Origin of the sequence: Bradyrhizobium sp. HKCCYLRH3097 (assembly GCF_051167875.1) — a bacterium.
In the GTDB taxonomy this organism is placed as follows: Bacteria; Pseudomonadota; Alphaproteobacteria; order Rhizobiales; family Xanthobacteraceae; genus Bradyrhizobium.
Map to the genome: position 1 here is coordinate 395352 of NZ_JBNPTX010000003.1, position 57120 is coordinate 452471.

Here is a 57120-nt window from a genome sequence, read left to right on the forward strand (position 1 = left end):
GGTCGGCACGAAGGTGAAACCGATCTCCAGGAACTGCTCCAGCACCTCGTTCCACTTGGCCGAGCCGGGCTCGGCGCCCTGCTTGAACATCTGCCCCGAGACCGAGAAGCGGAAATATTCATCGGTGTAGTTGTAGTCGAGCGGGAAGTTCTGGATCACGCGATCCTCGAACAGCGCCTCCGGCAGGCCGTAGTAATGTTCAGCGCTGGTCAGGCCCCAGCGCGCCGTGGTCAGCGCGTTCATGCGCGACACCGCCATCTGGGCGTGATGGCAGCCGGTGCGCAGGCCGATCTGTTTGCACTCGTCGAGCGCGGCTTCCATGATCGCGGGCGGCGCGCCGAAGAACTTGATGCCGTCGGCGCCGCGCTCCTTGACCTGACGCAGCCAGGTGCGCCCCTGCTCCGGCGTGTAGATCGTCTTGACCATGTCGTTGACGGCCGGGAAATAGGCATAGGCGAGCAGCCGCGGCGCGGCGATCGTGTTGTTCTCGGCGCGCTCTTTCTGGTCGAGCATCCAGGACAGCCCGTTCATCGAGCCCATCTCGCGCACCGTGGTGACGCCATGCGCCAGCCAGAGCTTGTAGACGTAGTCGACCGGCGGCACCCAGCCATTGGCGGAGTGATAGGCAACGCCGGCATGGGCGTGGCAGTCGACGAAGCCCGGCGTCACCCATTTTCCGCGACAGTCGATCTCGTGATCGGCCGGCTCGCCGGGGGTGCCGGCATAGCCATAGCCGACGATCTTCTTGATGCTGACGATGCGGCCGTTCTCGACGATGATGTCGACCGGCCCGATCGGCGGCGCCCCGGTGCCGTCGATGACAGTGGCGCTGCGCAGCGCCAGCCGCTTGAACGGCCCGATCCCGCGATCCCGCGTCGTCGCCTTCGGCACGATCGGCGCCGCGCCCTTGTTCCGGATGAAGGCGAGCTCATCGCCAGGGAGCATCTGTTCCGTCACGACGGCGTGTCCTCCATTTGAGACCGTAGGGTGGGCAAAGCGCAGCGTGCCCACCATGCGTCTGCTTTCTTCCAAGATGGTGGGCACAGCGCTGCGCGCCTTTGCCCACCCTACGCATCGTCTTCCCGTCATTGCGAGCGGAGCAAAGCAATCCAGGGCCAGGAAGCAAGTCTGGATTGCTTCGTCGCTGCGCTTCTCGCAATGACGGCGTCTACCGTCACCCCGCCCTGTACTTCCGCGCGAACGCCACGCTGCCGAACACCGTGAAGGCCATGGTCACCGCCAGCAGCATGAAGGCGAGGGCGGCGCCCATCGGCCAGTTGTTGCCGCGCACGAACTGGTCGTACACGGCAGGCGCCATCATCTTGAATCGCGGGCCGCCGAGAAGCACCGCCGTTGCATAGGTGTTCATGCACAAAACGAACACCAGGATCGAGCCGGCGGCGACGCCGGGACCCGACAGCGGCAGGATCACCCGCCAGAACACGCGCGCGCCTGAGGCGCCGAGATTGGCGGCGGCATATTCGAGGTCGCGGGGGATGCTCTCGATGACCGCGGACAGCGTCAGGATCATGTAGGGCAGCACGACGGCGATGATGCCGATGATGACCGCCTTGGTCGTGTACATGATCTCCAGCGGCGCGGAGATCAGGCCGAGCTTCATCAGAACCGTGTTGACGAGCCCGTCGCGCGCGAACAGCGCCATCCAGCCGGCCGAGCGCACGACATTGCCGACCAGCAGCGGAAACAGGGTCGCGATGACGACCAGGCTCTTCCAGCGGCTCTCCATGCGGCCGAGCCAATAGGCCGCCGGAAAGGCGAGAATCAGCGTGAGCAAGGTACACAGCAGCGCGATGCCCAGCGTGGCCAGGATGATCTGCTGGTAGTACGGATCGGTCGCGGCCTTGACGTAGTTGTCCGGCGACAGCGCCTGCATCATCAACTGGGTCGGGCTGAACTGGTTGAGCGAGATCCGGAACATCAGGATCATCGGCCCGACCAGCAGCGCCAGGACCAGCAGACAGGCAGGAACGACCAGCAGCGCCATCGCGCGAGCTCCGATTGCGAAAGTGTCGGCTGTTCAGCCACGGCTCCTGCGGCCTCGCCGCAGGAGCGCATCATTCAAGACTTACGCCTTGAACTCCTTGTTCCAGAAGTCGAGCGTACGCTGCGAGCGCCCGGCGGCATAGGCATAGTCCGGCTTCAGCAGCCGCGCGCGCTCGGCCTCGGTCAGGCTGACCTGCTTGGCGAGATCCTCCGGCAGCGGCGCATCGGTGACCGTCGGGACATAGCCCATCTTGTCGGCGAAGCCGCCTTGCGCCTTGGCGTCCAGCATCGCGTCGAGATAGGCGAAACCGCCGGCCTTGTTCTTGGCGTTCTTCGGCACCGCGGCCTGGAACACGATCGCCGGCGTGCCTTCCTTCGGCACGACATGGGCGAGCGGAATGCCGGACTTCTTCCACATGAAGCCGCGGGCAAGCCACATCGTAGTGATCCAGACCTCCTCCGACTTCAGCGCCGCCGCCAGCGCCTCGTTCGACGGATAGATCTTCACGTCGAGCGAGCGCCATTCCATCAGCTTCTTCTCGGCCGGATCGAGATTGCTGACGCCGCCGCCGCCGGCGAGCGCCGCGGCCAGCGTGTTGTTGGGATAGAGGATGTCGGCGAGACCGATGCGGCCGCGCCATTTCGGATCCCACAGATCGGCGAAGGATTGCGGCGGCGTCTTCACCTGGTTGGTGTTGTAGAGGATGACCTGCGCCGAATAGATGTGCGGGATCGCGATGTCGCTCTTGAGCTCCGGGAACACCTTGTCGAGCCGCTTCACCTGGGCTGCATCGACCTTTTCGAACACGTCCGACTGCGACACGATGTAGGTATCGTTGTCGGACAGGCACGACACGTCCATCGAGCCGCGGCGACTCTGTCGCTCGGCCAGCAGCTTGGTCTTGCGCGGATCGGCGTTGGCGACGTCCTGCACGATCTCGAACCCCTTCGGCGTCATGATCGGCTTATCGATGATGTCGGAGAGCAACTGGCCGTAGTCGCCGCCCCAGGTGCCGACCACGACCTGTCCGCCTTCGGCGCGGGCAGTGGGCATGCCGGAGGCCAGCGCGGCGACGCCGGCGCTGGCGGAGAGAAAATGTCGTCGCGAAATCATGGGAGAACCTCTCGCTGTGGATGGATGCGTTACGAAGATGTCTGCGGCACGAGACGCGGGACCTTGCGGTCCCACTGCAGGGACACGGGATCGTTCGGTTTGAGTGTTGCCAGCGGCTCGCTCGCGTCGGGCGTTGGCCTGACGGCCACCAGCGTCTCGTCGCCGATCGCCACCACATATTCGCTCTGCGCGCCCATATAGGTGATCGCCAGCACGCGGCCGCGCACCTCGCCGGACTCACCGGCCACCACTGCAATGCGTTCAGGCCGCAGCGCGAAAGCATCGGCATCGTCGCGCTCGCCGCTGGCGACATCGACCGGCAACAGCAGGCCGGCGCTGGTACGGAAGTTATTGGCGTCCGCACGCCGGCCGGCCAGGATGTTGCAACGGCCGACGAAGTCGGCGACGAAGGCATCCCTGGGCGAATCATACAGCTCCTGCGGTGTGCCGATCTGGCGCACGCGGCCGCCCTCCATGACCACGAGGCGATCGGCCATGGTCAGCGCCTCCTCGCGGTCATGCGTCACCATCAAGGTGGTCAGGCCGAGCCGCTGCTGCAGCGCGCGGATCTCGAGCCGCACCTCGGCGCGCAGCTTGGCATCGAGGTTGGACAGGGGCTCGTCGAGCAGGAAGATGCGCGGATTGATCACCAGCGCCCGTGCCAGCGCGACGCGCTGCTGCTGCCCGCCCGACAATTGCCGCGGCAGCCGGTCGGCGAGATGCGACAGCCGCACCAGCCTGAGCGCCTCCTCGATCTTCGTCTTGCGCTCGGCGGCACCGATGCCGCGCATCTCCAGACCAAAGCCGACATTGTCGGCTGCGCTCATGTGCGGAAACAGCGCGTAGGACTGGAACACCATGCCGGTCGCACGCTTGTAGGCCGGCAGATGCGTCACGTCCTCGCGGTCGAACAGCACGCGGCCGCTCGTGGCCGGCAGGAAGCCCGCGACCATGCGCAAGGTGGTCGTCTTACCGCAGCCGGAGGGTCCGAGCAGCGCGACCAGCTCGCCCTCGCCGACGGCGAGATCGAGCCCCTCCACGCCGATCGACGTCCCGAAGCGCTTGGTCAGCTTCTCCAGGGTGAGCTGCGCCATCACACCACCCGCGACAGCTTGACGAAGCGGTCGGTCACCACCATCAGAATGCCAACCAGCGCGATCTGCACAGTGGCGACCGCGGCGAGCGTCGGATCGATGCGGAATTCGAGGTAGTTCAGCATCGCAACCGGCAAGGTGATCCGGCCGGGACCGACCAGCAGCATCGACAGATCGAGATTCTCGAAGCTCTGGATGAAGGAGAACATCGCCGCGGCGACGATGCCGGAGCGCATCATCGGCAGGGTGATACGGCGGAACACCGTGAACGGGCTGGCGCCGAGATTGGCGGCGGCCTCCTCGGCGGCACGGTCGAGCCCCTGCAGGCTGGCGACCACGAGCCGCACCGTCCACGGAATCGCCAGCAGCGTATGCGCCGCGACGAGCCCTTCCGTGGTTGCCTTGATGTCGCGGTCGAGCAGGTCCTCGGCGACCACATAGAACATGTAGAGGCCGGAGCCGGCGACGACGCCGGGCACGGCCAGCGGCGCCAGCAGGAACGACGACAGCGCCTGGCGGCCACGGAACTCGCCGCGCACGATGGCAAGCGCCGCCGCAGTGCCAATGGGCACGCCGATCGCGGTCGCGAGCAGCGCGACCTGGAAGCTGGTCACGAGGCCACGCAGAAATTCCGGCTTGCTCAGCGCGTTCGCGTACCATTTCAGCGACAGGCCCGGCGGCGGAAAGCTCACGATCTCCTGCGCGAAGAAGCTGGTCACGACGATCATGACGACGGGCGCGAAGATGACGGCATAGGCTGTGACGATCAGTGTCCGCACTGCGAAATGGCCGAGTGACATTTGTCCCGTAAAACGGAACGGCATTGCAGACACCTCAACAAACAGATCAGCAACTTGTGCGGCGGCATCGTAGTCGGGAGCTCCGCTGCCGCCAAGCCTGGGCCACGAGTTATCGCAATGCACATTCGCATGGGCGCAGCGACGCGGCGATCCTGACGCGTGATGCGGCGGCAGCGCCATCTTGGCGCTAGCCCCGTGCGCACGTGAAACCGTCGCCGGCGCGCTCGATTTCCGACTTTCGGAATCTTCGAGGACCGAGCAGGCGGACTTGACGCCTGCGCGACGGTCCGTCGCAACGGCGCGGATTTGAGCAATGCGTGCTCAATTCTTGCACCGGCACGATCCAATATTTTGTGCGCCCACGGACAAGCCATCCGCGCAGGCCCGCACCTAAGCTTGCCTTCGAGCTTGGACCGGGGCGACGGCACCAATGCACCGCCGGACCAGCGCGACATCATCGTTCGAAGGAGCTGGCAACATGCAGACGAGGCTATTCACTGGAGCGCGGCGGGCGTGGCTTGCCGCGCTCGGCGTCATCATCGCGGCGGGACTTCTCGCCCCCATCGACGCGCAGGCGGCGACGCCCGCGGGCTGCGCGGCGCTGAAGGAGAAATATCCGGACTGGAAGGGCAAGACGCTGGTCAACGCGATCAATCCGCACACGCCGGGCTATGAGTCGATCAACCCGAAAGACCCGAGCAAATATGTCGGCTTCGACATCGATCTCGGCGAGGCCATCGGCGACTGTCTCGGCTTCAAGCTGACCTACAAGCCGGTGACCTTCGCCGCGCTGCTGACGACCTTGGCGAGCGGTCAGGCCGACATCGTCATCTCCGACATCTACGCCACCAAGGAGCGCGCCAAGGCCGCCGACTTCATCACCTACTCCAAGGTGTTCGACGGCGTGCTGGTCGCCAAGGGCAACCCGAAGGGCATCAACGGCATCAACCTGTCGATGTGCGGCGCGGCTGCGGCCGAGAACACCGGCTACGTCGAGGTACCGCTGATCCAGGATCTCGCGCCGAAATGCAAGGAAGCCGGAAAGCCTGAGCCGACGATCCAGCTCTACGACAACAACGCCAACTGTATCCAAGCCATCCTGGCCGGGCGCGCCGACACCTATGTCAACGACGTCAACACGGTCGACCAGGCGGTGAAGGCCTATCCGGACAAGCTCGAAAAGGCGATCGCGGTCACCATCCCCTATTCGGTCGGCATCGCCGTTCCCAAGGACAAGCCGAAGTTCCGCGACGCCGTCATGGCCGCGCTGATCGAGGTGCAGAAGGAAGGCATCCATCAGGAGCTGCTGAAGAAGTGGCAGCTCGATCCGGCGAACTTCAAGGAGCCGGATATTCTCACGGCGGACTAATGCCTCGTAATCGTCTCAAGGCGGAACCGCGGCCGCGCGCGCGCTGCGCTCCCCTCCCCTCGCGCGAAGCGGAGCTTCGCTAGGCGGGGAGGGGTCGGGGTGGGGGTCCACACGATGAATCTTTGCTGGGTACCCCCTCCCCACCCCTCCCCCACAAGGGGAGAGGGAGCGCACCAGTTACTTGGCGACTCGTGCGCGAGGCAACTTCGTAGGGCGGGCAAAGCGAAGCGTGCCCACCGTATTTCTTCCCGAACACCACGGTGGACACGGCGCGTCGCGCCTTTGCCCACCCTACGCATCCAGCAGGCCGCCCCCTCATGTCCCTCTTCCTGCACTATCTCAGCATGCCGTACATGATACAGGGCATCGAGCTGACCCTGCAGGTCACCGCGCTCGGCCTGATCGGCGGACTAATCCTCGGCCTCGTCCTCGCGGCCATGCAGCTCAGCCGGTTCTGGCTGCTGGCGGCGATCGCACGCGGCTACACCGTGATCTTCCGCGGCACACCCCTGATCCTGCAGATGGTGTTCGCCTACGACGCGCTGCCGCATATCGGCATCAAGCTGCCGGCGGTGCTGGCGGCGGGCCTCGCACTCGCCTGCAACGAGGCGCCGTTCATCGCCGAGATGCTGCGCTCCGGCGTGCTCGGCGTCGATCGCGGCCAGCTCCTGGCCGCCCAGGCGCTCGGCATGACGCCATCAGTGCTGATGCGCCGCATCATCGCGCCGCAGGCGATCCGCACCATGATCCCCGCCTTCGGCAACGAGGCCGTGAGCGCGCTGAAGAACTCCTCGCTCGCCTCCGTCATCGCGGTGCAGGAATTGACCTTGCGTTCGACGCAGCTCGCGTCGTCCACCTTCGACTTCTTCTCGATCTTCTTCGCCTCGGGTCTCATCTATCTCGTGCTGACCGGCGCGATCAGCGTCATCCAGCTCGCGCTGGAATGGCTGCTCGATCTCGACCGCACGGCGAAGCAGCGCAAGCTGGCGGACTACCTTGCGCTATTGCTACCCTGGCGCCGCATCGGCCACGCGACGAAGCTGGAACTCGCCGAGAAAACAGCCCCTGCCATCGAGGCCGCGCCGCCGGAGCCCGCCGAACTGAAAGAAACGCCGCGGCTAGCGCTGTCGATCGAGGATCGCGCCAGGCGCGCGGCGACGGTCGCCCGCAACAATGTCGCCGTCGAGGTCACCGGGCTGCGCAAGGCCTATGACGGCCACACCGTGCTCGACGGGCTCGATCTCACCGTGCGCATCGGCGAGGTGATCGCGCTGCTCGGCCCCTCAGGCTCCGGCAAGAGCACGCTGCTCCGCTGCATCAATCACCTGGAGAACTGGGATTCCGGTGAGATCCGCGTCGGCGGCCGCAAGCTCGGCTTTGACGAGGCCGGCCGCAAGCTGTCGCCGCGCGCGATCGCCAATGAGCGCGCCAACGTCGGCGTCGGCATGGTGTTCCAGCAGTTCAACCTGTTCGGCCATCTCACCGCGAAGGAAAATGTCGCAGGTCCCTTGCGCTGGGTGCACGGCCTGGGCCGCTTCGAGGCCGAGCGCCGCGCGGCGGAGCTGCTCGACCGCGTCGGCCTGTCGCATCGCGCCGATGCGCTGCCGCGCCATCTGTCCGGAGGCCAGCAGCAGCGCGTGGCGATTGCCCGCGCGCTGGCGCCGAACCCGAGCGTGCTGCTGCTGGACGAGCCGACCTCAGCGCTCGATCCCGAGCTCGTGGGCGAGGTGTTGGAGGTGATCCGCCGGCTCGCCATCGACGATGGGCTCACCATGATCATTTCCACGCATCAGATCCGCTTCGCCGACGAGGTCGCCGACCGCGTCGCCTTCCTCAACGGCGGCGTCATTCTCGAGCAGGGTCCGGCGCACGAGGTGCTCTCCAATCCGCGTCACCCGCTGACTGCGCGCTTCCTCTCGGTGATGGACGCCGAGCGGCCGAAGGATGCGGTCGCATGAGTTCATCCTTCACGTCAACATCAACAATCTCGCGTCCGATCTTTCATGAGGCCCTTGTATGAAGCACCATCTGCTGCCGGTGTCCCCGAAGACCATCCATTGGGGATATTTTTCCAAGGTGGTGACACCGGCTCTCACCTTGCGCTCCGGCGACCGCGCCACGATCGAGACGCTGACGCATCACGCCAACGACGACTACGAGCGCATGATCAAGGACGATCCCGGCGCCGAGAGCGTGTTCAAGTGGACGAGGGAGCACAAGGCCGTCGCGCGGCGCGGCTCCGGCCCGACCGAAGGCCCGTTCATCCGCGGCTCCGGCGAGGGCATCGGCGTGCATCTGCTCACCGGCCCGGTTGCGATCGAGAGCGCCGAGCCCGGCGACGTGCTGGAGGTGCGCATCCTCGACATCAGGCCGCGGCCGAGCCAGTGCGGCTGCCATGCCGGCAGATGCTTCGGCTCCAACGCCGCCGCCAATTGGGGCTTTCACTATCACGACCTGATCGAGGAGCCGAAGCCGCGCGAGGTCATCACCATCTACGAGCTGGACACCGCGGGGGAGCCGTTCGCCAGGGCGGTCTACAACTACGTCTGGACGCCGCAGACCGACCCCGACGGCATTGTGCATCCGACCATCGACTATCCCGGCGTGCCGGTCGACCACGCGACGATCAGGAAGCGCGAGAACATCATGCCGGGCATCAAGGTGCCGGCGCGGCTGCATTTTGGCACGATGGGGCTCGCGCCATCGGAAGCCGACTACGTGTCCTCGATCCCGCCGAGCTACACCGGCGGCAACATCGACGACTGGCGCATCGGCAAGGGCGCGCGGATGTACTATCCGGTCGCCGTGCCCGGCGCCTATTTCTCGGTCGGCGATCCTCATGCCGCGCAAGGTGACAGCGAGCTCGGCGGCACCGCGATCGAGACCTCGCTCACCGGCGACTTCGAGTTCATCCTGCACAAGAAGAACGATCTCGGCGGCACCCAGCTCGAAGGCCTCACACATCCGCTGCTCGAGACCAACGACGCCTGGTCGGTCTACGGCTTCACCTATCCGAACTATCTCGCCGAACTCGGCGCCAATGCGCAGACCGAGATCGCCAACCATTCCAGCCTCGACCGCGCCATGCGCGACGCCTTCCGCAAGCTGCGCCGCTTCCTGATGACGGTGCATCATCTCAGCGAGGACGAGGCGATCTCGCTGTTGTCGGTCGGCGCCGATTTCGGCGTCACCCAGGTGGTGGACGCCAATTGGGGCGTGCATGGCACGATCCGCAAGAACGTGTTCCGGTGTGAGTGAGGTCGACGTCGGGCACCCTCTCGCCCAGCGCAAGGTGCGCTCCCTCCCCCGCTTGCGGGGGAGGGTCGGGGTGGGGGCGCCCCAAGCGACACCGCCGCTGTGGACCCCCACCCCTAACCCCTCCCCGCAAGGGGGAGGGGAACAGACCGCGCGCGCGGCGACAGCCCCAGCGACAACGACACCAGGAGCCGACGACTGACGCGCACCGAAACGCCGATGCCAAAACGACAAACGGTCAAGCTCATCTGGCACGGGGGTTGCTTCGCGTTCCCGGACCCGGGGCGTGCCATGAGTTTTCGTCCGTTCACCAGCGAATCCTATTCCGAGGGCGAGCGTCCGGAGGCGTGGCGCGACGTGCTGAATGCGGTCGGGCTGCAGCCCGCGGCGAAGACGCCATTCTATGATGGCCATGCCACCGCCTCGCATCGCCATGCGCCGGGCATCGCGCTCTCGCGGCTGTCGGCCGGCGCGCAGGTGGTCACTGCGGTTCCGCAGCCCCACGAAGACCTGCCGATCGTGCTGCTGGCGATCGAGGACGGCGCCGTGCTCCGGAGCGGCGACAGCCACCGCATCGTGCCCGCGGGGCATCTGATGCTGCTGCCGCGCACGGGAGACTGGGGGATCGCCTTCCAGCGCGACCTGCGCGCGATCGTGCTGTCGGTGACGGCGGACGCCCTGCATGGCCGCATCAGCGGCAAGCTGAAATTGGCCAGGCCCCAGGTGATCGCGCCGAGCGGTCTTGCCGACGTGGTCTGCCGCACCATCGAGGCCACCGCGCGGGCGCTCGAAACCCTCAGCGATGCCGAATGGAGCACGGTCGCACAGAGCCTGGTCGATCTGCTGCTGACGCTCGCCCATCAACAAGCGGTGCCGGCAACGGAGGCCGGCAGCAGCGCGACGCAGGCCGCGATCCTTCACCGGATCTGCCAGACCATCGAGCGGCGGCTCGACGATGCCGAGCTGACGCCGGCGCGGGTGGCCCAGGCCGAAGGCATCTCAGAGCGCTATCTGCAGAAATTGTTCGAAGGCGCTGGTGATAATTTCAGTCACTACGTGAGGGAACGGCGGCTGCAGCGGGCCTGGACCGACCTGTCCAATCCGGCCGAAGCCAACCATTCGATCTCGGAGATCGCCTATCGCTACGGCTTCGCCGATTCGGCACATTTCAGCCGCAGCTTCCGCGCCCGCTTCGGCCTGTCGCCGCGCGAGTTCCGGCAGCAGAAGGCCGAGCAGGCGATCACGTCGGCGACTCCGCGCGGCCAGCGCGGCTGGCCGCAGGACGCGCTGGCGCAGCAGCGCGTCTGCGAGAGGCCGGCGTCAACCAGGAGCGACATCGCCCTACCCGCGCCGGCCAACGACCAGGATGCGCGGCGGCATCACCATCATCTCGCGGTGTCGGCCGAACGGGTGCATTGGGGCTATTTCAGCCGCTCGCTGCCGCCGCAGATCGAAATCGCATCCGGCGACACGATCACGGTGGAGACGCTGACCCAGCATGCCTCCGATGATCCCGAGCTGATGATCGCAGGCGATGCCGCTGCGCTCAGCGTGTTCGGCTGGACCAAGGCCAAGAAGAACGTCGACCGCCGCGGCGCCGGTCCGATGGACGCCAGCGTGTTCGGCCGCGGCGCCGGCGAAGGCTTTGGCGTCCACATCTGCACCGGCCCGGTCGCGATCAAGGACGCGCAGCCCGGCGACGTGCTCGAAGTTCGCATCCTCGACATCGTGCCGCGGCCAAGCAAGAGCAGGACGCATGAAGGCCGTGTGTTCGGCTCCAGCGTCGCGGCGTGGTGGGGCTATCACTACAACGAACTGATTGCAGCACCGGCGCCGCGCGAGGCGGTGACGATCTACGAGATCTTTGCCGGCGATCCCGAGCCGCATGCGCGCGCGCTCTATTCCTACCGCTGGGAGCCGCAGACCGATCCGGCCGGAGTCGTCCACGCGACCTACGACTATCCCGGTGTGCCGGTGGCGCCCGGCAGCATCAAGCGCCGCCACGGCGTGCTCGACAACATCCGCATTCCGCTGCGGCCGCATTTCGGCGTGATCGCGGTGGCGCCGCGCGAGGTCGACTTCGTCGATTCGATTCCGCCGTCCTATTTCGGCGGCAATCTTGACAATTGGCGGCTGGGCAAGGGCGCGACCGTGTATCTCCCCGTCGCGGTTCCCGGCGCGCTGCTGTCGGTCGGCGACCCCCACGCCACGCAAGGCGACGGCGAGCTCGGCGGCACGGCGATTGAATGCTCGATGACTGGCACGTTTCAGGTCATCCTGCACAAGAAGGCGCAGCTCGCGGGGCAGCCGTTCGCCGATCTCTCTTACCCGCTGATCGAGACCGCGACCGACTGGGTGCTGACCGGCTTCAGCCACCCGAACTATCTCGCCGAGTTCGGCGCGCAAGGCCAAAGCGAGGTCTACGCGACCTCCTCGCTCGACCTCGCGATGAAGGATGCCTTCCGCAAGATGCGCCGCTTCCTGATGCACATCAAAGGCCTCAGCGAGGACGAGGCGGTCGCGCTGATGTCGGCGGCGGTGGACTTCGGCGTCACGCAGGTCGTCGACGGCAATTGGGGCGTGCACGCGATCCTGAGCAAGCGGCTGTTCGAGGATGCGGGCTGACTCTCGATCCAATCGCTGCGTCCCGGAATTCCGTCATTGCGAGCGAAGCGACTTGTCCGCCGAAGCTCGAAGAGCGAAGGCGGAAGCAATCCAGGGCGTCACGCTCGGCCCTGGATTGCTTCGTCGCTTCGCTCCTCGCAATGACGACGGTTGTTGTGTTTCGAGCGAGCCCCGAACAAAGGACCATCCCTATGCAGTTCCACATGATCTCCGGTGCGACCAGGCCGGTGGCGCCGTTCAGCCACGCGGTCGAAACCGACGGCTTCGTGTTCGTCACCGGCCAGATGCCGGACTCGCCGGAGGCGCCGGGCGTGCTGCCGGAGGGGATCGTGAATCAGACGAAGGCGGTGATGCAGAACTTGAAGTACATCCTCCAAGGTCTCAACCTTGGCCTCGAACATATTGTGATGTCTCGGATTTACCTGACCGAGTTCAAGCGGGATTACGCGGCGATGAATGAAACCTATCGTTCATTCTTCCCGCCGGACCGGCTGCCGGCCCGCACCTGCGTCGGCGTCACCGGCTTGGCCTATGACGCGCTGATCGAGATCGATCTGGTCTGCCGAAGACCATAGTACCCATTGGTAAACATCTCCTCAACGCGAGGCCCCGTCATTCGATCCGGGCTGGGGAGCGTCCCGCTGTTGCCGATTGTGTGCCGAGGCCCGGCGGTGTCAATTCGCCGGACCATCAGGCGGGATCGGGGAGTGCCATGCCGTACCAGTTTTCCAATCGTCAGCAGATCCGCAAGCCGGCGGTGACCAGCAAGGGCGGCATTGTCGCGGCGCAGTCACGGCGCGCCGCCGAGGTCGGGGCCGAGGTGCTGGCCGCAGGCGGCGACTGCGTCGATGCCGTGGTGGCGACCGGCTTTGCGCTCGGCGTGCTCGAGCCATGGATGAGCGGCCTCGGCGGCGGCGGCGCCATGCTGCTGTACCGCGCCAGGGACAACCACGTCGAGGTGATCGACTACGGCATGCGCGCGCCCGACAGCCTTGATGCCGCGGACTATCCGCTGGCCAATGACGGCAGCGTCGCGGCAGACATCTTTCCCTGGCCCCGCGTCAAGGACGACCGCAATCTGCACGGCCCCGGCGCGATCGCAGTGCCCGGCGTCGTCGCGGGCATGGAGGCGGCGCATCGCCGCTACGCGCGGCTGCCGTGGCAGGATCTCGTCACGCCGAGCGTGAAGCTCGCCGCCGAGGGCTTGCTGGTGGACTGGTGGACCACCGTGATGATCTCGAGCTGCGCCGCCGACCTGCGCCGCTATCCCGGCAGCGCCGCGGCCTATCTGAAGGATGGCTTGCCGCCGAATCCGCAATGGGGCGCCAAGGCGGTGACGCGGCTGCCGCAGGAGCAGCTGAAGGCGACGCTGGCACATCTTGCCAGCGCCGGCGCGCGCGACTTCTACCGCGGCGACATCGCCCGCTCGCTGACCCGCGACATCCAGGCCGCCGGCGGCGCGCTCTCGGTGGATGACCTCGCCGCGTTCGAGGCGCATGTCCGCGATCCCCTGCGCATCCCCTATCGCGGCGGCACGGTGTTCGCGACGCCGGAGCTGACGGCCGGCCCGACGCTGGCTCACGCGCTGCGGCTGATGCAGGCGCGCGTGACGGCATCGGGCAAGGCTCCGGATGCAAGCACGTTCATCGCCTATGCCGAGGCGGTGCAGTCGGCGTACCGCGAACGGCTGAACGACATGGGCGATGCGCCTGGCAAGCGCGCGCTTGGCGCCGAATATCTCGCGCCGGCCTGCACCACGCACTATTCGGTGGTGGACCGCGACGGCAACATGGCGGCGGTGACGCAGACGCTGCTGTCGGGCTTCGGCTCGAAATTCCAGGCGCCGCAGAGCGGCATCATGATGAACAACGGCATCATGTGGTTCGACCCGACGCCCGGCACCACGAACTCGCTGGCTCCGGGCAAGCGCTGCCTCACCAACTACACGCCGGTGGTGGCGCAGGCCGCCGATGGCCGTCGCCTCGCCCTCGGCGCCTCCGGCGGCCGCCGCATCCTGCCCGCCGTGGCACAGATGCTGTCCTTCGTGATGGACTTTGGCATGGATCTCGATACGGCGATCCACCAGCCGCGCATCGACGCCAGCGAAGGTGACGTGGTCGGCGCCGACACCCGGCTGCCGGCGGAGGTGATGGACGTGCTGACAGCGAAGTTCGAGACCGTGCCGGCGCCGGTGCAAACCATGCCGATGAAGTTCGCCTGCCCCAGCATCGTGATGCGGGACGGCGACGTGAACAGCGGCGCGACGGAAATCTTCCACGCCTGGGGCGATGCGGTGGCGGAGCGGTGAGGAGGTCAGCGCCGGATTCGAGATATCGCCACGATGACGGTGGACTCCCCTCCCCCTTGCGGGGAGGGGTCGGGGGTGGGGGTCCACGAGTCACGCTCGATGTGAGGAGCGCTGAAGCTCCGCGGCTCCGCGAAGACCATCACCATCGTTGACGCAGGACGCGCTTCCGGCACGTCGCAAGCGGATATCCTGATCCGCGCTTCAAATGGACTCGCATCCTGGGAAATATCGACAGCGCACGTAGTCAAGTTCAGCGCCCGGGGACCCCCACCCCCAACCCCTCCCCGCAAGGGGGAGGGGAGATGAGGTCGCTGCGCCGTCACCGCAGAACGCATGCACGGAGCACGGGGCGAGCGCTGCAATCGACGCTACTTGAGATCACCCCACCAGCGCCTGCACCAACCCACTCTCCGCATCCGCCAGTTCATCGATCACATCGAAATGGTGCCGATCCGGCGCCTCGACATACGCGGTCGTCGCCCCCAGCCCGATCCAGATATTCGCGAGCAATTGGGCCTGGCGGCGGAATTCGTTGCGCTCGGCGCCGCCGACCCAGGCAGTGACCTTGACGTGATCGATCGGCACCAGCAGCGCGGGGCTCTCCTTCGCAGCCGTGGCGTCGTCGATGTGCAGCGTCTCGTTCATCGCGGTCCGCTGCAGCGGGCGCAGATCGTGCAGGCCGGAGATCGAGACCACGCTGGTGATGCGCCCCTGTCGCTCGGGCGGCAGTGGCGCGCCGCGGCAGATCATGCGGCTGACGAGATGGCCGCCGGCGGAGTGGCCAGTCAAAGCCACGGGACCTGCGACCTCGTCCATCGCGCGCGCGATGGCCTGCGCCACATCCGTCGAAATATCGGCGATGCCGACCTCGGGACACAGCCGGTACGACGGCATCGCCACGGCATGGCCGCGCGCGATAGGCCCCCGCGCAAGATGCGACCAGAAGCTCTTGTCCAGCCGCATCCAATAGCCGCCATGCACGAACACGACGAGCCCCTTCGGCGCCCCCTCCGGCAGGAACAGATCGAGGCGCTGCCGGTCATGCGCGCCATAGGCGATGTCGAGCTTGGCACGGCCCTGCCCCACCATGTCGGCGCGATAGCTCTCCGCCGGCGCCACCCACAGCCCGGGCCAGCGCTCGCCGCCGGCGATGTTCGGGCCGTTGGCGTAAGCGTTGTCCCAGTCCTTGACGGCATAGAGCATGAGGATCTCCTGATCGGATTGATGTGCGCGCGGGCTCACAGCCCGGTGCGCAGCTTCCAGAGTTCGGGGAACAAAACGATCTCCAGCATCTTGCGCAGATAGTTGACGCCGCTGGTGCCCCCGGTGCCGGTCTTGAAGCCGATGATGCGCTCCACCGTGGTGACGTGGTTGAAGCGCCAGCGGCGGAAATAATCCTCGAAATCGACCAGCTTCTCGGCGAGCTCATACAGCTCCCAATGCCGCTGCGGATCGCGGTAGACGCTGGTCCAGGCCGCCGCGACCTCCGCGCTCTCAGCGCGCGTGCCGCGCCAGTCGGTGCGCTGGCCGTCGGCGCCGGTGAAGAAGCCGCGCCGCGCCAACAGCCGCAGCGCTTCGTCGTACAGACTGGGCTTCGCCAGGATCGCTTCCAGCTCGGCGGTCAGCTCCGGATGATGGGCATGCGGGCGCAGCATCGCGAGATTGCGGTTGCCGAGCAGGAATTCGATCGAACGATACTGGAACGATTGGAAGCCGGAGGACTCGCCGAGCTTGTCGCGGAACAACGTGTACTCGCTCGGCGTCATCGTGCGCAGCACGTCCCAGGCGCCGTTGAGCTGCTCGAAGATGCGTGACACCCGTGTCAGCATCTTGAACGCCGGCTGCACGTCGTCTTTGGCGATCGCGGCCATCGCCGCCTTGATCTCGTGGATCGCGAGCTTCATCCACAATTCGGAGGTCTGGTGCTGGATGATGAACAGCAGCTCGTCATGCGCGGTCGAGAGCGGCGCCTGCGCATCGAGCAGGCGATCCAGCATCAGATAGTCGCCATAGGACATCCGACCCTTGAAGTTCATCCGCGCACCCTCGGTGGCGGGATCGTAGGGCGCGCTGCTCACGTCACGAGCTCCTTCTGGCGATAGTCGGGCCTGTCCCACAGACTGTTGTCGAGGACCTCCGCGAGGATGCCCACGGCGCCGCGCACCTCGGCCTCGCCGATATAGAGCGGCGTGAAGCCGAAGCGCAGCGCGTCCGGCGCGCGGAAGTCGCCGATCACGCCGCGCGCGATCAGCGCGCGCATGATCGCATAGCCGTCCGGGTGGCGGAACGACACCTGGCTACCGCGCTGCGTCGCATCACGCGGTGACGCCAAGGTCAGCGACGGACAGCGCTTCTCGACCTCGGCGATGAACAATTCCGACAGCGCGATCGAAGCCGCGCGCACGTCCGGCATCGACACGCCGTCCCAGGCGTCGAGCGCGGCATCGAGCGCGGCGAGCGCAATGATCGGCGGCGTTCCGATGCGCATGCGCTCGATGCCGCCGCCGGGGCGGTAGTCGAGATCGAAGGCGAACGGCGCCTCGTGCCCCATCCAGCCGGACAACGCCGGCGGCGCGATGTCTGCGTAACGCGGCGCGACATAGATGAAGGCCGGCGCGCCGGGCCCGCCATTGAGATATTTGTAGGTGCAGCCGACCGCGAAGTCGGCCTCGGCGCCGGCGAGGTCGACCGGCACGGCGCCGGCGGAATGCGCGAGGTCCCACACCGTGAGCGCGCCGGCCGCGTGCGCCTTCTTCGTCAGCGCGGCCATGTCGTGCATGCGGCCGGTGCGGTAATCCACCTCGGTCAGCATCAGCACTGCGACGCTGTCGTCGATCGCCGCCTCCACCTGCTCGGGCTCGACCACCTTCAAGGTGGCGCGGTCGCCGAGCATGCGGACCAGGCCCTGCGCCATATAGAGATCGGACGGGAAGTTGCCGCTGTCGGACAGGATCACGCGGCGGCCCGGATTGAGCGACAGCGCCGCGGCGAGCGCCTGATACACCTTGATCGAGAGCGTATCGCCCATCACGACCGTGCCGGGCGCGGCCCCGATCAGCCGGGCGATGCGATCGCCGACCCGGCGCGGCTGCACCATCCATCCGGCGGTGTTCCAGCCGCGGATCAGCTCCTGTCCCCACTCCGCTTCGATCATGCGGCCAACGCGGGCGGGCACGGCCGACGGCAGCGCGCCGAGCGAATTGCCATCGAGATAGATGACCCCTTCAGGTATCGTGAAGAGCGATCGGGTCCTGGAAAAATCGGTCATGCGGCTCCTGCTTCGTTCACGGCCTGAATGCATGATTCGCGCCGGGTCGGGCCAGATCAAGCCGGTCCCATCGCGACCGGCACCGCGCGGGCCGCATGGCTCGCGAAGACGTGACGATGGCGACACAATCCAGCCGGTCGATCGCCGCCGGCCGGTGACATTGACGCGCCACGGCAGGCTTGTCACGGGCGGCGCGTGGCGCATGATAGATCGATCTGAACTGCCGATGGAGCCCAACATGCGCATTCTGGTGCCGCTCGTCCTGCTGATGGCGCAGCTGATGCACCCTGCCGAGGCTGCCGACGCCAGCGCGGCGCAGAGCGTCATTCGCGCCCAGGAACAGGCTTTGGCGCGCGACGACGGAGCGACCGCCTATGCCCAAGCCGCGCCGGAGATCCAGGCGCTGTTTCCGAGCGTCGAGATCTTCATGAGCATGGTCAAAAGCGGCTATCCGCCGGTCTATCGCCATCGCAGCTTCGAATTCGGCGCCGCGCAGGTCGAGGACGGCAGCATCGCGCAGCGCGTGCACATCGTCGATGCCGAAGGCGAGGCGTGGGAGGCTCTGTACACGTTGCGGACCCAGCCCGACGGCAGCCTCAGGATCACCGGCTGTTCGCTGTTGAAGACGGGCCAGTCGGTCTAGCGCTGAGCGGCTACGTCACGCCGAAGCGCTTCTTGAACTGCTCGACATTGATGAGGCCGCGGCCGTGGCGGCCGTCGCCGATCTTCACGTCGCCATGATAGGCCTCGACCGAGAAGCGGATGACGCGGCGCTCGACCTCGATCACCTCGGCGACCGTGCGGATGGTCGCGCCGACCGGCGAGGCCGCGAGATGGCGGACGTTGACCTCGGTGCCGACCGTGACCCAGCCCGGCGGCAGCGCCGGGTTGATGGCGTCGCCCGACGTCATCTCCATCTCCAGGATCATCATCGGCGTCGCATAGACCATCGGCATGTGCGGCACGAAATGCCCGACGGTGCGCTCCGGCGGCACCACCAGCAGGCGCTCGGCGCGCATGCCCGGCTTGATGATTTCACGTGCGTCCATGACTGCTCCGAACTGTGCTGTCGTCCCGGACAAGCGCGCGGCACGCGCGAGCCGATCCGGGATCCATACGCCGTGGCGGTCGTGATGGGCGAAGGGCCAATGACCAGCGTGCCTCGAGCCGCTCCCTGGGGGTATGGGTCCCGGCGTTCGCCGGGACGACGGCCAACTACTTCTTCTGCTCGGCCAGGCGCTCGACGAAGGTCTTGCCGCCCTTCATCTTGTGCGTCAGCGGCGCCTCGTTGATCTGGATCACCACCGCTTCCGGATCGACGCCGAGATGCGTCACCAGCGCCTTGGTGATGTCGCGCATCATGTTGGCCTTCTGCTCGTCGGTGCGGCCGGCGGCCATGCTCACGGTGATCTCGGGCATTCGTTGCTCCCTGTTGTTGTCTCTGCTGCGTCATCGCCGGGCTTGCCCCGGCGATCCATCTTCTGAAATCGATGGCGTCGTTTGAAGAGATGGATACGCGGGTCTAGCCCGCGTATGACGAATCCCCTACCCCCAGCTCACGTCATGACGCGCGAGCACCTCGCGGACGGCGGCGACCAGTTCGTCCTCCTTGGCTGAGACCTGCGCCGGGCGGCTCTCGCGCCATTCCTGGTTGGAGGCGATCGCGGCCGCCGCCTTGGCGCCCTCGATCAGGTCCTTGATCTGCACCTCGCCGCGCGCCTTCTCGTCCGAGCCCTGGATGATGACGCAGGGCGCGTTGCGACGGTCGGCATATTTGAGCTGGTTGCCCATGTTCTTCGGATTGCCGAGATAGAGCTCGGCGCGGATGCCGTGATTGCGCAGGGTCGACACCATCTTCTGATAGTCGGCGACGCGGTCGCGGTCGAACACGGTGACGACCACGGGCCCGAAGGCGGGGCGCGTGTCGAGCTTGCCGAGCAAGGTCAGCGCCGCCTGCAGGCGCGACACGCCGATGGAGAATCCGGTCGCCGGCACCGGCTCGCCGCGGAAGCGCGAGACGAGACCGTCATAGCGACCACCGCCGCCGACCGAGCCGAAGCGCACCGGACGGCCCTTCTCGTCCTTAGTCTCGAGCAGGAGTTCGACTTCGTAGACAGGGCCGGTGTAATATTCGAGACCGCGGACGACGGAGGGATCTATTACGATACGGCCTGCATCGTAGCCTGCTGCTCCAACGAGCTCGGCGAGCTGGCGCAGTTCAGATATGCCCTCAAGGCCGAGTGCATTCTTCTCAACGGCGCTTTCGAAGTTTGCGAGCGTAATCTGATTTGACCGATTCAAGCTAATCGCACTTGAACCTTTTTCGATCCACCCCGTGAAACCGAGAACACGATTGATGGCGCCTCGATCTAATTGCGCGCCCTTTGTAAAGTCGCCCTTGCCCTCTTCGCCACCATCCCATCGTCCCGGTCCGAGCAGCTTCTCGACCTCTTCGACAGGAAACTTATCCAGCTTATCGATCGCTCTGAGCACCGTGAGCCGACGCCCAGCATTTTCCGGCCCGCCAATGCCGATGCTCTCCATGAGACCATCGAGCACCTTGCGGTTGTTCACCTTCACGACATACGAGCCGCGCGGAATCCCCAGCGCCTCCATCGCATCCGCCGCCATCATGCACATCTCGGCGTCCGCCGCCGGCGAGCCGGAGCCGACCGTGTCGGCGTCGAACTGCATGAACTGGCGGAAGCGGCCAGGGCCGGGCTTCTCGTTGCGGAAAACGTAGCCGGCGCGATAGCTGCGATACGGCTTTGGCAGCGCGTCGAAATTCTCGGCCACGTAGCGCGCGAGCGGCGCGGTCAGGTCGTAGCGCAGCGAGATCCACTGCTCGTCATCGTCCTGGAACGAGAACACGCCCTCGTTCGGACGATCCTGGTCGGGCAGGAACTTGCCGAGCGCGTCGGTGTATTCGAACGCCGGCGTCTCCACCGGCTCGAAGCCGTAGCGCTCGTAGACGGCGCGGATCTTCTCGACCATCTCGCGCGTCGCGGCGATCGCCGCGGGGCCGCGATCCTCCAGCCCGCGCGGCAGCCGCGCCTTCAGCTTCTGCGGTTTCTTGGGTTTGTCGTTCATTTGATACCAGAGCGTAGGGTGGGCAAAGCGTCGCGTGCCCACCATTGCCGGATGACGCCGCAGCGGTGGGCACGGCCCGCTTCGCGGCCCTTTGCCCACCCTACGGGATGGAATGCGTTGCTTGGTTGGTAGCAGCCGGGGCCCGGGGCGGCAACCCGAAGGCCGATCACACGCTGGCGCGTGGCACCGTTTCCAGCATTTCAGTAAGAGCCAAGCTTGCGCCGCGCATTCAGTGCGCCCCTCCCCCGCTTGCGGGGGAGGGTTGGGGTGGGGGCGCCCCAGCGGCAGTCTTTACGGGGCTTCCCCCTCCCCAGCCCTCCCCCGCAAGCGGGGGAGGGAGCAAACCGTCATCGCGGTTCGACTGTGCCCAGAACTTGCCAGCCTAAGCGAGCCCTGCCCCTACTTCACATCCCTGATCCACTGATGCGGATCGGGGCTGCGGCCGTACTGGATGTCGACGAGCTGCTTGCGCAGGCCCATGGCGACCGGGCCGGCCTCGCCGCCGTTGATCAGGACGTCGCCGCTCGCCGAGCACACCTTGCCGATCGGCGAGATCACCGCGGCGGTGCCGCAGGCGAACGCCTCCTTCAGCTTGCCGCTCTTGGCGTCCGCCCGCCACTGGTCGATCGAGTACGCCTCCTCGCGCACCTCGCGGCCGGCGTCGCGCGCCAGCTTGATGATGGAATCGCGGGTGATGCCGGGCAGGATGGTGCCGAGCGGCGGCGTCGACAGCGAGCCGTCGTCGAACACGAAGAACACGTTCATGCCGCCAAGCTCCTCGACATAGCGGCGCTCGATCGCGTCCAGGAACACGACCTGGTCGCAGCCATGCGCGATCGCCTCGGCCTGCGCCTTGAGGCTCGCGGCATAATTGCCGCCGCATTTGACGCCGCCGGTGCCGCCGACCGCGGCGCGGGTGTAGTTCTCCGAGACCCAGATCGAGACCGGCGCCGGGCCGCCCTTGAAATAGGAGCCGACCGGCGAGGCGATCACCGCGAAGATGTATTCCGCCGACGGCTTCACGCCGAGGAACACCTCGTTGGCGATCATGAACGGGCGCAGATAGAGGCTGCCCTCGCCGCCCGGGATCCAGGCGCGGTCGATGCGGACGAGCTGCTCGACCGCCTCGATGAAGACCGCCTGGGGCAGTTGCGCCATCGCCATGCGCTCGGCCGAATTCCAGAACCGCTTGGCATTGGCATCGGGGCGGAACAGGTTCACGCCGCCATCGTCGCGCTTGTAGGCCTTCAGGCCCTCGAAGATCTCCTGCGCATAATGCAGGACGGCTGCGGCCGGATCGAGCGGGAAGTTGGCGCGGGATTCGACCCGCGCGCTGTGCCAGCCCTTGTCCTGGCTGTACTGGACCACGGCCATGTGATCGGTGAACACCCGGCCGAAGCCCGGGTTGGCGAGCTTGGCCGCGCGCTCCTGGTCGGAGGTCGGGTTCGTCGTCGGCTTGATGTCGAATGTCAAAGTCATGTCCTTGCTTCCCCCGCTCTGATCGCCATTCGCGAGTTCTGGCGCCGACCCGTCCGATCGGGCCAGTCGGCTTTCTGAATTTCGGACCTGCCGCGACCGGCTTTGAGCCGGTCACCGGGCAAGCATGCCACCACAGGACATGCTTTTGCGCCCGGCGGAAGTCCAGTATGGTTTGCCGAAATGCCGCTCGACATCACACGGTTGTTCGATACGTCGCCCAAGGATGCCCGTCGGGGTTGCCTACGGCCCGTTGAGACACGCCTGGAGACCATTGCCCGCCGATGAAACGATCTAAAATTTCGCAGCGGGCGATTGTTTTGTAACATTGAACCGCAGAAACGTCAATATGGCTGACATAAATTTCTCGTCTCCGACGTTGAGCCCCGAGCTGCGCGCGGCTGAGCCCTCCGCGACGGCCGGCGAGCCGCTGCGCTGGGACATCATCGAGCTCTTGTTCTTCGCCTATCGCGACTTCGTGGGCGATGCCGACCACGAGCTGGAGGCGTTCGGATTCGGCCGCGCGCATCACCGCGTGATGCATTTCGTCACACGCTATCCCGGCCTGAAGGTCGCCGATCTGCTCGACGTTCTGCGCATCACCAAGCAGTCGCTCGGCCGCGTGCTCAAGCAGCTGCTGGACGAGGGCTACATCGTGCAGAAGACGGGCAACAACGACCGCCGCCAGCGCCTTCTTTTCGCCACGCCGAAGGGCGAGGCGCTGGTCGCCAAGCTGGCCGGGCTGCAGACGCGGCGCATCGATCATGCGCTGGAGCAGATCGGGCCGGCCGGCGCCGAAAAGGTCCGGCAGTTCCTGCTCGCGATGATCGATCGCGACGATCCGGACAAGGTGCTGGAAGCCATCTTCAAGACGCCTGTCGCCGCCGCCAAGGAGTGACCGTGACGATCGCCGCCATCGCACCGCATCCGCCGCAGACGCCGGCCGACGACGCACCGCATCTCCTGCTCGTCGACGACGACCGCCGCATCCGCGATCTGTTGTCGCGCTTCCTGCGCGGCGAAGGCTATCGCGTCACCACGGCGGCGAGCGCAAGCGATGCCCGCGCCAAGCTCACCGGGCTGCATTTCGATCTGCTGATCCTCGACGTGATGATGCCCGGCGAAAGCGGCTTCGACCTCGCCCGCTTCATCCGCACGCAATCGTCGGTGCCGATCGTGATGCTGACCGCACGCGCCGAGCCGGAGAGCCGTATCGAGGGCCTGCAGCTCGGCGCCGACGACTACGTCGCAAAGCCTTTCGAACCGCGAGAGCTCGCGCTGCGCATCGGCAACATCCTCAAGCGCGCCGCGCCGCCGCCGGCGGAGGAAGTCGTCGAGCAGATCGCGTTCGGCCCGTTCGTCTATCATCTGGCGCGCGGCGAGCTGAAGCAGGGCGAGGAGATCGTCCACCTCACCGACCGCGAGCGCGAGATGCTGCGCATCCTCGCCAATGCCCGCGGCGAGACCGTGCCGCGCGGCGCGCTGACCGGCAACGGCACCGTCAACGAGCGCGCGGTCGACGTCCAGATCAACCGCCTGCGCCGCAAGCTCGAAAGCGATCCGGCCAACCCGCTGTTCCTGCAGGCCGTGCGCGGCATCGGCTATCGGCTGATGGTGACGGGCTGAGGCGGTGCAGGTGAAGGTCTCGACGTCATTGCGAGCGCAACGAAGCAATCCAGAGGCCCGCGATGACTCTGGATTGCTTCGTCGCTTCGCTCCTCGCAATGACGGAAGCAGCGAGGGCGTCCCAGCATGAGCACGCTCGACACCGGCCTCACCCTCATCCGCACCGCATCCCGCCGCGTCTCGCGCGCCAACAGCATCGTCGGCAATGCGTTCAAGGGCTGGATGCCGACCGGCCTCTATGCGCGCGCGCTGCTGATCATGATCGTGCCGATGGTGATCCTGCAGACGGTGGTTGCGGGCGTGTTCATGGAGCGGCACTGGAACACGGTGACACGACGGCTGTCCGCCGCAGTCGTGCAGGACGTCGCCGCGCTGATCGACATCTACAAGGGCTATCCGCAGGACAAGGACCGCACCATGCTGCGCCGGATCGCGCAGCAGCGGCTCAACCTGGTGGTCGACTTCCTGCCGGCCGGCGACATGCCGCCGCCGGGGCCGAAACCGTTCTTCAACCTGCTCGATCAGTCGCTGTCGAGCCAGATCGGCCGCCAGATCAGCCGCCCGTTCTGGATCGACACCGTCGGCCGCTCCAACCTGGTCGAGATCCGCATCGCGCTCGATGATGCCGTGATGCGCGTGTTCGCGCAGCGTGGCGCCGCCTATGCGTCGAACACCGACATCTTCCTGTTCTGGATGGTCGGGACGTCGTCGATCCTGCTGATCGTCTCGGTGCTGTTCCTGCGCAACCAGATCAAGCCGATCCTGCGCCTCGCCGACGCCGCCGAGAGCTTCGGCAAGGGCCGCGAGGTGCCGAACTTCCGGCCGCGCGGCGCGCGCGAGGTGCGGCGCGCGGCGCATGCCTTCCTGGAGATGAAGGCGCGCATCGAGCGCACCCTGGAGCAACGCACGGCGATGCTGGCCGGCGTCAGCCACGATCTGCGCACCATCCTGACGCGCTTCAAGCTGGAGCTGGCGCTGCTCGGCGACAGTCCCGAGATCGACGCCATGCGCAAGGACGTCGACGAGATGTCGCACATGCTGGAGGATTATCTCGCCTTCGCACGCGGCGACAATGGCGAGATCGCGCAGCCGACCGACATCTCCAACGCGCTCGAGGAGTTGCGCAGCGACGCCGAGCGCAACGGCCATTCCGCCACGGTGTCGTTCCACGGCCTACCGGTGGTGACCGTGAAGCCGCAGGCGCTGAAGCGCTGCCTCGGCAACCTCGTCTCGAATGCCGCCCGCCATGCCGACGCGATCGCCATCACCGGCCATCGCGACCACCGCTACCTCACCATCACCGTCGACGATGACGGCCCGGGCATCCCGGCCGACATGCGCGAGGAGGTGTTCAAGCCATTCCTGCGCCTCGACGACGCGCGCAACCAGGACGAGGGCGGCACCGGCCTCGGCCTCGCCATCGCCCGCGACATCGCCCGCTCCCATGGCGGCGACATCACCCTCGGCGACAGCCCGATGGGCGGGTTGCGGGCGAGCGTGCGCATTCCGGTGTAGCGCGCCGCATAGCTCATTCCTGCGCGATCACCGCGTCGAGCCAGGCGCAGTTCAGCGGCGGAACGCGTGGGTCCGGCACACGGACGCCGCGTGCGGCGGCGGACAGCCGCATGTCACGCATGCGCTTGCGCTGCTCGTCCGGCAGGTACAATCGCTCGTGCCCCCACAGCGACGGGCCGTCGAAGGTCTCATGCGGCTGCCACGTCGCGGGATCGATCACCCGGCCGCCCCAGCCATATTCGATGAAGAAGCCGGAGGGCGTGTTGACGTAGAACGAGGTCATGTGGTCGTTGGTGTGACGGCCCAGCGTGTAGGCCACGCGCCCCTCGTCGAGCTGTGCCAGGTCGTAGCCCTGGCCGACGTCGTCGAGACTACCTAGTTCCACCATGAAGTGATGCAGTGTGCGGCGACCGGAGCCGACCATCGCGAAGCTGTGGTGGCGGCCGTTGACGTGGAAGAAATAGAGCTTGTACGGCGTCAGGCCGAAGTCGGACACCTTGAAGCCGAGCAGGTCGCGATAGAACCGCAGCATCGGCTCGACGTCCTCGACGTTGAGCACGACGTGCCCCATGCCGAGCGGCCCGGTGCGAAAGCCGGAGATCGGACGTCCCGGCCTGAAGGGATCCGAGGCGACGGCTGCCCCCGAGAACACCTCGATCGTGTTGCCGGCGGGATCCTGAAAGCAGATCAGCTCGCTGACATGACGCTCGTCGGCCAGTGCCTGCGAACCGCGGGCCACCTTCACGCCGTTGTCGTCGAGACGGCTCGCGAGCCGCGCGAGCGCGGCAGCGTCGCCGACCTCCCAGCCCATGACGGCGAGCCCGCCATCGGCGCTGCCATCGACGATCAGCCGCTGCTTGCGATCATCCATCCGATAGGCCTGCACGCTGGCCGCGCGATCCACGCGCTGCATCCCGAGGAGTTCGGTCGCCATGCGTCCCCACTGCTCCGCTTGGGACGACTTGATGCCGATGTAACCGAGCGCCGTTATTTCCATCTTGTTTTCTCCCGAAAGGCGCGGGCGGAATTTCGTATCAGCTCCGCGCGGTCCTGCGGTAGACTGCCGCCCCTGCATCCGGCTCGCGTTCTCAAGACGGTATCGGCGGACGGAAACGAAGAACAGGGAGGATTTTCCAAGTGTCCAAGCAACGGACGCGATCTCCGCAGGCCCGTCCTGCGGAGGGTGTCCGCGCCTTCAAGCGGGGGCTCGACGTGCTGCGCGCGGTCAATCGGTCCGGGGGCATTCGCGCCGGCGACGTGGCGCGCCAGCTCGATCTGCCGCGGCCCACGGTCTATCGGTTGCTCGAAACACTCGAGGAACTCGGCTATGTCGCGCGCAGCGCCAGCGACGACCGCTTCCGGGTCACGCGCCACGCGTTGAGCCTCGGCGACGGCTATGATCCCGGCATCTTCATCTGCCAGGTCGCCGCGCCCTATCTCGCCGAGCTCAGCCGCAGCCTGATCTGGCCGGTCGATCTGTCGACTTATGAGAACGGCGCGATGGTCATCCAGGAGACCACGCATGCGCGCAGCCCGCTCTCGATCGATCGCAGCATGATCGGCAAGCGGCTGCCGATGCTGCACACCTCGGCCGGCCGGGCCTATCTGGCCGCCTGCCCGCCCGCAGAGCGGGACCTCATCATCAACCATCTGCGACGCATCGAGGATGCCGAGGACCTCTTCTTCCTGGCGCCCGAGCGGCTGCAGCGCATGATAACGGAAACGTCTCAGCGCGGCTATGCGATCCGCAACGAGGGCGAATTCAATCCGAAGACGTCGTCGATCGCGGTGCCGATCGTGCGGGGCGACGTCGTGTTCGGCTGCATTTCGATCATCTGGATCCGCTCCGCCATGACCCTCGAGGAGGCTGTCGCTCAGTACGCGGCCCCATTGCGCGACGCCGCGGCCGCGATCCCCGTCCAGGCCTGAGCGTCCGCTGCGCGGACAGTTCGTGACCGCGCCTTGAAGGTGCGAGGCGGTTGCGGAACAAGATGCGGCCATGAGCAACATGGCCGCACATTCCGGAAGCTTCGACGTCGTCATCGTCGGTCGCGGGCCCGTGGGCTCGACGCTCGCCAACCTGCTCGGCCTGTGCGGCATCCGCACGCTGATCCTGGAGCGCGAAGCCAAGGCCTATCATTTGCCGCGCGCGGTGCATTTCGACGACGAATGCATGCGCGTGTTCCAGACCATCGGCCTTGCCGACGCCATCCTGCCCCACCTTACATTGAGTCCCGGCATGCGCTTCGTCGATGCGGGGGGACGATTGCTGCTCGACTGGCCGCGCCCCAGCGAGCCGACCGCGATGGGCTGGAATCTGAGCTACCGATTCCACCAGCCCGATCTCGAAAACGTGCTCAACAAGGGACTCGAGCGCTGGCCTCATGTCGAGCTGCGCACGCGCTGTGATGTCTTCGCACTCGAGCAGGACCGCGAGGGGGCGCGCGTTCGCTATGAGGACCTCGGCACCGGCCGGCTGGTCGACATCTCCTGCGCCTATGTCATCGGCTGCGACGGTGCACGTTCGCTGGTGCGCCGCTTCATCGGCTCGGCGCTGGACGATCTCGGCTTTCACGAGCGCTGGCTCGTCTGCGACGTGCTGCTGAGCGAGGCGCGGCCCGATCTCGGCGATTTCAGCGTCCAGCACTGCAACCCGCAGCGTCCCGCAACCTATATTCGCGGCACCGGCAACCGGCGCCGGTGGGAGATCACGGTTCATCCCGACGAGGACGCGGTCGACATCACCCAGCCGGCGCGCGTGTGGGAGCTGCTCTCGCCCTGGCTCCGGCCCACAGAGGCCGAGATCGAACGCGCCGCCGTCTACACATTCCACTCCGCGGTCGCCCAGCAATGGCGCGGTGGACGGTTCCTGCTCGCAGGCGATTCCGCGCATCAGACCCCGCCTTTCCTCGGTCAGGGCATGTGTGCCGGCATTCGCGACGCAGCCAACCTCGCATGGAAGCTGGCTCATGTGATTGCCGGGAAGGCAACGCCTGATCTTCTCGACACCTATCAGAGCGAGCGCGCGCCGCATGTGCGCGAATTCATCGAGCTCGCGATCCGGCTGGGTGGGCTCATCAACACCAAGGCGGTCGAGGCGGCGCTTGCGACCGGCACGGCACAGGGCGACGGCCAGCTCAAGCTCGACGTGCAGAAGCCAGTGCTCGGCCCGGGCCTTGCCTGCGGCGAACGCAGCATGACGGGAAAGCTGGCGCCGCAATTCCGCAGCCGTGATCACGGTCGCAGCGACGACCGCGTCGGCTATCGCTTCGCGCTGCTATGCCGGTCCGGTCTCGGGACCGCAATGATCGAGCAGCATCATGCCCGCCTGACGGCGGCTGACGTCGCCGTCATTTGCGGCGAGGAAGCTGGCGGCCTCGACGGCTGGCTCGATCAGCACGGCTTCGACGCCGTGCTGATGCGCCCCGACCGCTACATCCTGGGTGCTGTCCGCACGGGCGAAGATCCCGCGGCGCTGTTGTCAGGCCTCGCCTTCCTCGCACCGCCGCCGAGCGCGGCCTGAGCGTTTCCGTTCTTTTTGAGAGGGTTCACGTATGAAGCTGGTTTCCTTTGTGATCGACGGGCGTCCCGGATACGGCGCCGTGAAGGGAGACGGTGTCGTCGACCTCTGCCGGCGGCTCCCGGCGAAGAGCCTGCGCGCGCTGCTCGAGGCGGATGCGCTTCGCGACGCCGCCGCGCTGCTCACCTCCGAACAGCCCGACTATCCGCTCGATGCGATCACCTTCGCGCCCGTCATCCCCGATCCCGGCAAGATCATCTGCGTCGGCCTGAACTATCGCGACCACGTCGCCGAGACCGGACGAACGGTCACCGAGAAGCCCGCGCTGTTCGCGCGCTTTCCGACCAGCCAGGTCGGACATCTGCAGCCGATCGTTCGCCCTGGTGTCTCCGATCATTTCGACTACGAGGGCGAACTCGCGCTCGTGATCGGGAAAGCCGGCCGGCATGTCCGGCGCGAGGACGCGCTCACACACATCGCCGGCTATTCCTGCTACAATGAAGGCAGCATCCGCGACTGGCAACGCCACACGTCGCAATTCCTGTCGGGCAAGACCTTCGACCAGTCCGGCGCATTTGGCCCCTGGCTGGTCACCGCCGACGAAATTCCCGACCCGTCCAAGCTGACGCTGCAGACCCGCCTCAATGGCGAGACCGTGCAGCAGACCACCACGGATCTCCTCATCACCGACGTGCCCGATCTGATCGTCTATTGCTCGACGATCATGACCTTGCTGCCCGGGGACGTGATCGTCACCGGCACGCCGGGAGGCGTCGGCCTCAAGCGCACCCCGCCTCTGTTCATGAAGCCCGGCGATACGGTCGAGGTCGACATCTCGGGCATCGGCGTGCTGCGCAATCCCGTGACTGCCGAACTGGAAGCCTGACGTTTCCGCCTCGCGGAGAACCGCGAGGCGCACCAATCAAACACGACAAAAAGCAAAATCTTCAAATCCGGGGAGGATCATCATGTCGCGCTGTCTCAGATCCAGCATCGCTGGCCTGCTACTGCTTGCAGGCTCATCCGCGCAGGCCGAAATCAAGGGGGGTGCCATCCGTATCGGTGTGCTCACCGACATGACCGGCATCTTCGCGACCGCGATGGGGCCCGGCTCCGTGGAAGCGGCCCGGATGGCCGCTGAGGAGTTCGGTGGCAAGATCAACGGCAGGCCGATCGAGATCCTTCAGGCCGATCATCAGAACAAGCCGGATATCGCGGTCGCGATCGCCCGGCGCTGGTTCGAGCAGGACGGTGTGCAGGCGATCGCCGACGGCGGCAGCTCCGGCGCGGCCCTCGGCGTCCAGGAGCTGGTGCGCAGCAACGGCAAGATCTTTCTCATCTCCGGGGCCGGCGCCAATCAGCTCACCGACGAGGCCTGCGCCCCGACCTCGGTGCAATGGACGCACGACGCCTATTCGACCGCGACAGCCGTCGTGTCGGGCATCATGCAGACCAGCAAGGAGCCGTGGTTCTTCATCACCGGCGACTACGCGTTCGGCCATTCGGTCGAGGCGACCGCGCGCGCCCGCATCGCCGAGCTCGGCGGCACGGTCGCCGGCAGCGTCAAGGCGCAGCTCGGCACGCCGGATTACGGCTCGTTCCTGCTGCAGGCCCAGGCCTCCGGCGCCAAGATCCTGGCGCTCAACGTCGCCGGCGACAATGCCACGGCCATCAAGCAGGCCGAGGAATTCGGGCTTGCGGCCCAGGGCATGAAGATCGTGCCAATGTCGTTCCAGAACGTCGACATCGAGGCCATCGGCCTCAAGGCGACGCAGGGCGATCTCATCGTCACCAGCTTCTTCGAGGATGCCTCTTCCGCCGCGCGCCGCTTCTCCGACGCGTTCTACGCGCGCCGGAAGGCGATGCCGTCACAGATCCAGGCCGGGGTCTATTCGGCCGTGCGGCACTATCTGCAGGCGGTGAAGGATGCCGACAGCGACGACGGCGCAACGGTGATGGCCCGGATGAAGGCCACGCCGGTCTCGGATGCCTATGCGGACCACGGCCAGATCCGCGACGACCAGCGCATGGTGCACGACCTGTATCTGGTCCAGGTCAAGACCCCCGCCGAATCGAAGCGCCCCTGGGACTTCGTCAAGCTGGTGACGAAGATCGCCCCCGATCAGGCGTTTCGCCCGCTCGACCGCAGCAAGTGCAGCCTGGTCGGCAAGTGAGCACATGAGCGACCAAGCATGATTCCGGACGATCAGCGCGCCGTCATCATCACCGCCGCGGGCGGCCCGGAGGTCCTGTCGGAGCGACAGGACTGGCCGGTCCCGCGCCTCGGACCAGACGATGTGCTGATCGAGGTCGCAGCCGCCGGCATCAACCGTCATGACTGCAACCAGCGCGCTGCCGGGCCGTCGCGGGAGCCCAATCCCATACCGGGATTGGAAGCCTCGGGGCGCATCGTGGCCTGCGGCGCCAACGTTTCCCCGGAACGGCTGGGTAGAGCGGTGATCGCACTGACCGACGGCGGTTCATACGCGCAATACGTTGCCACCGATCAGCATCTTGCACTGGACTTGCCGAGCGGCCTCGACTTGATCCAGGGCGCCGGCCTGCCCGAAGCGCTGTTCACGACCTGGTTCAATTTCTTCGAGCTGATGCGCATGATGCCCGGCGAGACGGCCCTGATTCATGGCGGAAGCAGCGGCGTCGGCACGATCGCGATCCAGCTCCTGCGCGCGCTGGGTCATCCCGTCATGGCCACCGCCGGCACCGCAGAGAAGCGCGCCCTGGCACTCGGGCTCGGCTGCAGCGCCGTGTTCGACTATGCCGATCCCGATCTCGCCGAGCAGATCCGCGCGGCGACGGGGACGCGCGGGGTCGACTGCATCCTCGACACCTCCGCCGGCGCTCACATCGCACAGGACCTTGCGGCGCTCGCGATGGGCGGGCGGATCGCCCTGCTCTCGGCCGGACATGGCAAGGAGCTGGCGGTGCCGCTGCGCAGCCTGATGGCGCGCCGGGCCAGCATCACCGGCGCATTCCTGCGGTCGACGTCACTCGATATCAAACTCCGCCTCGCAAGCGAGCTGCGGCAACGCATCTCGCCCCTGCTCGGAACGGCCATTCGGCCGCTCATCGACAGCACCTATCGCCTGTCCGAGGCAGCCGATGCGCACGAGCGCATGGAGACGGGCCGACACATCGGGAAGATCGTGCTTCGCGTCCGCGGATGAACGCCAACCCACGTCTCTGCGCCCGCCACACGCAACGAGCGCCCGCCTACTGCTTCACGCCCGGGATCAGCGCCTTCAGCTTGGCCATGTCCTTGATGTTCATCTTCATGCCGCCAGGCATCACGATGTCGCCGGGCTTCTGGTCGGGCTTGCAGGCGCCGAGCCATCTGGCCTCGATCGTCATCGCGGTGTCCTTCACCCCGGTGCCGGCGGCGCCGCCCGTGACGCGCGACATCGTCTTCACCGTATAGGCCGAGTTGAAGTCGCCGGTGATGTCGGCATGCGACGTCGTATTGATGCCGCCGAAATTGCAGACCGAATCGGAGACGTAGCCGGTCGCGGTCTTCTGGATGTCCTGCTTGGAGCAGACCTGCTGCGCCATCGGCGAGGCGAAGTTGTTCATCTCCTTGTCGGTGGCCGCGTCGGTGCAGTGCTGCATCGTCGCCTCCGGCAGCTGACCGCCGGATCTGATCATCTTCAGCTCCCACAGGCCGGCCTTGCGCACCGGCAGGTCGACGGCCCGTGCCTCATGGCTCGCGGTCACGCCCAGGAGGCAGCAGGCCAACAGCCCAATTGCGATGCGTGTGCAGGTCATATGCCCCGTTCCGGCTCGTTGATCGATGCCGGAGCGAATGCCGCAGAAAAATGGCAATTGGGAGAACGGCAGTTGATGGAAGGTCAGTACAGCGTCCGCAGCGGCCGCTGCGCCGAGCCATAGGGCACCCAGCGGCAGGCGAACGAAACGTAGCCACCGTAACGCGCATCGACGGCGCGGAACTTCGCGACCTTGCCGTAGGAGGCGCAATGATCGACCGCGAGCTGGCGCGCATCCGTGGTCTGGGCCAGCTGGAAGGCGATGATGCCGCCGGTGTCGTTGCCCTTGAAGGGCGGCACCACGTCGGCCTGGGCGGACGCGGCAACCAGCACCATCCCAGCAGCCACGAGGCCTGCAGTCTTCACGAATCCGGCCATCAGCGTCCGCATTGCATTCTCCTCGATCTGGCCTGCCATCCTAAAGGTCCTGTCCGGTCAAGAAAAGAACACCGGCCTCGCGTTAACAGGACTAATCGTGGAGTGTTGCCGCGTTGCACTTGACCTCCTGTGGCCGCCGCGGCACGGTCCACGCTCCCGGATCAGCCTTGCGGACGGCCCATGCGCGACTTCAGCTCACCTTTCAAGATGTTCGGCGCCACCTGTGGCGCGCTGCTTGCCGCCATCGTCGCCACCGCCCCGGCTCAGGCCGCCAACCCTCTCGAGATGAACTTCTGGCTGTCCGGCCCGAAGTATGAAGGCCGGGTCGCGCCTTGCGAGGCGGCCATTCCGACCATCGTCTCGCGGTTCCAGGACAAGGAGAGCACCTTCTGGAATTCCTCGCTGACGATCACCGGCGTCGCCAATGTCCGTGAGATCGCCTTCCGCCCATGGCAGTCCGACAATATTCCGCGCCGTTTCTGCACCGGCAGCGTGATGATCAGCGACGGCAAAGCGCGCACCGTCAACTTCTCGATCATCGAGGATGGCGGCTTTGCTGGCTATGACCAGGGCGTCGAGTTCTGCGTCGTCGGCCTCGATCGCAACTGGGCCTTCAATCCGGCCTGCCGCGCCGCCAAGCCCTGATTCGCCTTTCCCGGCGCCTGCTTTGCGCCCAGGCATCGACGACGAATGGCTGCCATCTGGCGGCCATTTTTGTTCTTGAAATGTTCCCGCGCACTGGTAGGCTCCTGGCATTGTCCGGGGAGTTCGCCATGTTCGATTGCCTGCGCCGACCTGCCGTCCTTGTGTCCAGAACGATCGCCTGCACCGCCCTGCTGCTCGGCGCCCTCGCCGTCGCACCGGCCGAGGCCCAGGACCGCCGCCAGAACACGCCGGGCGCGTTCGACTTCTACGTTCTCTCGCTATCGTGGTCGCCCTCGTTCTGTGCCGAGGCCGAGGAGCGCGGCGACCGCGGCAGCCGGTCCCAACAGTGCGGCGGCCGGCCCTACTCGTTCGTCGTGCACGGGCTGTGGCCGCAATACGAGAACGGCTACCCCGAATATTGCGAGCAGCCGGCGCCGCGCCTGCCGCGCAACATCATGACCTCGATGCTCGATCTGATGCCGGCGCCCGGCCTGATCTACAACGAGTGGGACAAGCACGGCACCTGCGCCGGCGTGTCCGCGAAGGCCTATTTCGAAGCCATCCGCAAGGCCCGCGCCGCCATCAAGATCCCGCCGGAATTCCTCGATCTCGCGCAGACCAAGACGGTGGCGCCGGCGGCGGTCGAGGAGGCATTCATCAAGGCCAACCCCAAGCTCACGACATCGGGCATTGCCGTCACCTGCAATCGCACCAGGCTGAGCGAGGTCCGGATCTGTCTGTCGAAGGATCTGGAATTTCGCAACTGCGACGAGATCGACCGCCAGGCCTGCCGGCGCGACGAGGTCAACATGCCGCCGGTGCGCGGCGGCTAGCGACTGCGAATCGGGCGACCGCAGCGCGTCGGCCTGCGGCGCCGCTCGGCGCGGCCGCTGATCCGTTGCTCTCCTGAGTGCATCCGGCCTGAGTGCATCCGGCGCATCGACGGGGTACCCTTTTGACGCGGAACGGCGTAACCCGGGCGGCATGAACTACCGACACGCCTTCCACGCCGGCGGCTTCGCCGACGTCATCAAGCACATCGTGCTGACGCGCATCCTGGTCTACCTCCAGGAGAAGCCCGCTGCGTTCCGGGTGATCGACACCCACGCCGGCGCCGGCCTGTACGATCTCACCGGCGACGAGGCCATCCGCAGTGGCGAGTTCCTCACCGGCGTCGCTCGCGTGCTGCAGGCGCGCTTCTCCGAGCAGGCCTATGCACTCTTGTCGCCCTATCTCGATATCATCAGATCGTTCAATCCGAAGGCCGAGCTCATCGCCTATCCCGGCTCTCCGCTGATCGCGCGCGCGCTGCTGCGGCCGCAGGACCGCATGACCCTGTGCGAGCTCGCGCCGATCCCCCGCAAGCAGCTGATCGATCAGTTGCGCCGCGACACCCAGGCCCGCGTCGTCGATCTCGACGGCTGGGTCGCCCTGCCCGCCTTCGTGCCGCCGAACGAGCGCCGGGGCGTGGTGCTGATCGATCCGGCGTTCGAGGCGAAGGATGAGTTCGAGCGGCTCGCCGATCGCTTCGCCGCGGCCTTCGCGAAGTGGACCACCGGTATCTACGTGCTGTGGTATCCCGCCAAGAGCCGGCGTGCGACGGAAGAGCTGAGCGATCGTGTCGCGGCGCTCGCAGCCGCGGCCAAGCCGCCGGGCAAGGTGCTGCGGATTGAGTTCAGTGTTGCGCCGCAGATCGAAGGCGAGGCCCTGACCTCGACCGGGCTGCTGATCGTCAACCCGCCCTGGACATTACATGACGAGCTGAAGCTCATCCTACAGGAACTGCAGAAGCCCCTCGGCCAGGGCGGCGCGGCGCGCTTCCGACTCGAATTCCCCAAAGCTTGAAACGGCGACTGGTCGAAAAGCCGTAGTCAATCGGCACGGAACCGTATTATTGTGTCCGATTGTAAGACTGGCTTTACGTTCCGCTTCCGCGAATGGTTGCGGCGGGGTGATCAAGGCCTAACAAGATCCGGCGATCCGGCGCGGCGAGCGCTGGGCGTTAAGGTGGCCAACGCTTTCCGATCAAAGTGATGTCCGGTCGGACGCTGCGCAGGGCGCGCAGTGGAGGAAGCATTGCGGGGGAGGAGTTTCCCGATGGCCATGACTGGGACGGTCAAGTTCTTCAACGGTGAACGCGGCTACGGCTTCATCAAGCCGGACGACGGTGGACGCGACGTGTTCGTGCACATCACGGCGGTGGAGCGCGCGGGCCTGAAGGACCTGACCGAAGGACAGCGGATCAGCTTCGAGGTCGAGCCGGACAAGAAGGGCAAGGGCCCGAAAGCGGTCAACTTGGTGCTGTCGTCTTAGGGCGAGCCCGCCTGGCGGTGGTTCACGCGCCGGCATGATTGCAGCCGGGCGCGCCTCGACGCCACCCCTTCGTTGGTTTGGAAGCTGTCGGCAGCGCCTGCTCGCGTGCACAGCATTGCCGGCTCGTACGTGCAGGCCGCGCGCAATGATGCGCGCCTGCCAGATTGCACAGAGCGCTCCGACAAAAAAAATCCCGGCCGCGCGAGCGGCCGGGAGGTTGTCGTTGGACGTTTCTTCTTCCTATTCCCTCGTTGCCATCAGAAGTGGAAGTTGATGCCTGCGCGCACAATTCCAAACCGATAGTCGTTCTTCGCCCCCGTGATCACGAAATTGCTGCTGTCGAGATCGACGTAGAGATACTCGATCTTGGCGGTCCAGTTCTGTGCCAGACCGAACTCGGTGCCGGCACCGAGCGTCCAGCCGACCGTGGTGTGCGATTCCGAAAGACCGAAGGTCTCGGCGCGCAGGCCGCCAAAGGCGAGGCCGCCGGTGCCGTAGAACAGGATGTTGTTGAAGGCGTAGCCGGCGCGGCCGCGCAATGTGCCGAACCACGGGTTCGAGAACTTCCACGGCGCGAAGGTGTCGTTGGCGCCGGTCAGGTTGATGTCGCCCTCGGCGCCGAACACCCACGGGCCGTTCTGCCAATTGTAACCCGCGGTCACGCCGCCGGTGAGACCGGACGGCTTGGTCGGGTTGTTGCCCACGGTGCCCCATTCATAGCCCAGCGTGCCGCCGAGATAGGGCCCGGCCCAGCTGTAGGCGTTGAGGGGCTGGTTCACGGTATAGGGCGCGCCGCGCCCGTAGCCGAGATCCGCCGCCTGGGCCGAGACCGATCCGAGAGCCGCCGCGCCCAAGCCCGCCGCGGCGGCAGCACCGACCAAGAACCTGTTCATCGCTCACTCCACGCCACTCGCCGTCACCCGCCGGAGCCTGCGCCGCGCGACTGTGGTGCGCGGGCCGGCGTGGTTACGGAACTCTCGCTTCTTTCGTGAGCATTTATCGAGAGTTTTAGGTTAAGCCGTTGTTAAGCCGGGTTACCCGGCCATTAACGTGCTTAACGAAGCGTTACCGCCCTGCCCTGTGCATGGCGCCATCGCAAGCTGGCGAGACGGCGCGGCAGCGCTTAGTTTGCGGACATGACCACCCACAGCTCCGATCCACCCAAGGCGCCGACGCCCCCGAGCCGGCGTGGCGCGGCCGACCTGCCGCCCGAGACCATCGACACGCCCGACCTCGATCCCGCCGCATCGGCTGCGGACGAGGACGATGACGGCCGGCTGCCGGAGCTGGCCGAGGAGAGCCTGGAGGCGGTCGGCGAAGGTCCGCTTGCGATCGGCCACGCGGCGATCGAGAACGCGGTGCGGCTGGCGCCGACCTCGCCGGGCGTCTACCGCATGCTCAACGCGGCGCACGACGTGCTCTATGTCGGCAAGGCCAAGAACGTCAAAAAGCGCCTGTCGTCCTATGCGCGTGCCAACGCGCCGCTGCCGGCGCGCATCCTGCGCATGATCGCAGCCACCGTGACGGTCGAGATCGTCTCCACCACCACGGAGACCGAGGCGCTGCTGCTCGAAGCGAACCTCATCAAGCAGCTCAAGCCGCGCTTCAACGTGCAGCTGCGCGACGACAAGTCGTTTCCCTATATTCTCATCACCGGCGACCATTGGGCGCCGCAGATCCTCAAGCACCGCGGCGCGCAGTCCAGGCCGGGGCGCTATTTCGGTCCGTTCGCCTCGGCCGGTGCCGTCAACCGCACCATCACGGCGCTGCAGCGCGCCTTCCTGATCCGCTCCTGCACCGACTCGTTCTTCGAGAGCCGCACCCGCCCCTGCCTGCTGCACCAGATCCGCCGCTGCGCCGGGCCCTGCACCCAGGAGATCGACTTCCCCGGCTACACCGAGCTGGTGCGCGAGGCGACCGATTTCCTGTCCGGACGCAGCCAGGCGGTGAAGGCGCTGCTGGCGGCCGAAATGGAGAAGGCGTCAGGCGAGCTCGAATTCGAGACTGCCGCCGTCTATCGCGACCGCCTCGCGGCGCTGTCGGCGATCTCCTCGCAGCAGGGCATCAATCCGCGCACGGTCGAGGAAGCCGACGTGTTCGCCATCCACCAGGAGGGCGGCTATTCCTGCGTCGAGGTGTTCTTCTTCCGCACCGGGCAGAACTGGGGCAACCGCGCCTACTTCCCGCGTGCGGAGAAGAGCTATCTGCCGGAGGAGGTGCTGTCGGCGTTCATCACGCAGTTCTACGACGACAAGCCGCCTCCGAAGCTGATCCTGCTGTCGCACGAGATCGAGGAAGCCGAGCTGCTCGCCGAGGCGCTGTGCGTCAAGGCCGGCCACAAGGTCGAGGTGTCCTGCCCGAAGCGCGGCGAGAAGAAGGACCTCGTCATCCATGCGCTGACCAATGCGCGCGAGGCGCTGGGCCGCAAGCTCGCGGACACCGCAACGCAAAGCCGGCTGCTGGAGGCGATGACGACGACGCTCGGCCTGCCGCAGATCCCCCGGCGCATCGAGGTCTACGACAACAGCCACATCCAGGGCACCAACGCGGTCGGCGCGATGATCGTCGCCGGCCCCGACGGCTTCATGAAGAACCAGTACCGCAAGTTCAACATCAAGTCGGAAGGGCTGACGCCCGGCGACGACTACGCGATGATGAAGGAGGTGCTGCAGCGCCGCTTCAAGCGGCTGGTGTCACCGTCGGAGAAGGATGTCGCCCGCGCGGCCAAGGAGGACGACGTGCCGCAATGGCCGGATCTCGTCATCATCGACGGCGGCCGCGGCCAGCTCAATGCCGTCCGCGAGATCTTCACCGAGCTCGGCGTCACCAATGTCGCGCTGATGTCGGTCGCCAAGGGCCCCGACCGTGACGCCGGCCGCGAGACGCTGTTCATCCCCGAGCGCGAGGCGATCAAGCTCGAGCCGCGCGATCCCGTGCTGTATTTCATCCAGCGGCTGCGCGACGAGGCGCATCGCTTCGTCATCGGCTCACACCGCAAGCTGCGCAAGAAGGACATCCGCGAGGCCGGCCTGCAGGAGATCCCCGGCATCGGCCCGTCGCGCAAGCGCGCGCTGCTGCACCATTTCGGCACCTTGAAAGAGATCGAGCGCGCCTCGATCGCCGATCTCGGCAAGGTCCCCGGCGTGAGCGCGGAGAGCGCGCGCAAGATTTTTGAATACTTCCACAGCAACGCGACCTGAGCCCAGCTCGCCGATCCGGCGAACGTCCGCGCTGCGATCCAACTTGAGCCCGGCTCCCTCCACCCGTCATTCCGGGGCGCGCATAGCGCGAGCCCGGAATGACGTGGAGGGGCCGCGGGCTTGGCCATCCTCAGGTGCGGGCGAAGAAATTATTTTACCCGGGCGTAATTATCAGATATACACCCGGATGAAAATCCGGAACCCCATCATGACCCCCGATCAACGCAAGGCGGCTGTGGCCGCCTACAAGGAACGCAAGACCCCTGCGGGCATCTTCGCCGTGACCTGCGCCGCCACCGGCCAGCGCTGGGTCGGCTGCGCGCCGGATCTCGACAAAATCCAGAACCGGCTGTGGTTCACCCTGCGCCAGGGCGGCCACCGCCGCGGCGGGTTGCAGGCGGCCTGGGCCGCCCATGGCGAAGGGTCGTTCAGCCTGGAGGTGATCGAGACCTTCGACGACGAAACGCTGACCTATGTGCGCGACCGCGTGTTCGCGGAACGCCAGGCGCATTGGTGCGCGGTGCATGGCGCGGAGGCGATCTGAGGCTTTCGCTCAAGCCTTCGCGCAGCCGTCACTGCACCGCAACAAGGTCCCAGCCGTGCGTCGCGCCCGCCGATCTGCGCACTGGCGCGACCGCGTCCGGTTGCTTAATGAAGCGTTGCGGGTCGCGTTGCCGCATGCGCAAGAGTTCCTATCTCCGCAAGACTTCGTTGCGAACAGCGTCATATCTGCGTCATCCTGCCGAAGCGGCTCGGCTCGGAGGTTGACGTCCGAACCGCGGCAGTATTGGTACACCGGATGAATATTGCGACCACACGCGTGCCCAGCAAGACGTCGACGTCCCTGCCGAACATCCTGACCTATACGCGCATCGCCGCGATACCGGTCGTGGTCGGTTGCATCTACGCGCAGTCGGTCTGGATGTATCCTTTGTGGCTCCGCTGGGTCGCCGTCGCAGTGTTCATTGCGGCTGGGATCACCGACTATCTCGACGGTCATTTCGCGCGGATCTGGAACCAGCAATCGGCATTCGGCCGTATGCTCGATCCGATCGCCGACAAGCTTCTGGTCGCCTCCTGTCTGCTGATGCTGGCCGCCGACAGCACCATCCAGAACTGGTCGCTGTGGGCGGCCATCGTGATCCTGTGCCGCGAGATCCTGGTGTCGGGCCTGCGCGAATATCTCGCCGCGCTGCGCGTCTCGGTGCCGGTGACCAAGGTCGCCAAATGGAAGACCACGATGCAACTGGTGGCAATCGGCTTCCTGCTCGCGGGCGAGGCCGGCGATGCGGCGGTCGCCCAGATCTCGACGGCCGTTGGCCCGATCGTGAGCGGGATCGGAATTTGGCTGCTCGGCTTGTCGGCGGTCTTCACCATCTACACCGGCTACGACTATTTCCGCGCCGGCATTCACCATCTCATCGAGGCGGACTCGCGATGAAGGTGAAGTATTTCGCCTGGGTGCGCGAGCGCGTCGGCAAGGCCGAGGAGACGGTCGAGCCGCCGGCGGACGTGCGCACGGTCAGCGAGCTGATCGCCTGGCTCACCACGCGCGGCGAGGGCTACGCCTATGCGTTCGAGAAGCCGAAGGTGATCCGCACCGCGATCGACCAGACCCATGTGCAGCCGGATGCGGCCATCGCCGGCGCCCGCGAGATCGCGTTCTTCCCGCCGATGACCGGCGGCTGACGTAACGGAATATCTGTCCATGACCGCGATCGTCACCGTCCGCGTGCAGCAAGAGGATTTCGACACCGCGGCCGAGATCGCGGCCCTCAGCCATGGCCGCACCGACATCGGCGCCGTCGTCAGCTTCTCCGGCCTGTGTCGCGGCAACGACCATGACACGCCGATCAGCGCACTGACGCTCGAGCACTATCCAGGGATGGCGGAAGCCGAGATCATGCGCCATGCCGAGCAGGCGATGGCGCGCTGGCCGCTGCAGGGCATGACCGTGATTCACCGCTTCGGCCGGATACGGTCGGGCGAGAACATCGTGCTGGTGGTGACCGCATCCAGCCACCGTCAGGCGGCGTTCGAGGCGGCTGAGTTCCTGATGGATTATCTCAAGACCAACGCGCCGTTCTGGAAGCGCGAGGAAACCGAGAACGGCGGCAGCTGGGTCGAGGCCAAGAGCCACGACGATGCCGCCGCGGCGCGCTGGAAGTCGTGATGGCGAAGAAGGTCAAGACGGTAGCGCCGCGCAAGGCGGCGGCACTGAGGCTGCCGAAGGTCAATGCGGGCGAGCTGGCGAGCCTGCTCGACTACCTGCGCTACGCGGTGAGCTGCTTCCAGAACGCCGATCTGGTGTTTGCGCACGGCACCACCGATCCGGTGTCGGAGGCCGCCTTCCTGATCGGCGAGGCGCTGCATCTGCGCCCCGATCAGTTCGAGAGCTTCGTCACGGCCCGGGTCACCACGGCCGAAGGCAAGACGATCCTCGACCTGATCACGGCGCGAATCACCACGAGGAAGCCGGCGGCCTATCTGGTCAACAAGGTCTACATGCGCGGCCTGCCGTTCTACGTCGACGAGCGCGTCATCGTGCCGCGCTCGTTCATCGGCGAGCTGCTGGAGACGCATTTCGGCGGCGCCGAAGCCGACGGCACCTCGCTGATCGACGATCCGCTGGCCGTGGACAGCGTGCTGGACCTCTGCACCGGCTCCGGGTGCCTGGCGATCCTGGCCAGCCGCCACTTCCCCAATGCGGTGATCGACGCCGTCGACATCTCCAAGGATGCGCTCGCAGTTGCGGCGAAGAACGTCGCCGACTACGACCTCGGCGAGCGCATCTCGCTGCACCGCGGTGACCTGTTCGCACCGCTCAGCCAGCGCCGTTACGATCTCATCATCACCAACCCGCCCTATGTCGACGCCGAGGGCATGGCCGGCCTGCCTCGGGAATGCCGCGCCGAGCCGGCGCTGGCCTTCGACGGCGGCACCGATGGGCTCGACATCATCCATCGCATCCTCAGCCAGGCGCGCGACCATCTGACTGCGGAGGGAGGGTTGTTGTGCGAGGTCGGGCGCGACCGTCCGCAGATCGAGGCGGCCTATCCCGACCTGCCGCTGCTCTGGCTCGACACCGAGGACTCCGAGGGCGAGGTGTTCTGGATCACCGCGCGCGATCTCGTCTGAGACGCGGCGGCCCGAGGCACGCCGGCGCGGTTGGCGCGAAATGACGCAGCGACTTCCAATATGCGGCACAATCTGCTGCTGCTGTGCAGAATCCGCTCACCAGGGCAGCGGGAACGCTGGACCTTTGACATTTCCGTCCGTCCGCGAAGCTGATAGCTTGGCGTCGGCCCGGATCAGCGGCTGACAACGTCGGCGCACGCATTCAGGCCCATCAAGCACGATCCGTTTCGGCAAGCTTTTCTGGCACCGGTTCGCCACCTTTCCGGATCATGCTGCCGCCGTCGCACAACCGTCCGAGAGGTCCCCATGCTGGACAAGAGCCCCCGCCCCGCCGTCACCGTTCCGAATGATCTTGCCGCGCATTGGATGCCGTTCACCGCGAACCGCGCCTTCAAGAAGAACCCGCGCCTGCTCGCCGGTGCCAAGGACATGCACTACATCACCGTCGATGGCCGCAAGATCATCGACGCCGCCGCCGGCATGTGGTGCTGCAACGCCGGTCACGGCCGCAGCCAGATCGCCGAGGCGATCGGCCAGCAGGCCGCGGCGCTCGACTACGCACCGCCGTTCCAGTTCGGCATTCCCCAGGCGTTCGAGCTGGCCAACCGCATCGCCGATCTCGCGCCCGCCGGCCTCGACCACGTGTTCTTCTGCAACTCCGGCTCGGAGGCAGCCGACACCGCGCTGAAGATGGCGCTCGCCTATCACCAGATCAACGGCCAGGGCAGCCGCACCCGCCTGATCGGCCGCGTCCGCGGCTATCACGGCGTCGGCTTCGGCGGTACCTCGGTCGGCGGCATCGTCAACAACCGCAAGCTGTTCGGCACCTTGCTGACCGGCGTCGACCACATCCCGGCGACCTATGACCGCGAGAAGCAGGCCTTCACCAAGGGCGAGCCGGAGTATGGCGCGCACTTCGCCGACGAGCTCGAGAACCTCGTCAACCTGCACGGCGCCAACACCATCGCCGCCGTGATCGTCGAGCCGATGGCCGGCTCGACCGGCGTGATCCCGGCGCCGAAGGGCTATCTCAAGCGGCTGCGCGAGATCACCCAGAAGCACGGCATCCTGCTGATCTTCGACGAGGTCATCACCGGCTTCGGCCGCCTCGGCTACGCCTTCGCCGCCGAGCGCTACGGCGTGACGCCTGACCTTCTCACCTTCGCCAAGGGCGTCACCAATGGCGCGGCACCGATGGGCGGCGTGCTGGTGCGCGACACCATCCACGACGCCTTCATGAGCGGCCCCGAGCACATGGTGGAGTTCACCCACGGCTACACCTACTCGGCGCATCCGATCGCCTGCGCGGCCGGCCTCGCCACGCTCGACATCTATCGCGACGACAAGCTGTTCGAGCACGCCCGCGCGATCGAGCCGAAATTCGCCGACGCCGTGATGTCGCTCAAGGGCCTGCCCAACGTGCTGGACATCCGCACGGTTGGTCTCACCGCCGGCATCGACCTCGCGCCGCTGCCCGACGCGGCTGGCAAGCGCGGCTACTCCGCGATGGAGACCGCCTTCCACAACAACGACCTGATGCTGCGCATCGCCGGTGACACGCTGGCGCTGACCCCGCCGCTGATCGTCAGCGAGGATCAGGTCGGCGAAATCATCGAGAAGGTCGGCAAGGTCATCAAGGCCGTGGCGTAAGCCGCGCGCGGACATCGTCAGCCAACAACAATGGCGGCCCCGGTGGCCGCCATTTCCTTATCTGGACTGCTTCCCAGCAGCGGTCATTCCGGGGCAATCGTCAACGCGGCCACGCGTTGGCGATTGAACCCGGAATCTCGTACTTGTTGGGAAGGGACGCGAGACAATATCGGGATTCCGGGTTCAAGGCCTGCGGCCTTGCCCCGGAATAACGTTGGTTGGCATAGCTATTCATACGGTCTCGCTCTGGCTCCGCATCGGTCATGTGCCGCCATCACCTTATGAAGTCCGCTCCTACCCGGCGTGCGGGAGAGCATCCCCGATCGCAAATAGCTTGCCCTGCAAGGATTGCCGCAGAACGGCACGCCTGATTGCCGGGAACCTTCGCAAATCCTCCACGTTCATGTCGCGAGCCGGCGGTTTGCGCGCGGCGAGCGGATTGTCGGAGGACGCGCATGCTTGCACCGCCAGGAGAGCTGCTGCGATTGGGGCTCGAACAGAGGCTCAACCGCGTCAAGCGCGCCACCCAATCCTACATTCGGGATCGCGCCCGGCAGGCCACCGGAACGGTGACGTCCTACGCCGTCGCCGCCGGGCTGTTCGCCACCGCGGGCATCTTCCTGATCGCCGCCTGCATCGTCGGATTGACCGCGCTGTTCCGCTGGGTGGAAATGACCTACGGCCTGTTCACCGCGTTCGCGGTTGTCGGCGGCATCCTGGTCGCGCTGGCGGCGATCTGCGCGATCGTCGCGGCAGTCAAGCTCCGCAGCCCTTCGCCGCACTATCCGTCGCTCTCCAGCCGGTTGCGCGTGGCGATCGCAGCGCCCGTGGCCCGGGAACCCGACGCGGACGAGATCGATCCCGACACCATCCCCTTGGCACCGTCATCGACCTCCACGAATCACGCGAGCGGAGTTGCGGGCGCACTCGGACGGATCAACGTGCCCGTCGGTGTCGCCGTTGCGGCACTCCTGCTCGGCGTGGCCGCCCTGCGCAGACGTCACCGCAGCACGTGAGCCTGCCCGGACAGCGGCAGGCGCGGTTCGACGGACATCGAAGAATCACCGGCTCAATTGAGCTGCTCAGCAACACGCGTTGATCAGCTCATGGCACCGCGCGCATGTCTAAACATGTCTGGAATCCGCGAAGCGCTTCCCCCGGTGTTCTACGGATCGGCAACACTACGATGACACTCAGCTTTCCCGCGTGAACTTGCGTAAATGACACGCAGACGAGAAATCATCGGCGTCTCCCGGTATTTGAATCCCGCCCACTATCCTCGCGAATCAACAGAAGTGCTAAGGTTGCGTTCGGTTGGGAGCGTCGCCAAGCATGATCCGTATCTCCACGATTTTCGTTGCCATTTGTATGGTTCTGGTCGCGGCCTCGCTCGGCCTGATCCTGTATTCAGTGGCCGGTATCAGTGGCTCGGAATCCGCGATCGTCGCGCTCGCCGCACTGACGTTCCTGATTCTCTACAATGCCGTATCGATGCGACTGCGCGACCGCACCGATATCGGCAGCCAGATCGCCGATCTGTCGCGCGGTACCGCCGACCTCGCGCGTCAGGTCGCCGAGTTCGGCCGCCGCCTGTCGGCGGTGGAGGGACGCATCGTGTCGTCGAGCTCGGTCAGCGCCGATCGCCTGCAGGGGGTCATCGGCGAGATCAACGAGCTCGGCGGACTGATGAAGCAGCTCGCCGTCACCGTGGCCCAGCACGAGGACCTGATCGCGGCCATCCCGCCGGCAACACCGCCGGGAGCTGGGGCCGGCACGGTTCGCGACGCCGATCGCCCGCTCCCGGCCGCCGCTTCCTCCAGCGGCGCGCTCGAGATGAACGCGGTGCCGTCGCGCGGCGTCGAGCAGAAGGTGGCCGAGACCTCCGGCACGTTCAGCGCGGCACCGGCTGCCGCCCCCCTGCCGCCCAAACCGCAGGCCCCGGCGGTCACGGCCGTGCCGCGCAGCCAGCCGCAGATCCTCGCCGCCGTCAAAGGCGCGATCGAGGACAACCGCCTCGACATCTATCTGCAGCCGCTGGTGACGCTGCCACAGCGCAAGGTGCGCTTCTACGAGGCGGTGACCAGGCTTCGCGACGAGCGCGACCAGGTGGTTGCGGCCGAGGACTTCATCGGCATCGCGGAAGCCGCCGGCCTGGTCGGGCGCATCGACCACATGGTTCTGCTTCGCTGCGTCCAGGTGCTGCGCCGTCTGATGGTTCGCAACAAGGACGTCGGCATCTTCTGCAACATCTCCTCGGCGACCCTCAGCAGCCCTGCAAACTTTTCACAATGCCTCGATTTCCTCGAAGCGAATCGCGCCCTGGCGCCGTCCTTCGTGCTCGAATTCAAGCAGTCGACCCTTCGCAGCCTCGGTCCGACCGGGACCGAGCATCTCGCGGCCCTGGCACAGCGCGGCTACCGCTTCTCGATCGACCATGTCACCGACCTCCGGTTCGAGCCGCGCGAGCTCGCCGATCGCGGAGTCCGCTTCATCAAGGTCCCGGCCGCGCTGCTGCTCGACCCGAAGCAGAGCTCGGCCTCCGACATTCACCCGACCGATCTCTCCGATCTGCTCGGCCGCTTCGGCATCGACCTGATCGCCGAGCGGATCGAAGGCGAGAACAGCGTCGTCGACCTGCTCGACTACGACGTCCGCTTCGGCCAGGGCTTCCTGTTCGCGCCGCCCCGCCCATTGCGACCCGAGGGCGCATCTGCTACCGGCGAGGCCGCCGCCGGCCCATCGGGCGGGCAGGACATCAAGATTCAGGACCCCAATGCCGCCGGCACCACCTCTCTCGACGCGTCACACACCAATGCTCCGACGCGCAGCGGCAATGCCGCCCTCGCCCGCCGTGCCGCCGGGACCCTCTGAGATCAGCCGGCTGCCATGACCGTTCTCCGCTTCGAAGAGCGGCTGCGCGATCTGGTCGGCCGCAAGCAGGTGCTGCTGAGCGACATCTGGGGCGTGGTCCATAACGGGCTGGAGTCCTTCCCCGACGCCTGCGACGCGCTGCACCACTTTCGCCGCCAGGGCGGTACGGTGATCCTGATCACCAACGCACCCAGGCCGGCCGATTCGGTCCAGCGCCAGTTGCGCAAGCTCGGCGTCGCCGACGAGGTCTACAGCGCCATCGTCTCCTCCGGCGACCTGACCCGCCACTACGTGGCCGATCATCCCGGCGGCAAGGTGTTCTGGCTCGGCCCCGAGCGCGACAATTCCATTCATCGCGGTCTCGACCTGGCGCTGTCGCCGCTCGAAGAAGCGTCCTACATCATCTGCACCGGCCTCTACGACGACGAGACCGAGACCGCCGAGGACTACCGGCCGATGCTGCTGCGCGCCCGCGAGCGCAAGCTGCCGCTGATCTGCGCCAATCCGGACATCGTGGTCGAGCGCGGCGACCGGCTGATCTACTGCGCCGGCGCCATCGCCGAGCTCTACCGCGAGCTCGGCGGCGAGGTGATCTTCTACGGCAAGCCGCACCGGCCAATCTACGAGCGGGCCATGATGCTGGCCGAGCAGCACGCCGGCCGGCCGGTCGCGCGCGAGGAGGTGCTGGCGATCGGCGATTCCGTCCGCACCGATCTCGCCGGCGCGCACGGCTTCGGTATCGACTGCCTGTTCGTGACCCGCGGCATCCATTCCGAGGAGTTCGCCGGCGTCGAGCAGCTCGACCCGGCCTCGATCAAGGAGCTGTTCGGCCATCCGCCGCGCGCCCTGATGCGCGAATTGAAGTGGTGAACGGATCCTGAAACGCAAAACGCCCGGCCGAGTGCCGGGCGTCTTTCGTTGGAGTGGATCAGGCGGGCGTCAGGCCGTCGCCATGTCCGGGAACACCGCGTCGATCTTGGTCTTCAAGGTCGCGGCATTGAACGGCTTGACGATGTAGTTGTTCACGCCGGCCTTCTTGGCCGCGATCACGTTCTCGGTCTTGGATTCCGCCGTGATCATGATGAACGGCGTGGTCGCCAGGTTCGGATCGGCGCGGACCTCGCGGAGCAGGTCGTAGCCGGTCATCGGCTCCATGTTCCAGTCGGAGATCACGAGGCCGTATTTCTTGGCGCGCATCTTGTTGAGGGCCATCGAGCCGTCGCTGGCATCGTCGATGTCCTCGAAACCGATCTGCTTGAGAAGATTCCTGATGATACGGATCATGGTGCTGTAATCGTCGACGACGAGCACCGGCATCGTCAAATCAACCGCCATCTTGACTCCCCCAGACGCGAACACAACGCGCAGACTGTTACAAAAAAGCTCATGCGGCACGGGTCGTAACCGACCCCGCCATCCGCTTTCAGCAGTAGCATCAGCCGTTAAACAGCGCGTTAACTGCGCTGCGGCTGCATGTCGCTATTGCTGCGCTGCATGAGCGGAGGAACCCCTTCGGCTTGACTTCGCGGGGCCGGCCGCCCACCGTCACGGCAACCACCGTCCGCCGGTAGCCCACCGAAATCCGCGAGATATTTCCGTCACATGCTCGATTTCAAGATCATCCGCGATTCCACCCCGCCGTCGGACATCCTCAAGGGCGCGGTGGTTGCGATGGGCAATTTCGACGGCGTCCATCTCGGTCACCGGGCCGTGATCGAGGCGGCGATCGAGATGGGCAAGGCCAAGGGGCGCCCGGCGCTGGCGCTGACCTTCGAGCCGCATCCGCGGCGCTTCTTCAGCCCCAATACCCCGCAGTTCCGCCTGACCGACGAGACCGCCAAGCTGCGACTCCTGGCCGGAACCGGCCTTGCCGGCGCCGTGGTCATGGCCTTCGACAAGGGCCGCGCCCAGACCTCGGCGCAGGATTTCATTCACCATGACCTGATCGGGCGGCTCGGGATCGCCGGAATCGCGGTCGGCTACGACTTTCATTTCGGCAAGGGCCGCGTCGGCTCGCCCAGCCTGCTCGCCAACGAGGCCCCCAAGCTCGGCATCGAGGTCGACATCCAGGCCCATGTCGACATCGACGAGCGGCCGGTGTCCTCCACAGCGATCCGCGAAGCGCTGGCGGAGGGCCAGGTCAGCGAGGCGACCGCGATGCTCGGCGGCCCCTGGTTCGTGAGCTCCGAGGTCATCCACGGCGAGAAGCGCGGCCGCGATCTCGGCTACCCCACCGCCAACATGCGGCTCGATCGCGATTGCGGGCTGCGCCACGGCATCTATGCCGTCCGGGTCGGCCGCGGCCGCGGCGCTGAGCGGGTGCTGATCGACGGCGTCGCCAATTTCGGCCGCCGGCCGACCTTCGACAACGGCGCGCCGCTGCTCGAGACCTTCCTGTTCGACTTCAAGGACAGCCTCTATGGCGAGGTCCTGGACGTCGCCTTCATCGGCTTCATCCGCGAGGAGGCCAAATTCAGCTCGATCGAGGCCCTGATCCGGCAGATGGACGACGACAGCGCCAGGGCCCGCGCTTTGCTGGCGGCCCATCCCGGCCTTTTCCCCCGGCTCGGCGAGATCGGCTGATCCTCCTGCTCCATCGGTGACGTCATTCCGGGGCAGCCCGCCAGGGCTGAACCCGGAATCTCGAGATTCCGGGTTCGATGCCAGCGCATCGCCCCGGAATGACGCTGAACGACGATCCCGCAGCGCTGCTGCCGTAGGATCGCTTTGCGATTCCGCAGTCCGGCTGCTATGAGGAGGCCCCATGTTGATACGGCGCATCATCGGCATTAGCGGCCCGGCTTCCGCCTGAGCTTTGAGCTCGGCGCAAGACCGGGATGTCTCTGCTCGTTCCGCCGCCCGCGATCGAAATCGCGTCTCAGCGCCTCATCTCTCAGCCAGCCAGATCACGATGTCCGAAAAGCCGCAAAAGCCCGACGCCCAAAAATCCGACGCCAAGGACTATTCCAAGACCCTCTACCTGCCGCAGACGGAATTCCCGATGCGCGCCGGCCTGCCGCAGCGCGAGCCGGAGATCCTGAAATACTGGAGCGACATCGACCTCTACGGCAAGCTGCGCGACACCGCCAAGAACAGGCCGAAATTCGTCCTGCACGATGGCCCGCCCTATGCCAACGGCAACATCCACATCGGGCACGCGCTGAACAAGATCCTCAAGGACGTCGTGACCAAGAGCCAGCAGATGCTCGGCCACGATTCCAACTACGTGCCCGGCTGGGACTGCCACGGCCTGCCCATCGAGTGGAAGATCGAGGAGGAGAACTACCGCAAGAAGGGCAAGACCAAGCCCGACTTCCGCGACTCCGCCGCCATGGTCGCGTTCCGCAAGGAATGCCGCGCCTATGCCGACCACTGGCTCAACGTGCAGCGCGAGGAGTTCAAGCGGCTCGGCGTGATCGGCGACTGGGACCATCCCTACGCCACCATGACCTATCCGGCCGAGGCGCAGATCGCCCGCGAGCTGATGAAGTTCGCCGCCAACGGCACGCTGTATCGCGGCTCCAAGCCGGTGATGTGGAGCGTGGTCGAGAAGACCGCGCTCGCCGAGGCCGAGGTCGAGTACGAGGACTATCAGTCCGACACGGTGTGGGTGAAGTTTCCGGTGACGTCGCCGGCGCATGGCGCGCTCGCGGGCGCCTCGGTGGTGATCTGGACCACCACGCCCTGGACCCTGCCCGGCAACCGCGCCATCTCGTTCTCGCCGAAGATCGCCTACGGCCTCTATGAGGTCGCGGACGCGCCGGCAGACAATTGGGCCAAGACCGGTGACAAGCTGATCATGGCCGACGCGCTGGCCGACAGCGTGTTCAAGCAGGCGCGCGTCACGAGCTACACCAAGCTGCGCGACATCCCCGGCGACACGCTCGACGCCGTCGAATGCGCCCATCCGCTGAAAGGTCTCGCCGGCGGCTATAATTTCGTCGTCCCGCTGCTGCCCGGCGACCACGTCACCGACGACACCGGCACCGGCTTCGTGCACACCGCGCCCGGCCACGGCCGCGAGGACTTCGACGTCTGGATGGCGCATGCCCGCGAGCTCGACGGCCGGGGCATCGCAACCACCATCCCCTACACCGTCGACGAGAACGGCGCGCTGACCGACCACGCGCCGGGCTTCACAGGAAAACGCGTCATCAACGACAAGGGCGAGAAGGGCGACGCCAACGAGGCCGTCATCAAGGCGCTGACGGATGCCGGCATGCTGCTCGCGCGCGGCCGGCTCAAGCACCAGTACCCGCATTCCTGGCGCTCCAAGAAGCCGGTGATCTTTCGCAACACGCCGCAATGGTTCATCGCGATGGACAAGGACATCGCGGACCAAGGTCAGGCGAAGTCCGGGGATACGCTGCGTGCCCGCGCGCTGCGCGCGATCTCGGTCACGCAATGGGTGCCGGCCGCCGGCCAGAACCGCATCACCGGCATGATCGCCAACCGTCCGGATTGGGTGATCTCGCGCCAGCGCGCCTGGGGCGTGCCGATCGCCGTGTTCGTGCGCGAGACCGGCGACGGCTCCGCCGAGATCCTGCAGGACGAGACCGTCAACACCCGCATCACTGAGGCCTTCGCCAAGGAAGGCGCCGACGCCTGGTACGCCGACGGCGCACGCGAGCGCTTCCTCGGGTCCCGCGCCAACGAGGACTGGAACAAGGTCGACGACATCTGCGACGTCTGGTTCGATTCCGGCTCGACCCACGCCTTCGTGCTCGAAGACCCCGTGCACTTCCCCGGCCTCGCCGGCATCAGGCGCAAGGTCGATGGCGGCCAGGACACGGTGATGTATCTCGAAGGCAGTGACCAGCACCGCGGCTGGTTCCACTCGTCGCTGCTGGAGAGCTGCGGCACCCGCGGCCGCGCGCCTTACGACGTCGTGCTGACGCACGGCTTCACGCTCGACGAGAACGGCCGCAAGATGTCAAAGTCGCTCGGCAACACCGTCGAGCCGCAGAAGGTGATCAAGGAGTCCGGCGCCGACATCCTGCGCCTCTGGGTCTGCGCCACCGACTATGCCGACGACCAGCGCATCGGCCCGGAGATCCTCAAGAACACCATCGAGACCTACCGCAAGCTGCGCAACAGCATCCGCTGGATGCTCGGCACCCTGCATCACTACAAGCGCAGCGACGCCGTGGCGTTTGCCGACATGCCGGAGCTGGAGCGCTTGATGCTGCATCAGCTCTCGCAGCAGGCCGAGGTCATCAGCCGCGCCTACGCCGCGTTCGACTACAAGACCGTGATCGCGAGCCTGGCTGCGTTCATGAACACGGAGCTGTCGGCGTTCTATTTCGACATCCGCAAGGACACGCTGTATTGCGACCCGCCGTCGTCGGTGGCGCGCAAGGCGGCGCTGACCGCGATCGACCTGATCTGCGATGCCGTCCTGAAATGGCTGGCGCCGGTGCTGTCCTTCACCACCGACGAGGCCTGGCGGATGTACAGGCCCGACGCAGAGCCGTCGGTGCATCTGACGCTGTTCCCGGAGGCGATGGACCAATACCGCGACGATGCGCTTGCCGCGAAGTGGGAGACGATCCGTAACGTCAGGCGCGTCGTCACCGGCGCGTTGGAGCTCGCCCGCGCCGCCAAGACCATCGGCTCCTCGCTCGAAGCCTCGCCGGTCATCTACGTCGCCGACCGCGCGCTGCTCGGCACCTTGTTCGACACCGATCTCGCCGAGGTCTGCATCACCTCGAACTACGAGGTCCGCGAAGGTGACGCCCCGGCCGATGCGTTCCGGCTCGATGCGGTGCCGGGCGTGGCGGTCGTCGTCGAGAAGGCCGTGGGCAAGAAGTGCGCCCGCTCCTGGAAGATCCTGGAGAGCGTCGGCGACGACCCTGAGTACCCGGACGTTTCCCCGCGCGACGCGAAGGCGCTGCGCGAGTGGAAGGCGCTCGGGGTCGGTATGTGACGCGTGATCGCGCGACACCCACAACTGTCGTCCCGGCGAACGCCGGGACCCATCACCACCGGCGTTCATGTTGACGAAGGACGATGACCCAGACTTTCTCCGCCAACACACATCACGCGGTATGGGTCCCGGCGGTCGCCGGGACGACAGCGGTATTTGCCGCGAGTTGCTTGGCATGATCGCGCTCACCCCATGACCCCCCGCCTCCACCTCGGCCTCATCGCCGGCTTCGCCACCCTGGTCATCGACCAGGCCTCCAAGCTGTGGCTGCTGTACGTGTTCGACCTGCCCAACCGCGGCACCGTCAAGATCACCCCGTTCTTCGACCTCTACCTCGCCTGGAACATCGGCATCAGCTTCGGCTGGCTGCAGAGTGAGAGCACGCTGGCGCAATATGGACTGATGGCGGTGAAGGCCGTCGCGGTGATCGCCCTCGCCATCTGGATGGCGCGTGCGGAAAGCAAGCTGGCGACGGCGTCGCTCGGCCTGATCATCGGCGGCGCCATCGGCAACGGCATCGACCGGCTGGCCTATGGCGCGGTGGTCGATTTCGCGTTGTTCCACATCCAGATCGGCGGCACGGTTTACAACTGGTACATCTTCAACATGGCCGACGTGGCGATCGTTGCCGGGGTGGCGGGCCTGCTATATGACTCCTTCTTCGGGGCCCCCGCCGCAAAAGCGCCCTGATCCGGGTCGATACCGGCCGGTGCCGATCCTGGGTCAAGAGCCTGATGATCTTCACGTTTTCGAGATCGGCGCGATGCCTGGACGGCCCCCCGTCGAATCGAGGATCGCAATCGGTGGGTCGCGGCCGGTTCGTCGGAGCACGAGCACTGGACAAGCGAGGACAGGGAAAGCCATGCGCAAGACCGAAGTCAGCGGCCGGATCATGACCCACGCGGCCATTCGCGTCCTGCGGCTGTCCGCCGTTGCGCTCGGCATTGGCCTCGTCATGGCCGCCGGCGCCGCCCGTGCCCAGGACGACGAGGAAGACGACAAGACCTTCGAAGAGAAGATCATCGACAATCTGATGCGCGGTCTCGGCGGCACCAACATGGAGACGCCCTCCATCGAATACCGCGAGCGGTCGCCCCTGGTGGTGCCGCCCAAGCTCGATCTGCCGCCGCCCGCCGCCGCGGCGCAGGCGACCGCGCCAAACTGGCCGAAGGACCCCGACGAGCAGCAACGCCGGGCCGCTGCCGCCGCGCGCAAGAAGGAAAACAGGGATCCGGTCAATGCGGCCCGTCCGCTGACCCCGGCCGAGATGAAGATGGGGCGGACGGCCGCCGCCAAGCCGACTGAGCCGATTCAGCCCGGCGTGGCCAACAACCCGATGATGAGCCCGTCGCAGCTCGGCTTCAAAGGCGGCCTGTTCGGCATGTTCAAGGGCAGCGACAGCGAAACCAAGCCGTTCACCAGCGAGCCGCAGCGCGAGAGCCTGACCCAGCCGCCGCCGGGCTATCAGACGCCGTCGCCGAGCTATGCCTATGGCACCGGCAAGCAGGAGCCGATCGGCGGCAAGCAGCTGGACATCATGACCGGCAAGGAACGGTGACGGCGGCAGCCGTTCGCCCGGAGATGCCGGCTTCGCTGGCGTTAGCGAAATTTAATGTCTCGCGGCGGCACGATGTCGCTGTTTTGTGACGCCGGGCGCCGTCCGGCGCGATGTAGCATGCTGCGCTCAAACCCGATCGCCCCTCCCCGCGGGCCTTCAGAAGGATCATGATGTCCTCGCACCGGTTCAAATCCGTCGCCGCCGCGCTCGTCTCCCTCATCGCGTTCACGGCCGGCGCTTCGGCGCAAACGACGTTCGCCTCCGAGCCCCCCGCCAGCTTCACCCTCCCCAACGGCCTGCAGGTCGTCGTGATCCAGGATCACCGCACGCCGGTGGTGACGCAGATGATCTGGTACAAGGTCGGCTCCGCCGACGAGACGCCCGGCAAGTCGGGCCTGGCGCACTTCCTCGAACATCTGATGTTCAAGGGCACCGAGAAGCATCCCGCCGGCGAGTTCTCCAAGACGGTGCTGAAGATCGGCGGCAATGAGAACGCCTTCACCTCGGTCGACTACACCGGCTATTTCCAGCGCGTGCCGCGCGATCAATTGCCGAAGATGATGGAGTTCGAGGCCGACCGCATGACCGGCCTCGTGCTGAAGGACGAGAACGTGCTGCCCGAGCGCGACGTGGTGCTCGAAGAGTACAACATGCGCGTCGCCAACTCCCCGGAAGCCCGCCTCAACGAGCAGATCATGGCGGCGCTGTACGTCAACCACCCCTATGGCCGCCCGGTGATCGGCTGGCGGCCGGAGATCGAGAAGCTCGGCCGTGAGGATGCGCTGGCGTTCTATCGCCGCTTCTACGCGCCCAACAATGCCATCCTGGTGATCGCCGGCGACACCGACGCCAAGGAAGTGCGCCCGCTCGTGGAGCAGACCTTCGCCAAGATTCCCGCGCAACCCGACATCCCCGCGCGCCGGTTGCGGCCGCAGGAGCCCGAGCCGGTGGCGCCGCGCACGGTCACGCTGGCCGACCCGCATGTCGAGCAGCCCTCGATGCGCCGCTTCTATCTGGTGCCCTCGGCCACCACCGCGGCCCCCGGGCAGTCGGCCGCGCTGGATGTGTTGGCGCAACTGATGGGTAGCGGCAGCAACTCCTATCTCTACCGTGCGCTGGTCGTCGACAAGCCGCTCGCGGTCAATGCCAGCGCGTCCTATCAGGGCACGTCGCTCGATCCGAGCCAGTTCTCGATCGCGGTCGCGCCGCGTCCGGGCGTCGATTTCGCCCAGGTCGAGGCTGTCGTCGACAGCGTCATCGCCGAGATCGCGCAAAACCCGGTCCGCGCCGAGGATCTCGAACGCGTCAAGACGCAGCTCATCGCCGAGGCGATCTACGCCAATGACAACCAGGCCACCATGGCACGCTGGTATGGCGGCGGCCTCACCACCGGATTGAGCATCGAGGACATCCGGAGCTGGCCCGACCGCATCCGTGCCGTGACCGCCGAGCAGGTGCGCGCCGCGGCGCAGACCTGGCTGCAGAAGAAGCGCTCGGTCACCGGCTATCTGATCAAGGACAATGCGGCCAAGCGCGAGGAGAAGCGGTCGTGATGAACACAATGACCTTCGCCCGCCGCTTCGCCTGCGTTCTCGCCGTCGGCGCCGCCGCGCTCACGATCGTTCCCGCCGCCCACGCGGCGACCAAGATCCAGCACCTGGTGTCGCCCGGCGGCATCGAAGCCTGGTTCGTACAGGACGCCACCGTGCCGCTGATCGCGATGGAATATGCGTTCCAGGGCGGCGCCTCGCAGGACCCCGCAGGCAAGCCCGGCGTCGGCAATCTCGTGGCCGACCTGCTCGACGAAGGCTCCGGCGATCTCGACTCCAAGACCTTCCACGAGCGGCTCGACCGCCGCGCCATCGAGCTGAGCTTCCAGATCTCGCGCGATCAATTCCGCGGCTCGCTGCGCATGCTGCGCGACAACAAGGACGAGGCGTTCGAGCTGCTGCGCACCGCGCTGACCTCGCCGCATTTCGACAGCGCCGACGTCGAGCGCATCCGCTCGCAGGTGATCTCCGGCCTGCGCCGCGAGACCACCAATCCGAGCTCGCTGGCGGGCCGCAAGTTCCTCGAGCTTGCCTTCCCCAACCACCCCTACGGCCGTCCGGCCAACGGCACGCTGGACAGCGTGCCGACGATCACCGTCGACGATCTCAAGGCCTATGTCGGCCGCGTGCTCGCCAAGGACACGCTGAAGGTCGCGGTTGTCGGCGACGTCGACCCGGCCACGCTCGGCAAGCTCCTCGATCAGACCTTCGGCAGCCTGCCGGCCAAGGCCACCTTGACGCCGGTGCCCGACGTCGTCGCCACCATGCCGCCGCAGCGCGCGCTCGTGCCGCTCGACGTGCCGCAGACCGTGATCACCTTCGGCGGTCCCGGCATCCGCCGCCACGACCCGAACTTCATGGCGGCCTATGTGGTCAACCACATCCTCGGCGGCGGCGGCCTGTCGTCGCGGCTCTACAAGGAGGTGCGCGAGAAGCGCGGCCTCGCCTACTCCGTCTACGACGCGCTGCTGTGGATGGATCATTCGGCGCTGTTCATCGGCAACACCGCCACCCGCTTCGACCGCGCCGGCGAGACCATCGCGGCCGT

The 57120-nt window shown here is 66.4% G+C and carries 51 protein-coding genes and 1 pseudogene (2 of these 52 running past the window's edge); 35 read left to right on the top strand and 17 right to left on the bottom strand.

The features are described 5' to 3' along the window. The 5 genes from ACQR0U_RS10800 to ACQR0U_RS10820 form a co-directional block, all read right to left on the bottom strand. Positions 1-945: the 5' portion of an amidohydrolase family protein gene (locus tag ACQR0U_RS10800; RefSeq protein WP_410051831.1), read on the bottom strand. 660 nt of this gene lie to the left of the window's left edge; only the first 945 of its 1605 coding nucleotides appear in the window; it begins with the start codon at positions 943-945; its stop codon lies off the left edge, out of view. A gap of 229 nt (positions 946-1174) precedes the next feature. Beyond that, on the bottom strand, positions 1175-2005 hold the full coding sequence (locus ACQR0U_RS10805; protein WP_315825353.1) for an ABC transporter permease: 831 nt from the start codon (positions 2003-2005) through the stop codon (positions 1175-1177). Positions 2006-2086: 81 nt separating this feature from the next. After that, positions 2087-3118: an ABC transporter substrate-binding protein gene (locus ACQR0U_RS10810; protein ID WP_315825354.1), complete on the bottom strand. Its 1032-nt coding sequence runs from the start codon at positions 3116-3118 to the stop codon at positions 2087-2089. Between the two features lie 29 nt (positions 3119-3147). Continuing rightward, positions 3148-4212, bottom strand: a complete 1065-nt coding sequence (locus tag ACQR0U_RS10815; protein WP_316191444.1) for an ABC transporter ATP-binding protein — start codon at positions 4210-4212, stop codon at positions 3148-3150. Continuing rightward, positions 4212-5036 (bottom strand): ABC transporter permease, encoded by an 825-nt coding sequence (locus tag ACQR0U_RS10820; protein ID WP_316191445.1) that lies wholly within the window; start codon positions 5034-5036, stop codon positions 4212-4214. Before ACQR0U_RS10820 ends, ACQR0U_RS10815 begins: the two co-directional genes overlap by 1 nt. 454 nt (positions 5037-5490) lie before the next feature. Here ACQR0U_RS10820 and ACQR0U_RS10825 point away from each other — a divergent pair, with 454 nt between their 5' ends. The 6 genes from ACQR0U_RS10825 to ACQR0U_RS10850 all read left to right on the top strand — a co-directional run bounded on the left by ACQR0U_RS10825 (position 5491) and on the right by ACQR0U_RS10850 (position 14569). Further along, positions 5491-6381 (top strand): ABC transporter substrate-binding protein, encoded by an 891-nt coding sequence (locus ACQR0U_RS10825; protein WP_316191446.1) that lies wholly within the window; start codon positions 5491-5493, stop codon positions 6379-6381. Positions 6382-6698: 317 nt separating this feature from the next. Further along, positions 6699-8339 (top strand): amino acid ABC transporter permease/ATP-binding protein, encoded by a 1641-nt coding sequence (locus ACQR0U_RS10830; RefSeq protein WP_316191447.1) that lies wholly within the window; start codon positions 6699-6701, stop codon positions 8337-8339. Between the two features lie 58 nt (positions 8340-8397). Then, on the top strand, positions 8398-9639 hold the full coding sequence (locus tag ACQR0U_RS10835; protein WP_315713577.1) for an acetamidase/formamidase family protein: 1242 nt from the start codon (positions 8398-8400) through the stop codon (positions 9637-9639). A 288-nt stretch (positions 9640-9927) separates the two neighbouring features. Continuing rightward, positions 9928-12261 carry an acetamidase/formamidase family protein gene (locus ACQR0U_RS10840; RefSeq protein ID WP_315713578.1) on the top strand — a complete coding sequence of 778 codons (2334 nt, stop codon included), beginning with the start codon at positions 9928-9930 and terminating at the stop codon, positions 12259-12261. Positions 12262-12452: 191 nt separating this feature from the next. Then, positions 12453-12836, top strand: a complete 384-nt coding sequence (locus ACQR0U_RS10845) for a RidA family protein (RefSeq protein ID WP_316165848.1) — start codon at positions 12453-12455, stop codon at positions 12834-12836. A gap of 137 nt (positions 12837-12973) precedes the next feature. Next, on the top strand, positions 12974-14569 hold the full coding sequence (locus ACQR0U_RS10850; protein ID WP_316201712.1) for a gamma-glutamyltransferase: 1596 nt from the start codon (positions 12974-12976) through the stop codon (positions 14567-14569). A 378-nt stretch (positions 14570-14947) separates the two neighbouring features. Here ACQR0U_RS10850 and ACQR0U_RS10855 read toward each other — a convergent pair whose 3' ends face one another. The 3 genes from ACQR0U_RS10855 to kynU are packed head-to-tail and all read right to left on the bottom strand — an operon-like array spanning position 14948 to position 17837. Next, positions 14948-15772 carry an alpha/beta hydrolase gene (locus tag ACQR0U_RS10855; protein WP_316174335.1) on the bottom strand — a complete coding sequence of 275 codons (825 nt, stop codon included), beginning with the start codon at positions 15770-15772 and terminating at the stop codon, positions 14948-14950. A gap of 35 nt (positions 15773-15807) precedes the next feature. Continuing rightward, a complete protein-coding gene (gene kynA, locus ACQR0U_RS10860) occupies positions 15808-16647 on the bottom strand; it encodes a tryptophan 2,3-dioxygenase (RefSeq protein WP_315754423.1) in 840 nt (279 codons plus the stop codon). After that, complete coding sequence (gene kynU / locus ACQR0U_RS10865; protein WP_315754425.1) at positions 16644-17837, bottom strand: kynureninase; 1194 nt, start codon at positions 17835-17837, stop codon at positions 16644-16646. The genes kynA and kynU overlap by 4 nt, the downstream gene beginning before the upstream one ends. Before the next feature lie 238 nt (positions 17838-18075). Here kynU and ACQR0U_RS10870 point away from each other — a divergent pair, with 238 nt between their 5' ends. Then, entirely contained in the window at positions 18076-18480 is a 405-nt protein-coding gene (locus ACQR0U_RS10870; RefSeq protein ID WP_434843194.1) for a DUF4864 domain-containing protein, read from the top strand. Between the two features lie 10 nt (positions 18481-18490). On the opposite strand, the gene ACQR0U_RS10875 is transcribed toward ACQR0U_RS10870, so the two are convergent. From ACQR0U_RS10875 to ACQR0U_RS10890, 4 genes and pseudogenes are all read right to left on the bottom strand, one after another. Then, positions 18491-18886 carry a thioesterase family protein gene (locus ACQR0U_RS10875; protein ID WP_315713585.1) on the bottom strand — a complete coding sequence of 132 codons (396 nt, stop codon included), beginning with the start codon at positions 18884-18886 and terminating at the stop codon, positions 18491-18493. A gap of 166 nt (positions 18887-19052) precedes the next feature. Continuing rightward, positions 19053-19259: pseudogene (locus tag ACQR0U_RS10880) on the bottom strand (tautomerase family protein); the annotation flags it as partial. A gap of 123 nt (positions 19260-19382) precedes the next feature. Continuing rightward, entirely contained in the window at positions 19383-20972 is a 1590-nt protein-coding gene (gene hisS / locus ACQR0U_RS10885) for a histidine--tRNA ligase (protein WP_434843195.1), read from the bottom strand. 354 nt (positions 20973-21326) lie between these two features. Continuing rightward, positions 21327-22406, bottom strand: a complete 1080-nt coding sequence (locus tag ACQR0U_RS10890; protein WP_434843196.1) for a branched-chain amino acid aminotransferase — start codon at positions 22404-22406, stop codon at positions 21327-21329. A 346-nt stretch (positions 22407-22752) separates the two neighbouring features. On the opposite strand from ACQR0U_RS10890, the gene ACQR0U_RS10895 reads away from it, so the two are divergent. From ACQR0U_RS10895 to ACQR0U_RS10905, 3 genes are all read left to right on the top strand, one after another. Then, positions 22753-23301 carry a MarR family winged helix-turn-helix transcriptional regulator gene (locus ACQR0U_RS10895; protein WP_316184130.1) on the top strand — a complete coding sequence of 183 codons (549 nt, stop codon included), beginning with the start codon at positions 22753-22755 and terminating at the stop codon, positions 23299-23301. Beyond that, positions 23298-24029 carry a response regulator transcription factor gene (locus tag ACQR0U_RS10900; protein ID WP_315713590.1) on the top strand — a complete coding sequence of 244 codons (732 nt, stop codon included), beginning with the start codon at positions 23298-23300 and terminating at the stop codon, positions 24027-24029. The genes ACQR0U_RS10895 and ACQR0U_RS10900 overlap by 4 nt, the downstream gene beginning before the upstream one ends. 126 nt (positions 24030-24155) lie before the next feature. Next, on the top strand, positions 24156-25544 hold the full coding sequence (locus ACQR0U_RS10905; RefSeq protein WP_315713591.1) for an ATP-binding protein: 1389 nt from the start codon (positions 24156-24158) through the stop codon (positions 25542-25544). 13 nt (positions 25545-25557) lie between these two features. Here ACQR0U_RS10905 and ACQR0U_RS10910 read toward each other — a convergent pair whose 3' ends face one another. Continuing rightward, the gene (locus ACQR0U_RS10910; RefSeq protein ID WP_434872138.1) at positions 25558-26541 is read right to left on the bottom strand and encodes a VOC family protein; all 984 of its coding nucleotides are present in this window, start codon (positions 26539-26541) and stop codon (positions 25558-25560) included. 140 nt (positions 26542-26681) lie between these two features. Here ACQR0U_RS10910 and ACQR0U_RS10915 point away from each other — a divergent pair, with 140 nt between their 5' ends. The 5 genes from ACQR0U_RS10915 to ACQR0U_RS10935 all read left to right on the top strand — a co-directional run bounded on the left by ACQR0U_RS10915 (position 26682) and on the right by ACQR0U_RS10935 (position 32249). Further along, complete coding sequence (locus ACQR0U_RS10915; RefSeq protein ID WP_315754435.1) at positions 26682-27473, top strand: DNA-binding transcriptional regulator; 792 nt, start codon at positions 26682-26684, stop codon at positions 27471-27473. 70 nt (positions 27474-27543) lie between these two features. Continuing rightward, positions 27544-29067: a bifunctional 3-(3-hydroxy-phenyl)propionate/3-hydroxycinnamic acid hydroxylase gene (locus tag ACQR0U_RS10920; RefSeq protein ID WP_434872139.1), complete on the top strand. Its 1524-nt coding sequence runs from the start codon at positions 27544-27546 to the stop codon at positions 29065-29067. Between the two features lie 31 nt (positions 29068-29098). Further along, entirely contained in the window at positions 29099-29950 is an 852-nt protein-coding gene (locus ACQR0U_RS10925; RefSeq protein WP_434872140.1) for a fumarylacetoacetate hydrolase family protein, read from the top strand. An 82-nt stretch (positions 29951-30032) separates the two neighbouring features. Next, complete coding sequence (locus ACQR0U_RS10930) at positions 30033-31238, top strand: ABC transporter substrate-binding protein (RefSeq protein ID WP_434872141.1); 1206 nt, start codon at positions 30033-30035, stop codon at positions 31236-31238. A gap of 18 nt (positions 31239-31256) precedes the next feature. Then, positions 31257-32249: an NAD(P)H-quinone oxidoreductase gene (locus ACQR0U_RS10935; RefSeq protein ID WP_434872142.1), complete on the top strand. Its 993-nt coding sequence runs from the start codon at positions 31257-31259 to the stop codon at positions 32247-32249. Positions 32250-32295: 46 nt separating this feature from the next. On the opposite strand, the gene ACQR0U_RS10940 is transcribed toward ACQR0U_RS10935, so the two are convergent. Together ACQR0U_RS10940 and ACQR0U_RS10945 are read right to left on the bottom strand one after the other, a co-directional pair. After that, entirely contained in the window at positions 32296-32844 is a 549-nt protein-coding gene (locus ACQR0U_RS10940) for a DUF3617 domain-containing protein (RefSeq protein ID WP_434872143.1), read from the bottom strand. A gap of 83 nt (positions 32845-32927) precedes the next feature. Next, positions 32928-33233 (bottom strand): hypothetical protein, encoded by a 306-nt coding sequence (locus tag ACQR0U_RS10945; protein ID WP_315713661.1) that lies wholly within the window; start codon positions 33231-33233, stop codon positions 32928-32930. A gap of 168 nt (positions 33234-33401) precedes the next feature. Between ACQR0U_RS10945 and ACQR0U_RS10950 the strand changes: the two genes are divergently transcribed. The 4 genes from ACQR0U_RS10950 to ACQR0U_RS10965 all read left to right on the top strand — a co-directional run bounded on the left by ACQR0U_RS10950 (position 33402) and on the right by ACQR0U_RS10965 (position 36179). Then, positions 33402-33866: a hypothetical protein gene (locus ACQR0U_RS10950; RefSeq protein ID WP_316171647.1), complete on the top strand. Its 465-nt coding sequence runs from the start codon at positions 33402-33404 to the stop codon at positions 33864-33866. A gap of 128 nt (positions 33867-33994) precedes the next feature. Beyond that, on the top strand, positions 33995-34699 hold the full coding sequence (locus ACQR0U_RS10955; protein WP_434872144.1) for a ribonuclease T2 family protein: 705 nt from the start codon (positions 33995-33997) through the stop codon (positions 34697-34699). Positions 34700-34850: 151 nt separating this feature from the next. Continuing rightward, on the top strand, positions 34851-35711 hold the full coding sequence (locus tag ACQR0U_RS10960; RefSeq protein WP_434843197.1) for a 23S rRNA (adenine(2030)-N(6))-methyltransferase RlmJ: 861 nt from the start codon (positions 34851-34853) through the stop codon (positions 35709-35711). A gap of 252 nt (positions 35712-35963) precedes the next feature. Further along, the gene (locus ACQR0U_RS10965) at positions 35964-36179 is read left to right on the top strand and encodes a cold-shock protein (protein WP_006612991.1); all 216 of its coding nucleotides are present in this window, start codon (positions 35964-35966) and stop codon (positions 36177-36179) included. Between the two features lie 257 nt (positions 36180-36436). Here ACQR0U_RS10965 and ACQR0U_RS10970 read toward each other — a convergent pair whose 3' ends face one another. Next, positions 36437-37072 carry an outer membrane protein gene (locus ACQR0U_RS10970; protein WP_316184146.1) on the bottom strand — a complete coding sequence of 212 codons (636 nt, stop codon included), beginning with the start codon at positions 37070-37072 and terminating at the stop codon, positions 36437-36439. A 243-nt stretch (positions 37073-37315) separates the two neighbouring features. Here ACQR0U_RS10970 and uvrC point away from each other — a divergent pair, with 243 nt between their 5' ends. The 10 genes from uvrC to ACQR0U_RS11020 all read left to right on the top strand — a co-directional run bounded on the left by uvrC (position 37316) and on the right by ACQR0U_RS11020 (position 47908). Further along, complete coding sequence (gene uvrC, locus ACQR0U_RS10975; protein WP_434843198.1) at positions 37316-39379, top strand: excinuclease ABC subunit UvrC; 2064 nt, start codon at positions 37316-37318, stop codon at positions 39377-39379. Positions 39380-39587: 208 nt separating this feature from the next. Next, positions 39588-39923, top strand: coding sequence for a GIY-YIG nuclease family protein (locus ACQR0U_RS10980; RefSeq protein WP_315754454.1), 336 nt, complete (start codon positions 39588-39590; stop codon positions 39921-39923). Positions 39924-40178: 255 nt separating this feature from the next. After that, positions 40179-40820 carry a CDP-diacylglycerol--glycerol-3-phosphate 3-phosphatidyltransferase gene (gene pgsA, locus ACQR0U_RS10985; protein WP_315754456.1) on the top strand — a complete coding sequence of 214 codons (642 nt, stop codon included), beginning with the start codon at positions 40179-40181 and terminating at the stop codon, positions 40818-40820. Next, positions 40817-41068 carry a molybdopterin converting factor subunit 1 gene (gene moaD / locus ACQR0U_RS10990; protein ID WP_316171652.1) on the top strand — a complete coding sequence of 84 codons (252 nt, stop codon included), beginning with the start codon at positions 40817-40819 and terminating at the stop codon, positions 41066-41068. Before pgsA ends, moaD begins: the two co-directional genes overlap by 4 nt. Before the next feature lie 19 nt (positions 41069-41087). Next, positions 41088-41552, top strand: coding sequence for a molybdenum cofactor biosynthesis protein MoaE (locus tag ACQR0U_RS10995; RefSeq protein WP_434872145.1), 465 nt, complete (start codon positions 41088-41090; stop codon positions 41550-41552). Next, complete coding sequence (gene prmB, locus ACQR0U_RS11000) at positions 41552-42517, top strand: 50S ribosomal protein L3 N(5)-glutamine methyltransferase (RefSeq protein ID WP_434872146.1); 966 nt, start codon at positions 41552-41554, stop codon at positions 42515-42517. Before ACQR0U_RS10995 ends, prmB begins: the two co-directional genes overlap by 1 nt. A gap of 306 nt (positions 42518-42823) precedes the next feature. Beyond that, a complete protein-coding gene (locus ACQR0U_RS11005; RefSeq protein WP_315754462.1) occupies positions 42824-44167 on the top strand; it encodes an aspartate aminotransferase family protein in 1344 nt (447 codons plus the stop codon). A gap of 455 nt (positions 44168-44622) precedes the next feature. Beyond that, positions 44623-45183, top strand: coding sequence for a phage holin family protein (locus tag ACQR0U_RS11010; RefSeq protein ID WP_316201699.1), 561 nt, complete (start codon positions 44623-44625; stop codon positions 45181-45183). Between the two features lie 316 nt (positions 45184-45499). Further along, on the top strand, positions 45500-47038 hold the full coding sequence (locus ACQR0U_RS11015) for an EAL domain-containing protein (protein WP_434872147.1): 1539 nt from the start codon (positions 45500-45502) through the stop codon (positions 47036-47038). Between the two features lie 15 nt (positions 47039-47053). Further along, positions 47054-47908 carry a TIGR01459 family HAD-type hydrolase gene (locus tag ACQR0U_RS11020; RefSeq protein ID WP_315713614.1) on the top strand — a complete coding sequence of 285 codons (855 nt, stop codon included), beginning with the start codon at positions 47054-47056 and terminating at the stop codon, positions 47906-47908. A gap of 69 nt (positions 47909-47977) precedes the next feature. On the opposite strand, the gene ACQR0U_RS11025 is transcribed toward ACQR0U_RS11020, so the two are convergent. Beyond that, on the bottom strand, positions 47978-48373 hold the full coding sequence (locus tag ACQR0U_RS11025) for a response regulator (RefSeq protein ID WP_006613531.1): 396 nt from the start codon (positions 48371-48373) through the stop codon (positions 47978-47980). A 267-nt stretch (positions 48374-48640) separates the two neighbouring features. Here ACQR0U_RS11025 and ACQR0U_RS11030 point away from each other — a divergent pair, with 267 nt between their 5' ends. The 6 genes from ACQR0U_RS11030 to ACQR0U_RS11055 form a co-directional block, all read left to right on the top strand. Further along, on the top strand, positions 48641-49621 hold the full coding sequence (locus tag ACQR0U_RS11030; RefSeq protein WP_434844963.1) for a bifunctional riboflavin kinase/FAD synthetase: 981 nt from the start codon (positions 48641-48643) through the stop codon (positions 49619-49621). Positions 49622-49949: 328 nt separating this feature from the next. Further along, positions 49950-52964 (top strand): isoleucine--tRNA ligase, encoded by a 3015-nt coding sequence (ileS, locus tag ACQR0U_RS11035; RefSeq protein WP_434844962.1) that lies wholly within the window; start codon positions 49950-49952, stop codon positions 52962-52964. A 192-nt stretch (positions 52965-53156) separates the two neighbouring features. Beyond that, positions 53157-53654, top strand: coding sequence for a signal peptidase II (gene lspA / locus ACQR0U_RS11040; RefSeq protein ID WP_434844961.1), 498 nt, complete (start codon positions 53157-53159; stop codon positions 53652-53654). 202 nt (positions 53655-53856) lie between these two features. Beyond that, complete coding sequence (locus ACQR0U_RS11045; protein ID WP_315713662.1) at positions 53857-54522, top strand: hypothetical protein; 666 nt, start codon at positions 53857-53859, stop codon at positions 54520-54522. 167 nt (positions 54523-54689) lie between these two features. Beyond that, positions 54690-56075, top strand: a complete 1386-nt coding sequence (locus ACQR0U_RS11050) for a M16 family metallopeptidase (RefSeq protein ID WP_316226210.1) — start codon at positions 54690-54692, stop codon at positions 56073-56075. Continuing rightward, positions 56075-57120, top strand: the 5' portion of a protein-coding gene (locus ACQR0U_RS11055) for a M16 family metallopeptidase (protein WP_316187668.1). 334 nt of this gene lie beyond the right edge of the window; 1046 of the gene's 1380 nt are visible here — the first part of the coding sequence; it begins with the start codon at positions 56075-56077; its stop codon lies off the right edge, out of view. Before ACQR0U_RS11050 ends, ACQR0U_RS11055 begins: the two co-directional genes overlap by 1 nt.

Coding starts and splice junctions, on each gene's coding strand:
- ACQR0U_RS10925 (WP_434872140.1), top strand. CDS start 29,099: ATGAAGCTGGTTTCCTTTGTGATCGACGGGCGTCCCGGATACGGCGCC.
- ACQR0U_RS10950 (WP_316171647.1), top strand. CDS start 33,402: ATGCGCGACTTCAGCTCACCTTTCAAGATGTTCGGCGCCACCTGTGGC.
- ACQR0U_RS11045 (WP_315713662.1), top strand. CDS start 53,857: ATGACCCACGCGGCCATTCGCGTCCTGCGGCTGTCCGCCGTTGCGCTC.
- ACQR0U_RS10835 (WP_315713577.1), top strand. CDS start 8,398: ATGAAGCACCATCTGCTGCCGGTGTCCCCGAAGACCATCCATTGGGGA.
- ACQR0U_RS10965 (WP_006612991.1), top strand. CDS start 35,964: ATGGCCATGACTGGGACGGTCAAGTTCTTCAACGGTGAACGCGGCTAC.
- kynU (WP_315754425.1), bottom strand. CDS start 17,837: ATGACCGATTTTTCCAGGACCCGATCGCTCTTCACGATACCTGAAGGG.
- ACQR0U_RS10910 (WP_434872138.1), bottom strand. CDS start 26,541: ATGGAAATAACGGCGCTCGGTTACATCGGCATCAAGTCGTCCCAAGCG.
- ACQR0U_RS10840 (WP_315713578.1), top strand. CDS start 9,928: ATGAGTTTTCGTCCGTTCACCAGCGAATCCTATTCCGAGGGCGAGCGT.
- ACQR0U_RS10830 (WP_316191447.1), top strand. CDS start 6,699: ATGTCCCTCTTCCTGCACTATCTCAGCATGCCGTACATGATACAGGGC.
- ACQR0U_RS10815 (WP_316191444.1), bottom strand. CDS start 4,212: ATGGCGCAGCTCACCCTGGAGAAGCTGACCAAGCGCTTCGGGACGTCG.
- ileS (WP_434844962.1), top strand. CDS start 49,950: ATGTCCGAAAAGCCGCAAAAGCCCGACGCCCAAAAATCCGACGCCAAG.
- ACQR0U_RS10855 (WP_316174335.1), bottom strand. CDS start 15,772: ATGCTCTATGCCGTCAAGGACTGGGACAACGCTTACGCCAACGGCCCG.
- ACQR0U_RS10945 (WP_315713661.1), bottom strand. CDS start 33,233: ATGCGGACGCTGATGGCCGGATTCGTGAAGACTGCAGGCCTCGTGGCT.
- ACQR0U_RS10995 (WP_434872145.1), top strand. CDS start 41,088: ATGACCGCGATCGTCACCGTCCGCGTGCAGCAAGAGGATTTCGACACC.
- ACQR0U_RS10890 (WP_434843196.1), bottom strand. CDS start 22,406: ATGACTTTGACATTCGACATCAAGCCGACGACGAACCCGACCTCCGAC.
- ACQR0U_RS11010 (WP_316201699.1), top strand. CDS start 44,623: ATGCTTGCACCGCCAGGAGAGCTGCTGCGATTGGGGCTCGAACAGAGG.
- ACQR0U_RS10940 (WP_434872143.1), bottom strand. CDS start 32,844: ATGACCTGCACACGCATCGCAATTGGGCTGTTGGCCTGCTGCCTCCTG.
- ACQR0U_RS10820 (WP_316191445.1), bottom strand. CDS start 5,036: ATGCCGTTCCGTTTTACGGGACAAATGTCACTCGGCCATTTCGCAGTG.
- ACQR0U_RS10875 (WP_315713585.1), bottom strand. CDS start 18,886: ATGGACGCACGTGAAATCATCAAGCCGGGCATGCGCGCCGAGCGCCTG.
- pgsA (WP_315754456.1), top strand. CDS start 40,179: ATGAATATTGCGACCACACGCGTGCCCAGCAAGACGTCGACGTCCCTG.
- ACQR0U_RS10970 (WP_316184146.1), bottom strand. CDS start 37,072: ATGAACAGGTTCTTGGTCGGTGCTGCCGCCGCGGCGGGCTTGGGCGCG.
- ACQR0U_RS10845 (WP_316165848.1), top strand. CDS start 12,453: ATGCAGTTCCACATGATCTCCGGTGCGACCAGGCCGGTGGCGCCGTTC.
- ACQR0U_RS10980 (WP_315754454.1), top strand. CDS start 39,588: ATGACCCCCGATCAACGCAAGGCGGCTGTGGCCGCCTACAAGGAACGC.
- ACQR0U_RS10960 (WP_434843197.1), top strand. CDS start 34,851: ATGAACTACCGACACGCCTTCCACGCCGGCGGCTTCGCCGACGTCATC.
- ACQR0U_RS10895 (WP_316184130.1), top strand. CDS start 22,753: ATGGCTGACATAAATTTCTCGTCTCCGACGTTGAGCCCCGAGCTGCGC.
- moaD (WP_316171652.1), top strand. CDS start 40,817: ATGAAGGTGAAGTATTTCGCCTGGGTGCGCGAGCGCGTCGGCAAGGCC.
- lspA (WP_434844961.1), top strand. CDS start 53,157: ATGACCCCCCGCCTCCACCTCGGCCTCATCGCCGGCTTCGCCACCCTG.
- hisS (WP_434843195.1), bottom strand. CDS start 20,972: ATGGTGGGCACGCGACGCTTTGCCCACCCTACGCTCTGGTATCAAATG.
- ACQR0U_RS10955 (WP_434872144.1), top strand. CDS start 33,995: ATGTTCGATTGCCTGCGCCGACCTGCCGTCCTTGTGTCCAGAACGATC.
- ACQR0U_RS11025 (WP_006613531.1), bottom strand. CDS start 48,373: ATGGCGGTTGATTTGACGATGCCGGTGCTCGTCGTCGACGATTACAGC.
- ACQR0U_RS10930 (WP_434872141.1), top strand. CDS start 30,033: ATGTCGCGCTGTCTCAGATCCAGCATCGCTGGCCTGCTACTGCTTGCA.
- ACQR0U_RS10905 (WP_315713591.1), top strand. CDS start 24,156: ATGAGCACGCTCGACACCGGCCTCACCCTCATCCGCACCGCATCCCGC.
- ACQR0U_RS10850 (WP_316201712.1), top strand. CDS start 12,974: ATGCCGTACCAGTTTTCCAATCGTCAGCAGATCCGCAAGCCGGCGGTG.
- ACQR0U_RS10935 (WP_434872142.1), top strand. CDS start 31,257: ATGATTCCGGACGATCAGCGCGCCGTCATCATCACCGCCGCGGGCGGC.
- ACQR0U_RS11005 (WP_315754462.1), top strand. CDS start 42,824: ATGCTGGACAAGAGCCCCCGCCCCGCCGTCACCGTTCCGAATGATCTT.
- ACQR0U_RS11050 (WP_316226210.1), top strand. CDS start 54,690: ATGATGTCCTCGCACCGGTTCAAATCCGTCGCCGCCGCGCTCGTCTCC.
- prmB (WP_434872146.1), top strand. CDS start 41,552: ATGGCGAAGAAGGTCAAGACGGTAGCGCCGCGCAAGGCGGCGGCACTG.
- ACQR0U_RS11015 (WP_434872147.1), top strand. CDS start 45,500: ATGATCCGTATCTCCACGATTTTCGTTGCCATTTGTATGGTTCTGGTC.
- ACQR0U_RS10825 (WP_316191446.1), top strand. CDS start 5,491: ATGCAGACGAGGCTATTCACTGGAGCGCGGCGGGCGTGGCTTGCCGCG.
- ACQR0U_RS11030 (WP_434844963.1), top strand. CDS start 48,641: ATGCTCGATTTCAAGATCATCCGCGATTCCACCCCGCCGTCGGACATC.
- ACQR0U_RS10920 (WP_434872139.1), top strand. CDS start 27,544: ATGAGCAACATGGCCGCACATTCCGGAAGCTTCGACGTCGTCATCGTC.
- ACQR0U_RS11020 (WP_315713614.1), top strand. CDS start 47,054: ATGACCGTTCTCCGCTTCGAAGAGCGGCTGCGCGATCTGGTCGGCCGC.
- uvrC (WP_434843198.1), top strand. CDS start 37,316: ATGACCACCCACAGCTCCGATCCACCCAAGGCGCCGACGCCCCCGAGC.
- ACQR0U_RS10805 (WP_315825353.1), bottom strand. CDS start 2,005: ATGGCGCTGCTGGTCGTTCCTGCCTGTCTGCTGGTCCTGGCGCTGCTG.
- ACQR0U_RS10870 (WP_434843194.1), top strand. CDS start 18,076: ATGCGCATTCTGGTGCCGCTCGTCCTGCTGATGGCGCAGCTGATGCAC.
- ACQR0U_RS10810 (WP_315825354.1), bottom strand. CDS start 3,118: ATGATTTCGCGACGACATTTTCTCTCCGCCAGCGCCGGCGTCGCCGCG.